This window comes from Streptomyces sp. NPDC059499 (assembly GCF_042749285.1).
Lineage (GTDB): Bacteria > Actinomycetota > Actinomycetes > Streptomycetales > Streptomycetaceae > Streptomyces.
Map to the genome: position 1 here is coordinate 609118 of NZ_JBHYTT010000002.1, position 55583 is coordinate 664700.

The following is a 55583-nucleotide window of genomic DNA, read 5'->3' on the forward strand; positions in this document are numbered from 1 at the left end:
CTGCTGGAGCCCGTCTGGGGACTGCTGGCGGAGGCCGGGATCCCTGTGGTGATGCACTGCGGGTCCGGGCCGGCGCCCGGCGCGCACACCGGTCCCGAGCCGGTCGGACGGCTGCTGTCCCGTCATCCCCGGCTGCGACTGGTGGTGGCGCACATGGGGATGCCCGAGTACGCGGAGTTCCTGGCGCTGGCGGCGGCGTACCCGGGGGTGCGGCTCGATACGACGATGGTGTTCACGGACTTCAGCGAGGACCTCACGCCCTTCCCTGCCGCGGAACGCGGAATGCTCGCGGATCTGGGGGACCGGATCCTGCTGGGCACGGACTTCCCGAACATTCCGTATCCGTACGCCCACCAGCTGCACGCGCTGGAGCGGCTGGGGCTGGGCGATGCGTGGCTGCGGGCCGTCTGCCACGGGAACGCGAGCGCCATGTTCGCCTGAGAAGAGGCATTCTCAGGGAATTCACAGGGAGGGGAAAGGCCTCTCTCACGGCCGTCTCACAGGCTGGGGCCATGACGACGACCTCGCCCCAGGGGCGTACCGAACTGCTCAGGCCGGACCGCAATCCCGTCCGCGTACTGGTCGTGGACGACGAGGCTCCTCTTGCCGAGCTGCTCTCCATGGCCCTGCGGTACGAGGGCTGGGACGTGCGAAGCGCCGGGGACGGCGCGGGCGCCGTCCGTACGGCGCGTGACTTCCGCCCCGACGCCGTGGTTCTCGATGTGATGCTGCCCGACATGGACGGGCTCGCCGTGCTCAGCCGGCTGCGGCGGGAGCACTCCGACGTACCGGTGCTGTTCCTGACCGCGCGCGACTCGGTGGAGGACCGGATCGCGGGGCTCACGGCGGGCGGCGACGACTACGTCACCAAGCCGTTCAGCCTGGAGGAGGTCGTGGCCCGGCTGCGCGGTCTGATCCGCCGCTCGGGCACGGCCACCGCGGCCCGCAGCGAGTCGACGCTCGTCGTCGGGGATCTGCTGCTGGACGAGGACAGCCACGAGGTGAGCCGGGGTGAGGACTCGATCCACCTGACGGCCACCGAGTTCGAACTGCTGCGGTTCCTGATGCGCAATCCGCGCCGGGTGCTGAGCAAGGCGCAGATCCTGGACCGGGTGTGGAACTACGACTTCGGCGGCCAGGCGAATGTCGTCGAGCTGTACATCTCGTACCTCCGCAAGAAGATCGACGCGGGCCGTACCCCGATGATCCACACCCGGCGCGGGGCGGGATACCTGATCAAGCCCGGTGAGTAGCCCCGTGAGCGGGAACCGTCGGCGCGCGCGGCGGCCGTGGACCCTGCGCACCCGGCTCGTCGTGTACGCGGTGACACTCATCGCGGTCGTCGCCGCCGTGATCGGATCGGTCACCACCATCGCCTTCCACAGCTACATGTACGGAAAGCTGGACGCCCAGCTGACCGACATCGCGAAGCGGGCCGACGACCGTCCGCCGGCCGGCGGAGCGCCCGTACCGGGCGGGCTGCAGAACAAGGAACCGCTCGACTTCGTCGGCATGGGCGGCCAGCCCTTCGACACGTTCGGTGCCGTCTCCGTGGACGGGTCCGTCACCGATTCGCAGATCTCCGTGAGGGGGGACAGCGGGCTCGACGTGCAGCAGAACCTGGAGCCGCTGACCGCCGCGCAGGGGGATGCCCTGGAGGCGGCCGGTGTGCCCGCGGACGACGCGGTGCACGACGTCGAGCTTCCCGGTCTCGGCGGCTACCGCGTGAAGGCCGTTCCCAAGGACGACGGTTCGACCGTCCTCGTCGGCATTCCCACCGGCGAGGTGAGCGGCGCCCTCACCACCCTGATCCTCGTCGAGGTCTGTGTCACCGGGGCGGGACTCGTCGCCGCCGGAATCGCGGGTGCCGCGATGGTCGGTGTCGCCCTGCGTCCGCTGCGCCGGGTGGCGGCCACCGCGACCCGGGTCTCCGAACTCCCCCTGCACAGCGGTGAGGTCGCCCTGCTCGAACGGGTGCCGGACGCCGAGGCCGATCCGCGTACGGAGGTCGGCCAGGTCGGTTCGGCCCTCAACCGGATGCTGGGCCACGTCGGTTCGGCCCTGGACGCGCGGCAGAAGAGCGAGATGCGGGTGCGGCAGTTCGTCGCGGACGCCAGCCACGAGCTGCGGACCCCGCTCGCCTCGATCCGCGGGTACGCCGAACTCACCCGGCGGGGACGGGAGTACGCCGGTCCCGACACCCGCCACGCACTGGGACGCATCGAGTCCGAGGCGGAACGGATGACGGGCATGGTGGAGGACCTGCTGCTCCTGGCCCGGCTCGACGCGGGCCGGCCGCTCTCGTACGAGAGCACCGATCTGTCGCCGCTCGTCGTCGACGCGGTGAGCGACGCGGGCGTCGCCGGCCGGACCGCCGGGGACGGGGGACGGACCGCCGGGGCCATGGCGGGGCCCACGCACCACTGGCGGCTGGAACTGCCCGAGGTGCCCGCGACCGTACGCGCCGATCCGACCAGGATCCAGCAGGTGCTGGTCAACCTGCTGGCGAACGCCCGTACGCACACCCCGCCGGGGACCACGGTCACCGTCCGCGTGCGGGAAGCACGCAGGGACCTGCCGTGGGTGACGTTGGAGGTCGAGGACAACGGGCCCGGCATCCCGGCCGGGCTGCAGCCGCACGTCTTCGAGAGGTTCGCGCGCGGCGACGCCTCGCGCTCCCGGAACGCCGGCTCGACGGGACTGGGGCTCGCCATCGTGCAGGCGGTCGTGGCCGCGCACGGCGGCCGGGCCGAGGTGCGGTCGGTGCCGGGGAACACGGTCTTCGCCGTCCATCTGCCCGCGGACGCGGTGTACGAGGGCGGCCCGGCGGGCGGCTCACAGCCGGACCACAGGCTCACCACAAGGGTGTGACAGCGCGGTTGGCGAGTGTCGTGTCATGCGAACCGACACCCCTTGGAGCACCTTGCCGGCCCGGGAGCATCTCCTGGCCGCAGCGGTCGACGCGGCCGGTGCTCCCGTACTCGACGTGGTGGTCCCCGTCCACAACGAGGAGAAGGACCTCGAGACCTGTGTGCTGCGCCTGCACGACCATCTGGCGCGCACGTTCCCGTACCGCTTCCGGATCACCGTCGCGGACAACGCGAGCACCGACCGCACGCCCCAGGTGGCGGCGCGGCTCGCGGCGCTGATCCCGGAGGTGCGGTCGTACCGGCTGGAGGAGAAGGGCCGGGGGCGGGCACTGCGCACCGTGTGGTCCCACTCGGACTCCCCGGTCCTCGCCTACATGGACGTCGACCTCTCGACGGACCTCAACGCCCTCCTGCCGCTCGTCGCCCCGCTGATCTCCGGCCACTCGGACCTGGCCATCGGTTCGCGTCTCGCGCGCAGTTCGCGCGTGGTGCGCGGCTCGAAGCGGGAGTTCATCTCGCGGGCCTACAACCTGATCCTGCGCTCCTCGCTGGCCGCCCGGTTCAGCGACGCGCAGTGCGGCTTCAAGGCGATCCGGCGCGAGGTCGCGCAGCGGCTGCTGCCCATGGTCGAGGACACCGGGTGGTTCTTCGACACCGAGATGCTGGTGCTCGCCGAGCGGGCCGGGCTGCGCATCCACGAGGTGCCGGTCGACTGGGTCGACGACCCGGACTCCACGGTGCAGATCGTGAGGACGGCGACCGAGGACCTCAAGGGGGTCTGGCGGGTGGGCCGGGCGCTGGCCGTCGGCGCGCTGCCGCTGGACCGGCTGGCACGGCCGTTCGGGGACGACCCGCGCGACCGGGCCCTGCCCGGGGTGCCGGGCGGCCTGGCACGGCAGCTGGTCGGCTTCTGTGTCGTGGGCGGGCTGTCCACGCTGTTCTACCTCGTCCTGTACTCCCTCTTCCGGCAGGGTGTCGGGCCGCAGTTCGCCAACGGGGCCGCACTTCTGGTGTCCGCCGTCGCCAATACGGCAGCGAACCGGAGGCTCACCTTCGGGGTGCGCGGCCGGGGCGGCGCGGTACGCCACCAGGCTCAGGGGCTCGTCGTCTTCGCCATCGGGCTCGCGCTCACCAGCGGCTCGCTCGCCGCGCTGGGCACGACGTCCGGAGCGCCCTCGCACGGCACGGAACTCGCCGTGCTGATCGCGGCCAACCTCGCGGCGACGGTGCTGCGGTTTCTGCTCTTCCGCGCCTGGGTCTTCCCGGACCGGCGCACGGACCACCAGGACGCCCCCAAGGCTCCCGCACACGAACTGAGGAACGTCCGATGACCGCCACGCACCCCGACCACCTCCCGGCCCCGCCGGACACCCCCGGGCCGTTCGCGCCACCGTCGGCGTCGGCCGCACGGCAGGGGCACGGCCGCCCGAAGGAGCCGCTCGTGCGGCGCATCCGGCAGGGCCGGCCCGAGGATCCGCGCTGGGCACGGCCCGCCTTCCTCGGCATGCTCCTGGTGATCACGCTCGCGTACCTGTGGAATCTCGGCGCCTCCGGATACGCCAACTCCTTCTACTCCGCCGCCGTGCAGGCCGGCAGCCAGAGCTGGAAGGCGTTCTTCTTCGGTTCGCTGGACTCCGCGAACGCCATCACCGTCGACAAGCCCCCGGCCACGCTCTGGCCGATGGCCCTGTCGGTACGGATCTTCGGCCTCCACTCCTGGGCGATCCTCGTGCCCCAGGTCCTGATGGGCGTGGCCACGGCCGGTGTCCTGTACGCGGCGGTGCGCCGCAGGTTCAGCGCCGCCGCCGGGCTGATCACGATGGCGGTCTTCGCCCTGACCCCGGTTGCCGCGCTGATGTTCCGCTTCAACAACCCGGACGCGCTGCTCGCGCTGCTGATGACCGTCACCGTGTACTGCGTGCTGCGCGCCCTGGAGGGCGGCCGGACGAAGTGGCTGGTCTGGGCGGGCGTCGCGGTCGGTCTCGCGTTCCTGTCGAAGACCCTGCAGGCGTTCCTGATCCTGCCGCCGCTGGCGGTCCTGTACGCGGTGTTCGCACCCGTGTCCGTACGCAGGCGCTTCGGCCAGCTGGGCCTGTCCGCCCTCGCCATGGCCGTCGCGGGCGGCTGGTGGGTGGCGATCGTCGAGCTGTGGCCCGCTTCCTCCCGCCCCTACATCGGCGGCTCGCAGAACAACTCCTTCCTCGAACTCACCTTTGGCTACAACGGACTGGGCCGGATCAACGGCGAGGAGACCGGAAGCGTCGGTGGCGGCGGCGGAGGCCAGGGCGGCGGCTGGGGTGAGACCGGCATCGGCCGGATGTTCAACTCCGAGATCGGCAGCCAGATCGCCTGGCTGCTGCCGGCGGCGCTGCTCCTGCTGGTCGCGGGCATCTGGCTGACCTGGCGTGCGAAGCGGACCGACACGGCCCGTGCGGCATTCCTCGCCTGGGGCGGCTCGCTGCTGATGACGGCGTTCGTCTTCAGCTTCATGGCCGGCATCTTCCACCAGTACTACACCGTTGCCCTGGCGCCCTACGTCGCGGCGCTGGTCGGCATGGGCGCCACCGTCCTGTGGGAGGAGCGGGCCCGGTGGTGGGCCGGCGCCGCGCTCGGCGGGACCGTCGCGGTGACGGCCCTCTGGTCGTACGTCCTGCTGGGGCGCACCCCGGACTACGTCCCGTGGCTGCGCTGGGCCGTCCTGATCGGCGGGCTGGTGGGGGCGGTGGGGCTGCTGCTCGCCGCACGGCTGGGGCGCGTACTCGCCCTCTCCGTGGTGGGGCTGGGTCTGGCCGCGTCGCTGGCCGGGCCGACGGCGTACACCGTCAGCACGCTGAACACCGGGCACCAGGGCTCGATCGTCACCGCCGGACCGGCGGGCGCGAGCATGGGCGGCCCCGGTGGTGGTGGCGGCCGGGGCGGCGGCCCCGGTGGTGGCGACGGCGGTACCGGCGGCGGTACCGGCGGTGGCCCCGGTGGCGGGACGCCTCCCGGTCAGGGCACGCAGCAGGGCGGTCAGGCTCCGGGCAACGCCCAGGGCGGCGGCTTCCCGGGCGGCGGCCGGCCGGGTCAGGGCCAGCAGGGCCAGGGGCAGCAGGGGCAGACCGGCAGCCCGCAGGGCGGGATGCCCGGCGGTGCCACGGGCGAGGGCGGCAGGGGCGGTGGCGGCGGCATGGGCGGTCTGCTGGGCGGTTCGACCGTCGGCGCCGAGGCCAAGAAGCTCCTGGAGAAGGACGCCGACGACTACACCTGGGCCGCAGCCGCCATCGGTTCGCAGAACGCCGCGAGTTACCAGCTCGCCACCGGTGACCCGGTGATGGCGATCGGCGGCTTCAACGGCAGCGACCCGTCCCCGACGCTCGCGCAGTTCAAGAAGTACGTCGAGGACGGGAAGATCCACTACTTCGTCTCGAGCGGTTCGGGCGGCGGTGGCGGCGGCATGGGCGGCAGCGGCGCCTCGTCCCAGATCTCGACGTGGGTCGAGGCGAACTTCCAGGAGGTCACGGCCGGCAGCGCGACCTTCTACGACCTCACTCAGCCGGAGAGCGGCAGCTGACGCGGCAGTTCGAGATCGGCGACAACAGGGCGGTGGTCCGAGGCGAGCGTCTCGGCCACCGCCCCGTCGCGTACCCGCACGGCCCCGGCACCGGACTTCGACACCGCCACGAAGTCGATCCGTTTCACCGGATCCTGCGCCGGGAAGGTCGGCGCCCCGGGATCGGCGTCCGTCAGCTCCTGCCAGAGAGGGGCCAGTTCCGGCGCGTCCGGCTCCGCGTTGAAATCGCCCAGGAGGATCTGCCGGGCGCCCCGGTCCTCGGCCATGATGCGCCGGGTGTCGGCGACCTGGGCGATGCGCACGGACGGGTCGGGCCGGTAGTCCAGGTGCGTCACGTACACGTGCACGGGCAGCCCCTGGACCCGCAGCACGGCCTCGGCGAAGCCCGGCGCGGGCGCGGGTACCGGGTTCGGGTCCTGGGTCGAGAGCCTCGTGATCTCGTGGTTCTCGGCGCTGATGATCCGGTACCGGGACAGCACCGCCACCCCGTACTCGCGCCGGGGTTCGCCGGGTGTCACCGGGTCGAGGCTGTAGATCGGCGCGAACGCCACCCGCATGTGCAGCCGACGCGCGAGCTCGCCCGCGAGGTCCCGCCACTCGCTCCGGGCACCCCAGTGCGCGTCGACTTCCTGGAGGCCGATCACATCGGCGTCCAGCGCGCGCAGCTGGGCGGTCTGACGGTCCAGGTCGAAGACCTGGTCCATGCCCGCACCGGCATGGATGTTGTACGTCGCGACGCGGAGCGGGATCGCGCGTCCCTCCTCGGCGGCTCCCGCGGGCGGCGCGAGCGCGGCCACCGACAGGCCCGCAGCGATCAGAACGCCCACCGTACGACGACGCAAGTACATGTCACTCCACTCGGATCCGCTCGGCACTTGTCAGGTCTGCGTCGACAGGGCTACCCGCCCCGAGGCCGCGCGCAAACGAGTTGTACGCCGTACGGGAAGTGCCTTACGGTGTACAACGCTGCAGTCCCATACACCGTACAAGCGCACCGGAAACCAGGAGCCCGCATGACGGCGACCGCCGCCGAGCAGAACGATCTCGCCTCCCGGGGAGGCCATCCGCAGCGCTGGCTGATCCTCGGCGTCATCTGTCTCGCCCAGCTCACCGTGCTGCTCGACAACACCGTCCTGAACGTCGCGATCCCCTCCCTCACCACGGAGCTGAACGCGTCCACCGCCGATGTGCAGTGGATGATCAACGCCTACTCGCTCGTCCAGTCGGGCCTGCTGCTCACGGCGGGCAGCGCCTCCGACCGCTACGGCCGCAAGAAGATGCTCGTCGCCGGCCTCGTGCTGTTCGGCATCGGCTCCCTGGCGGCGGGGCTCGCCCAGTCCTCCGGGCAGCTGATCGCCGCACGTGCCGGGATGGGCATCGGCGGCGCCCTGCTGATCACCACCACCCTGGCCGTCGTCGTGCAGATCTTCGACGACACCGAACGCGTCAAGGCGATCGGCATCTGGTCCACCGTCAACTCCCTGGGCTTCGCCGTCGGTCCGCTCGTCGGCGGCGTCATGCTCGACCACTTCTGGTGGGGCGCGATCTTCCTGGTCAACATCCCCGTGGCGGTCATCGGCGTGATCGCCGTCGTCCGGCTCGTCCCCGAGTCCAAGAACCCCCGGGGCGACCGCCCGGACCTGCTCGGCGCCCTGCTCTCCACCATCGGCATGGCCGCCGTCGTGTACGCGATCATCTCCGGACCGGAACACGGCTGGGGCTCCGGGCAGGTCCTGCTGACCGCCTTCACGGGCGTCGCCGTGCTCACCGGATTCGTCCTGTGGGAGCTCCACATCCCGTACCCGATGCTGGACATGCACTTCTTCCGGAACCAGAAGTTCATCGGCGCGGTCGCGGGGGCGATCCTGGTCGCCTTCGGGATGGGCGGTTCGCTCTTCCTGCTCACCCAGCACCTCCAGTTCGTGCTCGGGTACGGGCCGCTGGAGGCCGGTCTGCGCACGGCACCGCTCGCACTCACCGTGGTGGCCCTCAACCTCACCGGGCTCGGCGCCCGCCTCGTCCCGAGGATGGGGACGCCCGCCACCATCGCCGCCGGGATGAGCCTGCTGGCCGCCGGGCTCGGGGCCATCGCCCTGCTCGGCCGCCAGGGGTACGGCGGCATGCTGCTCGGTCTGGTCGTCATGGGCGCCGGTATCGCGCTCGCCATGCCCGCCATGGCCAACGCGATCATGAGCGCCATCCCGCCGGAGAAGGCGGGCGTCGGGGCCGGGGTCAACGGCACGCTCGCCGAGTTCGGCAACGGGCTCGGGGTCGCCGTGCTCGGGGCCGTACTGAACTCCCGGTTCGCCGCTCTCGTACCGGCGGCCGTCGGGGCGGCCTCCCTGCCCGCGGCGCTCGCCGCCGCCGACGGCGAGGGGGAACGGCAGCGGATCACCGATGCCTTCGCCTCGGGCCTGGAGGCCAGTCAGCTGGTCGGTGCGGTGGCGGTTCTGGCGGGCGGCCTGCTGGCCGCCGTACTGCTGCGCCGGGCGGAGCGCGCGGAGGAGGCGGAGCCCACCGAGGACCCTCGGCCCGAGCAGCGGGCACCGGAGCGGGCATAGCATCGGACGGAGTGCCGTACGGAGGGTGTCATCCGCTCCGTACGGCAGCCCGTTGAGACGGACACCCAGGGCAGTCCGTACCGTCGTGAGTCGAGGAGAGTGCGTCATGGGGTCCGCGGCGGACGGTGCGAACAACCCTGTACGGATCAGCGTGTGGCTGGACCGGCGAACCCCTTCGCGCGGCCGCAGGACGGATCAGCCGGCCGGCCTCGACCGGGACAGGATCACCGCGGCGAGCGTACGGCTGCTGGACTCCGAGGGCCTCGCCAAGTTCTCCATGCGCCGCCTCGCCGCCGATCTCGACGTCACGGCGATGTCCCTCTACTGGTACGTCGACACCAAGGACGACCTGCTGGAACTGGCCCTGGACACCGTCTTCGGGGAGATCGCGCCGCCCCGGGAGGACACGGGCTGGCGCGAGCGGCTGCGCGAACTGGCCACCAGCTACCGGCAGATGCTGGTGGCGCACCCGTGGGCCTCGGCACTCGCCGGGAACTTCCTGAACATCGGCCCGCACTCGATGCTGTTCTCGTACGCGGTCCAGGACGTCGTCCGGGCCACCGGACTGCCCCTGGAGCACCAGACGGGTGCGACGTCCGCCGTCTTCCAGTTCGTCTACGGGTTCGGCACCATCGAGGGCCATTTCCTGCAGCGTTCGGCGCAGGCCGGGTTGAGCCAGGACGCGTACTTCCAGCAGGCCATGAGCACGATCCGCTCCCGTCCGGAGCACCAGCACATCGTGCAGAGCTCGGAAGCCGCCATGGAGGCGCGCGGCGGGGACACCGTCGAGGAGATGCGTGAGCGGGACTTCACGTTCGCGCTGGACCTTCTGGTCGCGGGCATCGAAGCGATGCGCGAGCGGGCGGTCCGCCAGTAGCTCCGCGGCGTCAGTACCCGCGCCCCGTGTCCACGGCGAGTGCGGGACGGCGCCCCCCGGCCACCGCCTCCCAGCAGGCCGCGAAGTCCGTGACGACGTCCTCGTCGGCCGTGATGCCCGCCGAGTGCGAGGTGATCACCGTGCGCGGCAGCTTCCAGGCGGTGTCGCCGGGGCCCGCGGGCTCGTCGGGCAGCACGTCGAGGACGGCCCGTCGCACCGTCCCGGCACGCAGGGCGGCCTCCAGTGCCGCCATGTCCACGCAGGCGCCCCGGCCGATGTTGACGAAGGAGGCGCCCTTCATCGCGGTGAACCGTGCGCCGTCGAAGAACCGCTCCGTGGCGGACGTCAGCGGGAGCGCGGACACCACCCACCGGGCTTCGGCCAGCGCGGCCCTCTCCTCGTCCCCGCCGGCCGCGACCACGTCGTCGAAGCCCGGCGGCAGGCCACGGGGCGTGCGGCAGACGCCCACCGTGCGCAGTGAACACGCCCTCAGCAGACCGGCGACGGCGGAGCCGATGCGACCGGTGCCGTGGACGACGGCGGTCCGACCGGCGGCGAGTTCGGACGGGATGCGACGCCACCGGGCCGCGGTGTGCTGTGCCGTGTGCTCCGGGACGGACTGGCATTCGGCGAGCACCCAGGCCAGCACGTACTGCGCGATCCGCTCCCCCATCCTGCCCACGGTCCGGGTCAGCAGCGCCCCTTCCGGCCACGGTCCGGCGGCCAGCAGTGCGTCCGTACCCGCGTTGACGCTGTGGAACCACAGCAGCTGTCCGGTGCGCACGTCTCGGGGCAGCGTGTCGCCCACGTACAGGAACGGCCCCTCGGGCGCGGTACCGGACGCGCGTCCCGCCGGGCGCCCGGTGATCCGCTCCAGTTCCCCGACCACGGACGCGTCGAGGGAGGGCGGGACCAGGAGCTCGGCCCGCGCGAGCAGGTCGGGGCGGGGCATCGGCGGGGACATCACGGGGCGCGTCAGCCGCCGGTGGCCAGATGGGCGGGGAAACCGCCGGTGGCGACCGGGCCCCAGCGCTCCGGGGTGATCCGGATGAGGGACTTCCCCTGCTTCACCATCGCCGCCCGGTACTCGTCCCAGTCCGGGTGCTCACCGGAGATGTTCCGGAAGTACTCGACGAGCGGCTCGACCGACTCCGGTGAGTCGATCACCTCGGCCGAGCCGTCGATCTGTACCCACGGGCCGTTCCACTCGTCCGACAGGACGATCACGCTGACCCGCTCGTCCCGCTTGGCGTTGCGGGTCTTGGCCCGTTCGGGGTAGGTCGAGACGACGATCCGGCCCGCGTCGTCGACGCCGCAGGTCAGCGGGGAGCCCTGGGGGCGGCCGTCGGCCCGGGTGGTCAGCAGGATCGCCCGGTGCCGCGGCCGTACGAAGTCCAGCAGTCCGGCGAGCTCCACGGTGGTGTTGGTCGCGATGTTCGGTGCCATACGGCCAACCCTATGCCGGTACGGATTCCCCCTGCACGGCCTGGATGTCCAGCTCCACCCGCAGCGTCGTACCGATCGCGGAGATGCCCGCCTGCACCACTTGGTTGTAGTTCATGGCGAAGTCCTCGCGGCGCAGTTCGGCCGTTGCGTGGAAGGCCGCCCGTACCCCGCCCCACGGGTCGGGGCCGGTGCCGAGGTAGCTGAGGTCCAGGTCGACGTCGCGGGCCACGCCGTGCATGGTGAGCACGCCGTCGACCGTCCAGCGGTCCGGTCCCGCCGGGGTCAGGGCGCGCGAGCGGTAGGTGATCTCCGGGAACCGCTCCACGTCCAGGAAGTCGGGCGAGCGCAGGTGCTTGTCGCGCATGCCGTTGCCCGTGTCGATGCTGGCCGGGGTGATGAAGGCCTCCACCCGGGAGCGCTGGACGTCCTGTGCGATCTCGATCCGGCCGCCGAACTCGGTGAACCGGCCGTGCACGCTGGAGATTCCCAGGTGCTGCGCGACCGCGGCCACCGAGGAGTGCACCGGGTCCAGCGACCAGGTGCCCGGCGGCGGCAGCTCCACACCGCCCTGCCGGGTGAGCACCACGGTGCCGGCCTCGACCCGGCCACTGGCCGTGACAAGGGCGGTGGAGGCGGCGGGTGCGTAGCCGACCGCTGTGACGATCACCGTGTACGCACCGGCCTGCAGACGGTCGTCGGTGCGGACGGAACCGTTCTCGTCGGCGGCGGCCCGGAGCACCTGGGCGCCCGTCATGTCGGTCACCGTGATGACCGCGTGCTGGACCGCCCAGCCGTCCCGCGTCCGTACCTGTGCGCGAAGTCCCATCTGTGCTCTCTCCTTGCTCCATCACTCAGTTGCTCAGTGACTCAATGAGTCGGGCCCCGGGGCGGGGACGGCAGGCCGTCCCCTGCCTGCCGTCCCCACCACGGGGCCCGTTTCCGCCGGCGCGCACAGCCTCTCCGCTCGAAGCGCTGTTCCGCCAGGGGTCTTTGTGGATCTTCCGTGTGTCTACTCGCCGGGGTGGGCGAGCTCGATGTCGTGGCCGTCGGCCCCGGCACCCGTCACGGTCAGTGCGGTGGCCACCGGCGGGTAACCGGTCGCGATGACCGAGTACTCGCCCGCGTCCAGGTCGGTGAAGGCGTACGCCCCGTCCTCCCCGGTCGTCGAGCCCGCGACCACGTTGCCTGCCGCGTCGATGAGGGTGACCCGGGCGTCGGGCAGCGGGGCCCCGCCGGAGCCGGCCCGCACGACACCCTGGACCAGCGCACCGGCCCGCAGTGCCGCGTCGACCCGGGTGACTCCCTGGCCGCCGATCTCCACCGGCAGGGCCAGCGGACGGAAGCCGGCGGCCGTCACGGCCACGGTCACCGTGCCGGGGATCAGCTCGCCGAAGGTGAAGTCGCCCGCGTCGCCCGAGGTGCCGGTGGCCAGCACGTCGCCGCGCACATCGGTCACGACGACCATCGCGCCCCGGACCGGGCTGCCGTCCTCGGTCCGCACGGTCCCGGAGAGACCGCTCGTACCGGCGAGCAGGATGTCGTACGCGAGCGGCTCCTCGCCGACGACCACGGTGGAGGCCTGCGGCTGGAAGCCGTCGGCGGACGCGATCAGGACGTAACTGCCGGAGCCCGGCGCGTCGAGTACGTAGCCGCCGTCGGCCTGCGCGACGGAGCGCCCCAGCTGCCGGCCGCCCAGCGAGATCAGCGTGACGGCTGCCCGGGCGACAGGCGCGCCCTCGGCGCCGCGCACCACTCCGCGTACGGGCGTTCCCTGCGCGGTCACGACCGGGGCCTCGACCGAGGTGACACCGGCCGTGGCCTCGGCGACGAGTGCGGTGGTGCCCGTGGTGGCCTCGGTGGCCTCCGCGGCGGGTGCCCCTTCGCCGGCCGGGACCTTGTCGTTGCCGGCGTTCGTCTTCAGCGCGACCTCCTTGATGAAGATCGTCACGATGAACGCGACGAGTGCGGCCGGGGCGGCGTACAGGAAGACGTCGGCGACACCGTGGCCGTAGGCGACCTCCATGACGGTGCGGAACGGCGCGGGGAGCTTGTCCAGGTCGGGGATGCCCCCGCCGCCGGTGCCGCCGTGGCCGAACGCGGCGCCCTGGGGGCCGAGGTCGGCCAGGCCGTCCTTGACGTAGTGGGTGACGCGGTTGGCCATGACGGCGCCCAGCGCGGAGACGCCGATGGCGCCACCGAGCGAACGGAAGAACGTGACGACGGAGCTGGCCGCGCCGAGGTCGGCGGGAGCGACCTGGTTCTGCGTGGCGAGGACCAGGTTCTGCATCATCATGCCGATGCCGAGGCCCATCACGAACATGAAGACGGCGATGTGCCAGTACTCGGTGTCGTACCGGATGGTGCCCAGCATCCCGAGGCCCGCGGTGACGAGGAAGCCACCGGTGACCAGCCAGGCCTTCCAGCGGCCCGTCTTGGTGATGACCTGGCCCGAGACCGTCGACGAGAGGAAGAGCCCGGCGATCATCGGAATGGTCATGACGCCGGACATGGTCGGCGACTTGTCGCGCGCCAGCTGGAAGTACTGGCTGAAGAAGACGGTGCCGGCGAACATCGCGATGCCGACGAACAGCGAGGCGATGGAGGCCAGGGTGATGGTCCGGTTACGGAAGAGACGCAGCGGGATGATCGGCTCACTGGCACGGGACTCGATGAACACGAAGACCAGCGTGAGCAGGACCGCGCCCGCGAGCATCGTGTAGGTCTGCCACGAGACCCAGTCGTACTTGTCACCCGCGAAGGTCACCCAGAGCAGCAGCAGCGAGACGGCGGCGCTGATGAAGAACGCGCCCGACCAGTCGACCTTGACCTCGCGCTTGACGACCGGGAGCTTCAGGGTCTTCTGCAGCACGATCAGGGCGATGACCGCGAACGGCACACCGACGTAGAAGCACCAGCGCCAGCCCATCCAGCTGGTGTCGGTGATGACACCGCCGAGCAGCGGGCCGCCCACGGTGGCGACGGCGAAGACCGCGCCGAGGTAGCCGCTGTAGCGCCCGCGCTCGCGCGGGGAGATCATCGCGGCCATCACGATCTGGGCCAGGGCCGAGAGACCGCCGACTCCGATGCCCTGCACGACGCGGCAGGCGATGAGCATGCCGCTGCTGGTCGACAGACCGGCCACGACCGAGCCGAGCACGTAGATGATCAGTGCTATCTGGACCAGCAGCTTCTTGCTGAACAGGTCGGAGAGCTTGCCCCACAGGGGGGTGGTCGCGGTCATGGCCAGCAGCGAGGCCGTGACGACCCAGGTGTAGGCGCTCTGACCGCCGCCGAGGTCGGAAATGATCTCCGGCAGGGCGTTGGAAACGACGGTCGACGACAGGATCGCGACGAACATGCCGAGCAGCAGCCCGGTGAGCGCTTCCATGATCTGGCGGTGTGTCATCGGCGTGCCGTCGGGGGCGTCCGATGCCCCGTGCTTGGCGTGGCCGCCCCGCACACCGGTCGGTGTGGTCGTAGCCATGGAGTTCCTTGTCTTTGCTTCTGTTACACAGGTGTACGGGTGTGCGAATCGTCGGAGTGCCCGGTGCGGCAGTCGCCGCTGTGCTTTCCGGGGGTGCAGCCCACGAGGCTGCGGCAGGAGAAGCTGTCGCGCAGCCGGGACAGCAACGTGTTGAGTTGTCCGACGTCCTCGTCGGACCAGTCGGGGAGGTTGTGGGCGAACATTTCGGTGGTCCGCCTGGACAGTTCGCCCAGCAGGTCGTTGCCCGCGGGGGTCAGCCGCACGATGCGGGACCGCTTGTCCGCAGGGTCCGGGAACCGTTCGATCCAGCCGTTGTCCACGGCGTGGGCCACGTGCCGGCTGGTCACCGACATGTTCACGGCGAGAAGCTCGGTGAGCCTGGTGATCCGCATCTCGCCGTACCGGGACAGCAGGGTCAGCACGGCGGCCGAACCGCCGGGGCACTCTGCGGGCAGGATGCGGGCGAGGCCCCTCTTGACGGCTCCGATGGCGCTGAGCTGGCGGGCCAGTTCCTCGTACTGGCTCCGTGCGGCCACCGGTCCTCCAGCTTTCTCCCGGGATCATCTTGTTGCTTAGGGCAACGATAGAAGCTGTTGGTTGCTACAGGCAAACGAAAAGGGGCTTGCAGAAGTAAAGGAAGGCAAAAGCCTCCGTAGGCTCCCGGTCAAGCCCGCAGCGCAGGGCCGGTGAGCTGCGCCGGATGTGTTCCGTGGCACAGGGTGCGAGCGGGGCCGCACTTCACGGGAAGCGGCGGAATCTCCGCGGGAAGCGGCCGGACGGGCCCGTGGAGGCGGTGCGGAGCGCTTCGGTGGAGGGGTGAAGAGGCCGTGGACGGCTTGGACGGGCATCATCCGCTGTGGACCCGGGGGTTGGGCGGCACCTCCGAGTTCGCTAGTGTCCTGGGCCATGGCACACAACCCCCACGCCCCGCAGCCGGGCCCCGAGGGCACTCACGACCCGGCGGGCAGCACGCAGATGTTCCGCGCCTTCGTCGACGAGGGCGAGCCGCAGCGCAGGCAGCAGCCTGCCGCGACGTCTTCCGGGCCGAAGGCCGGGGTGATCGCGGTCGTCGTCGCGGTCGTCGTCGTCCTCGGCGCGGTCGCCTGGCTCGCGCTCGGCTGACCGCGGTCCCCGCGGACGGGGACCCTGCTCAGGTCACGTCCCTGTCACTTCCCACGGCGTGACGCCCCGGTCCCCCGGCCTGCCCGCCGGGGGGCCGGGGCGTCGTGCCGTGTCCTCACGCGGTGCGGCGCCCGCCTCCTGTCGGCGCCCGCCCTGCCGGGCACAGGTCGACCGCGGACGGCACCCGGGCGCACCGCGGCCGCCGAGGCGGTGAACAAGGTGCCCCGGCGGCCGGTGGAGCCGCGTGTCCGGCGTCGTACGCGCCGGACCGGCTGATGCGCCGTCAATCACCGACCCGTACGGGTCAGTCCGCGATGAGCCCCTCCCTGAGCTGGGTGAGCGTCCGGGTCAGCAGCCGTGAGACATGCATCTGCGAGATGCCGACCTCCTCACCGATCTGCGACTGGGTCATGTTGGCGAAGAAGCGCAGCATGATGATCTGCCGCTCGCGCGGGGCGAGTTTGGCCAGCAGCGGCTTCAGGGACTCGCGGTACTCGACGCCTTCCAGCGCCGCGTCCTCGTACCCCAGGCGGTCCGCCAGCGAGCCCTCGCCGCCGTCGTCCTCGGGGGACGGGGAGTCCAGCGAGGAGGCCGTGTAGGCGTTGCCGACGGCCAGCCCGTCGACCACGTCCTCCTCGGAGACCCCGAGCGCCTTGGCGAGCTCGGGCACGGTCGGCGAGCGGTCGAGCTTCTGGGCGAGCTCGTCACTGGTCTTGGTGAGCGCGAGCCGCAGTTCCTGGAGCCGGCGCGGAACCCGCACCGACCACGAGGTGTCGCGGAAGAAGCGCTTGATCTCGCCCACCACGGTCGGCATCGCGAACGTGGGGAACTCCACCCCCCGCTCGCAGTCGAACCGGTCGATCGCCTTGATCAGGCCGATCGTGCCGACCTGGACGATGTCCTCCATGGGTTCGTTACGGCTCCGGAACCGCGCCGCCGCGTACCGCACGAGCGGGAGGTTGAGCTCGATGAGTGTGTCCCGCACATAGGTCCGCTCCGGACTGTCCGTTCCGTCGGGACCCGATGCGGGACCCAGTGCGGCGAGCCGCAGGAACAGGGAGCGGGACAGAGTGCGGGTGTCGATGGCTTCCGATGAGCTGGTGAGCACGGCAGGTGCTGGTGCGCTCTTCGTGAGCGTGAGCACCTTCGAGCTGCCCTGTTCTGCGGACATGCCACCCCCTTGAGGTCGCGGACGGTCGCGGTGGCCACGACCATCGGAGGAACGCAGCCTCCACCTGAATACCGGAGGTAGAGCTGCGGCAAACGCGGTTCCAGCAGAATGTCACATGTCGGCAACACGCTGTAGTGACATGTCGACAAGTCAGCGCCAAAACTGCCCTGGAAACAGGGGGTGTACGGCTTTTGCGCCGCTGGAACCGGTCTCCGCAGGGTCTACCCGTTCCGGTTACGCCTCGATCCTGTTTGCGGATCTCAGACGGGCAAAACTTCTGGCCAGGAGCCTTGACACGTGCATCTGGGAGACACCGAGTTCGGCGCTGATCTGGGACTGGGTCAGGTTGTTGTAGTAGCGCAGCAGTAGGATCCGCTGCTCGCGCTCCGGCAGCTGGACGAGCAGATGCCGTACCAGATCACGGTGTTCGACCCCGGCGAGAGCAGGATCCTCGTAGCCGAGCCGGTCCAGGAGCCCCGGCAGGCCGTCGCCCTCCTGGGCGGCCTCCAGGGAGGTCGCGTGGTAGGAGCGGCCCGCCTCGATGCAGGCGAGCACCTCGTCCTCGGAGATCTTCAGCCGCTCGGCGATCTCGCCCGTCGTGGGGGAGCGGCCGTGAGCGGTCGTCAGATCCTCGGTGGCGCCGGTGACCTGGACCCAGAGCTCGTGCAGCCGCCGCGGGACGTGCACGGTCCGCACGTTGTCGCGGAAGTAGCGCTTGATCTCCCCGACCACGGTCGGCATGGCGAACGTCGGGAACTGGACGCCGCGTTCCGGGTCGAAGCGGTCGATGGCGTTGATGAGACCGATGGTGCCGACCTGGACGACGTCCTCCATCGGCTCGTTGCGGCTGCGGAAACGGGCCGCGGCGTACCGCACGAGGGGCAGGTTCGCCTCGATCAGGGCGGCGCGCACCCTGCGGTGTTCCGAGGTGCCCGGTTCGAGGCCCTTGAGCCGGCCGAACAGCACCTGGGTGAGCGCCCTGGTGTCCGCGCCCCGGGTTCTGGTGGGCGTGGAGGGATCAGGCGTCTCGGTCTGGATGTCGTCCGTCTGGACGTTCTGGGGCGGGACTTGAGGCGCTGTACTGGCCGGCACGGTGTCGCCACCCCTTTGCGGTCAACTACGGTCAACTCATCCGTCAAAAGCGGTCATAGCATCACAAGACATGTCCACTGTGTGCAAGCACCGGAAAAAGTCGTGTTGAGCGCGATTCGGTTTAAACATGCCGAAAAGCCCCTCTCCTGAAAGGTGAGGGGCCCGAAGGGCCGAAAGGCGGAAACGCGTCAGAACGGGTAGTCGGCAATCACCCAAGTGGCGAATTTGCGCCACTGTCCGGCAGCCGCCTGATGTGCCGGGTGCTCGATGTAGCGCTTCAGGGAGTCCTCGTCCGCGACCGCCGAGTTGATCGCGAAGTCGTACGCGATCGGCCGGTCGGTGATGTTCCAGGCGCACTCCCAGAACGCGAGCTCGGGGATCGTTCCGTCGAGCGCGCGGAAGGCCTGTACGCCGGCGACGACCCGCGGATCGTCCCGTTCCACGCCGTCGTTCAGCTTGAACAGGACCAGGTGGCGGATCATGGGGGTTCTCCTACTTCACGAGCTCGGACATGAAATCCCCCACGCCCTGCGCGGCGCTCGAAACGCCTTCGAAGCCGACTTGGACGAGGTCGGCGGCCCGGGCGGGAGACGTGATGATCGTGTACAGCACGAAGACCACAATCAAGTAGAGCGCGATCTTCTTCGCTTGCACCACAGCCCCGCCTCTCCCTTTCGATCACCTGTGCAGTCGGGTGATTCTAGCCGCACGTTTGGCCGTATCCGCTGGCTGTTTCCGATCACTGATGTGGCCTTTAAGGACGAAGGACCCTCCGATCCGGGCCCTTTGCCCCCGGCTGCGGCTTCTGCCAGGAGGCAGGATGGGAAGCGAGCCCGCCGGATGCAACCGAAACGTGCGGGCCGAGGAACAGGACCTCTCCGGGGTCCACACCGCGAGATTCCCCCTGACCGCGGCGAGGGCCCCCTGGTCCCTGTTTCCACCGGGGGAAGCGGCTTGTCCCCCCGATGCCGCTTCCCCCGACCTCGAACCTGATGCAGGACATGACTGTGGCCCCGGCTTCCGAGCCGGGGCCACAGTCATGTCCTGCGCGAGGAACGCCCGAAGGGCCCGGCGCAATGCGCCGGGCCCTTCGTATGAGCGGTAGCGGAGGGATTTGAACCCTCGGTGAGTTTCCCCACACTCGCTTTCGAGGCGAGCTCCTTCGGCCGCTCGGACACGCTACCGAGAGAGAGCTTAGACCATCCCGGGCCATGGTTCGAAATCAGATTCCCGCCGCCCGGCCCGAGCGCGTGCGCGGCAGGGTCAGCGCTCGCGGAAGAAGGCGGTCAGCTGGGCCGCACAGGCGTCCTCCAGCACCCCGTGGATCACCTCGGGGCGGTGGTTGAGCCGACGGTCCCGTACGACGTCCCAGAGCGAACCGGCGGCGCCGGCCTTCTCGTCCCGTGCCCCGTAGACCACGCGGTCGATCCGGGACTGCACGAGGGCGCCCGCGCACATGGTGCAGGGCTCCAGGGTGACCACCAGCGTGCAGCCGGTCAGCCGCCAGGCGCCGAGAGCGGTTGCGGCGCGGCGCAGCGCGAGGACCTCGGCGTGCGCGGTCGGGTCGCCCGTCGCCTCGCGCTCGTTGTGGCCGGTGGCGAGCAGGGCGCCGTCCGGACCCAGGACAACGGCGCCGACCGGCACATCGCCGGCCAGCGCCGCCTGCGCTGCCTGGTCCAGGGCATGGCGCATGGGTGCCTGCCACGGGTCCCGTACGGGATCGGAGGGAGGCGGTGAGGAGGGCAGGGGTGGTGGTGCGTTCACCCGCGGACCCTAACGGACGGTCTCCAGGACCTCGGCCGCGCCGAGCGCGTCCGCGATCTCCACCAGCGCGTCGGTGCGCAGGGTCAGCAACTGCTTCTCGGACAGTCCGAGGTCGGCGAGGACCCCGAGATCTCCGAGCGGCCCCGCCGGTACGGCGTCGGGGTCGTGGTCCAGGTCGGGGTCGGGGTCGGCGACAGCGGCGGCGGTCCGGCCGTCGGCGCTGTCCTTGGCTTCGTCCGGTTCGCCGTCCTCCGTACCGTCGAGGTCCACGAGTTCCTCGAGTGCGGCGATCTCGTCGTCGGCCCCCGGTTCGCGGCCGAGCAGTTCATCGGTGAGCAGGATCTCCCCGTACGAGGAGCGGGCGGCGGCGGACGCGTCCGAGATGTAGATACGGGGGTCCTCCTCACCGTCCACCCGGACGACGCCGAACCAGGCGTCCTCCTGCTCGATGTAGACCAGGACCGTGTCCTCGTCCACCGAGGCCTCTCGGGCCAGATCTGTCAGGTCGGACAGGGTTTCCACATCGTCGAGCTCTGTATCGCTCGCTTCCCACCCGTCTTCGGTGCGCGCGAGCAGTGCGGCGAAGTACACCGTGACTCTCCCACTGGTCATAGGTGAATCGGTCCGACGGGAGGGCAGCACGGTCTTCCGGCTGCTCTGGGCCCCGCCCAATCGGCATCGTGGCAGAAACGAGCGCGAAGCGAGACGTCTTCGACCGTTGCGTCGGCCATGAGTTCCGGGAGTGCCCGCTCGGCGGGGGTCTCCTCGCGGGCGTCCGGGGAGGGGCATGGAGGTCCGCACGGCGGGTGATCACCAGCGGAACGTGCGCATCCGCATCTGTTGGCGCATACGGGCCGCGCGGGCGCGGCGCGGTTGGACCCGGTCGCGGAGCTGCTTCGCCTCATGGAGCTCACGGAGGAACTGGACCCGGCGCCTCCGGCGCGCCGCGTCACTCTCCTGCGCGTCCTGCACGTTCTCCTGCACGTCGGGCAGGTCGCGCGCGTCGCGTCCGGCCTGCCGCTGTTTCCGCTGCTCCCCGTCGGGCAATCGACACACCACCCCAAGCCTGGGTCCGTATGCCCCCACCTTCCCCCCGAACAGGTGCTTGATGCCAGTGCAGACGTGCGGGAAGCCCGTCCGGGGCCCCGCTACTGTTGACGGCATGCGGATCCACGTCGTCGACCACCCGCTGGTCGCGCACAAACTCACCACGCTGCGCGACAAGCGCACCGACTCCCCGACCTTCCGGCGGCTCGCCGACGAGCTGGTCACCCTCCTCGCGTACGAGGCCACCAGGGATGTGCGGACCGAGCAGGTCGACATCGAGACCCCGGTGACCGCCACGACCGGCGTGAAGCTGTCGTACCCGCGGCCCCTGGTCGTGCCGATCCTGCGCGCCGGTCTCGGCATGCTGGACGGCATGGTGCGGCTGCTCCCGACCGCCGAGGTCGGCTTCCTGGGCATGATCCGCAACGAGGAGACGCTCCAGGCGGAGACGTACGCGACGCGGATGCCCGAGGACCTCTCGGGGCGTCAGGTCTACGTCCTGGACCCGATGCTGGCCACCGGCGGCACGCTCGTCGCGGCCATCAGGGAACTGATCAAGCGCGGCGCGGACGACGTCACCGCGGTCGTGCTGCTCGCGGCGCCCGAGGGCGTCGAGGTCATGGAGCGCGAGCTGGCCGGCGCGCCGGTCACGGTGGTCACCGCCTCGGTCGACGAGCGGCTCAACGAGAACGGCTACATCGTGCCGGGGCTCGGCGACGCCGGCGACCGGATGTACGGCACCGTCGACTGACGGGGCCGTCCGGTCACCGGCCGCCCGGTCACCGGCAGGTGGACGGGGCCGGGGCGGGCTTCGTCAGGGCGGTGAGCGCGGAGGCGGCCGCCGCGGGCGTGCTGAACGCCGTGAACTTCGTACCGATGATCAGATCGACGTCCGCCGTCCGGCGGGCGTCGGTCTTCTGTACGGCCCCGGGCAGCTGCGTGCCGAGCACCGGGAAGGAACCGTCGGCCGCCTTCGGGGCGCCGAGCAGCAGAGCGGTGCCCGGCACCTTCTTGTCGTACGCGGCCGTGGCGTTGCCCACCTTGCCGATGGTGAAGCCGCGCTTCTTGAGTTCGTCGGCGGCGGCCTTGGCGAGCCCGCTGCGCGGCGTCGCGTTGTAGATGTTGACCTTGATGGTCGCCGGTTTGGGGAGCGCCTTGGCGGGTGCCGAAGCCGTCGGCGAGGGGCAGGCCTTCGTGCGCTCGGCCGCGTTCGCCCGTCCGTCGCCACCGGTGAAGACGTCGATGAGCTGCAGCGTGCCCCATCCGGCCAGACCGAGGGCCGCAACGGCAGCGACGGCCGACAGGACGAGCCTGCGGCGATGACGGGGGCGGCGCATGCGCGGGTAGGTGTTGCCCGTGATGCGGTACTTTCCGCCCATGCCGGGAGGGGTCAGCATGCTCATGGGCGCAGCGTAGTGCGACCTGGTGATGATGCCTACTAAACGATCAACAGATGGCACCCGTATGTGCATAAAAGCACTCGAAAGGCCGGAAATGGGCCACGGGTGGGAGTGGCGCGGTCAGCCGAGTTCGAGAACGCGTGCGTGCAGCACCTGGCGCTGCTGCAGGGCGGCGCGCACGGCGCGGTGCAGCCCGTCCTCGAGGTAGAGGTCGCCCTGCCACTTCACGACGTGCGCGAACAGGTCGCCGTAGAACGTGGAGTCCTCGGCGAGCAGGGTCTCGAGGTCCAGCTGGCCCTTGGTGGTCACCAGCTGGTCGAGGCGGACCGGGCGCGGCGCGACATCCGCCCACTGTCGGGTGCTTTCCCGGCCGTGGTCAGGATATGGCCGCCCATTTCCGATGCGCTTGAAGATCACACGGAAAGCCTACCGGGCAAGGACCTCCGGGCGCAGCCACGGGACGGGACTGCGATGCTTGGCAAACCGCAATGAATCGGGGGAAACCGGAACAGGGGCTGTCATGACTGGGAGCGAGAGCGCACTGCCGCAACAGGCTCAGGACATCGCCGCCGGGTACGCGGTCTCCGGTGCCGCCCTCGAACTCGGCGCGCTCCTCTGGGACGGTGCGGCCCTTCCCGGTGCGCGGATCCGTATCCCTCTGGGCATGCTCAACCGGCACGGCCTCGTGGCGGGCGCCACGGGCACCGGGAAGACCAAGACCCTCCAGCTGATCGCCGAACAGCTGTCGGCGAACGGGGTGCCGGTCTTCCTCGCCGACATCAAGGGCGACGTCTCCGGCATCTCCGCACCCGGACGGCCCGGCGAGAAGGTGAGCGAGCGCGCCGGGCAGGTCGGACAGGAGTGGTCGGCGGCCGGATTCCCGAGCGAGTTCTACGCGCTCGGCGGCATCGGGTCCGGCATTCCGCTGCGTGCGACGGTCACCAGCTTCGGACCGGTCCTGCTCTCCAAGGTCCTCCAGCTCAACCGCACACAGGAACAGTCCCTGGGGCTGATCTTCCACTACGCGGACTCCAAGGGCCTGGAACTGGTCGATCTCAAGGACCTGCGGGCCGTTGTCGCCTTCCTCGTCTCGGACACCGGAAAGTCCGAGTTGAAGGGCATCGGCGGGCTCTCCACGGCAACCGCAGGGGTGATCCTGCGCTCGGTCACCGCCTTCGAACAGCAGGGCGCGGGCGACTTCTTCGGGGAGCCGGAGTTCGATACGGCCGAGTTCCTCCGGCGGGCCCCCGACGGGCGGGGGCTGGTCTCCGTACTCGAACTGGCGGCCGTACAGGACAAGCCGCAGCTCTTCTCGACGTTCCTCATGTGGCTGCTCGCCGACCTCTTCCACGACCTGCCGGAGGTCGGTGATCCCGACCGGCCCGAGCTCGTCTTCTTCTTCGACGAGGCGCATCTGCTGTTCGCCGACGCGTCCAAGGCGTTCCTTGAAGCGATCACACAGACCGTGCGTCTGATTCGCTCGAAAGGAGTCGGCATCTTCTTCGTCACGCAGACACCGAAGGATGTCCCCGCCGAGGTGCTGGGCCAGCTCGGCAACCGGGTGCAGCACGCGTTGCGCGCGTTCACCCCGGACGACGCGAAGGCGCTGCGGGCGACGGTGAAGACCTTCCCCGACTCCCCGTACGACCTGGAGGAGCTCCTGACCGGGCTGGGTACGGGCGAGGCCGTGATCACCGTGCTGAGCGAGAGGGGCGCGCCCACCCCGGTGGCGGCGACCCGGCTGCGGGCACCGCAGTCACTGATGGGGCCGGTGCCGGCGGACGCGCTGGAACGGGCGGTGAAGGGGTCCTCGCTGTACGGGCGTTACGCCGAGGCCGTGGACCGTGAGTCCGCGTACGAGAAGCTCGCGGCCGGCCGGGAGGAGTCCGGGCGGGCCGACCGGGACGCGGCGGACCGCGCGGCCGTGGAGGAGGCCGTGGCGGCGGGGGCGCCCGAGGCGCGGAAGAGCGCGCCCGGGGAGTCGGCCCCGGCGCCGGGGGAGCGGAAGGAAGAGGACTCGCTGGTCCGGCAGGTGGTGGGGAGCAGCATGTTCAAGGCCCTGGCCCGGAGCGTGGGTACGCAGGTCGGGCGGGAGATCTCGCGGTCGCTCTTCGGCACGTCACGCCGCAGGCGGTGAGCGGGGCTCGCCGCCTGCGGCGTGAGGGAACGGTCCGGGTTACTCGGTGACGCCGTGCCCGTGGCCCTCGCGCAGTCCGCCGCCGCTGCCGGGCTCACCGGTGGTGGGGGCGGACGGGACCGGGCGGGTCAGGGAGCGCAGGTCGTAGGCGTAGGTGCCCACGGCGTTGGCGATCACGTCGATGTTGGTGTCGAAGTGCGCCATGTCGATGTTGTCCAGGTCGTCACAGGCCGCGTGGTAGCACGGGTCGTACGCGATGCCGGCCGTGCCGCCGAACGTCGTCGCCTGGTCGGCCGTCTTGATGCCCTCGGCGCCCGTGTCCGTACCGCCGGACGGGATGCCGACCTCGATGAACGGCCCGTAGTCGGAGCGTCCGGTGAAGTCCGTGCCGGTGTGGGGCTTGGCCTTCCCGTCCAGGAACCGGTTGATGTCACGCTCCAGTTGGGCGGAGCCCTCGGGGCCGGGGCCCTCGCCGACGTTGTCGGAGTTGTCGCCGTCGAAGACGAACTGCACACCGTTCGGCGAGGCGATCATGTCGAAGTTGAGGTAGAGCGCGACCTGTTTGCGCTGCTCCTCGGAGAGCTTCGCGACGTACGCCTCCGAGCCCAGCAGGCCGTTCTCCTCCGCCGACCACCAGGCGAACCGCACCTTGTTGGCGGGCTGCTTGTGGGACTTGGCGAGTTCCAGGGCGACTTCGAGGAGGCCGGCCGAGCCCGATCCGTTGTCGTTGATCCCGGGGCCGTCGGTGACCGAGTCGAGGTGCGCGCCGAGCATGACGGTCTTCGCCGGGTTCCCGCGGCGGGTCTCCGCGACGACGTTGCGGGTGGTGCGCTCCTCCTGGAACTCACGGATCTCGAAGTCGACCGTCACCTCGCCCTTGGCCAGGTCCGCGACGAGCTTCTCGCCCTCTGCCTGGAGGAGTCCGCCGGTGGGGATCTTCCCCGACTCGACGTCCCCGAGGGTGCCGGAGAGCACGCCTTCGGTGTTGTTGTAGATCACCGCGCCGGCCGCGCCCGCGACACCCGCGGCCGCCTGCTTCACGGCGAAGGAGCAGCCGCCGCGCTTGATCAGCGCGATCTTGCCGGTGAAGGTCGCGGAGGCGTAGTCGGCCGCCTCGCAGCCGGTGGTGTCGTCGACGGGAACGGCGACGAGGGCCGCGCGGACCCCGCCCTCCTTCGTGGACTTCGTGTACGTCATCGCCTTGATGGAGATGTCACGGGGCGTGGGTGAGACCACGGAGAGCTTCTCGGCCAGCGTCTCGGTGTAGACGAAGTCGAAGGCCTGGTAGCCGACCTCGTAACCGGCCTTCTGGAGCTGCCGGTAGACGTAGGCGGCGGAGGCGTCGTGGCCCAGCGAGCCGGCCGCGCGGTGGCCGTCCGCCGAGTCGGCTATCGCCTGGAACTGCTCCAGGTGCCGGTGGGCGTCCTTCGCGGACGAGTTCTTGACCAGGGTCCGCGACAGCTTGGCGGCGTCCTTGGCCGGGTCGTGGGGTGCGTGGCCCTGGTGCGGGGACGCGGCGAGGAGGAGCGGTGTGGCCAGGGCGGTGGCGGCCACAACCGCCATGGCTCTGCGACGAGTTGCGTGCACAGGAGTCCTTCCGATGCGAACGGATGTGCGTGAAAGCTAGCGAGCGGACCGGCATCTGTGAACCGCAGGCGCCGGTTGTGATCGCTTGTGTGGCCCGTTCGTGATCACTTGGCCCGTCCCGTCGCCTTCGCCGCCTTGGCCGCCGCCTTCGCTTCCTGCTTGTACGCACGCACCTCGGCGAGCGAGTCGGGTCCGGTGATGTCGGCGACGGAGCGGTGCGAGCCCGCCTCTCCGTACGGACCTGCCGCCTCCCGCCATCCGGTCGGGCGGACGTCGAACTGCTTGCCGAGCAGAGCCAGGAAGATCTGCGCCTTCTGGGTGCCGAACCCGGGCAGCGCGTTGAGGCGTTTCAGCAGCTCGGCGCCCGTACCGGCGCCCTCCCAGACCGCGCTCGCCTCTCCGCCGTACTCCGCCACCAGGAACTGGCACAGTTGCTGCACCCGCTTGGCCATCGAGCCGGGATAGCGGTGCAGGGCGGGTTTGGAGGTGAAGAGCTCGGTGAACGCCTCCGGGTCGTAGGAGGCGATCTCGTGCGCGTCCAGGTCGTCCGAGCCCATGCGTCCGGCCAGGGTGTACGGGCCGGTGAACGCCCACTCCATGGGGACCTGCTGGTCCAGCAGCATGCCGACGAGGGCTGCGAGCGGACTGCGTCCGAGGAGCTCGTCCGCGTCGGACTGCTGCGCGATCCGCACCGTGAAGTCCATGCCGTCGTTGCTCTTGGTCATATTTACGATGATCGCGAGAGCGGCGGGGATCGGCGAGTCCAGTGATGCCGGGCGGGGAGTCCGGAGGCATCCGGGGAGCGGGGATGTCACCTGTCCGGAGCGCCGTTCGTTCTCGGTGCATGAACGCCAACGAGAAGCTGACCATGGCCGTCGCCGGCGGAACCGGGACCCTGGGCCGGGGGGTCGTCGACACGCTGCGCTCGCGCGGTCACCAGGTGCGGGTGCTCAGCCGTCGCTCGCGGGAGTACCGCGTCGACCTGACCACGGGGGAGGGCCTGGACAGGGCGCTCGAAGGCTGTGACGTCGTGGTGGACGCCAGTAACAGCACGTCCTCGAAAGGTGCGGCGCGGACGCTCGTCGAGGGTTCGCGGCGCCTGCTGGCGGCCGAGGAAGCAGCCGGGGTCCGCCACCACGTCTGTGTCTCCATCGTCGGCTGCGAGCGCGTCCCCTTCGGGTACTACAGGGCGAAGGTCGCGCAGGAGCGGGTGGTGGAGGCGGGCCCGGTGGACTGGACCCTGGTACGGGCGACGCAGTTCCACGAACTGGTGGCCGGGCTGTTCGCCCCGATGGCCCGCTTCGGAGTGCTGGTCCTGCCCAGGATGCTCCTGCGGACCGTGGCGTCCGGGGAGGTGGCCGTGGCGGTGGCCGATGCCGCCGAGGGGCCCGCGCTCCGGGGCCGTATCGAGGTGGCCGGACCCGAGACCGCCGATGTCCGGGACCTCGCCCGGCAGTGGCGTTCGGTCACCGGCAGCCGCGCGCGGATGGTGCCGTTGGCGCTGCCGGGCGCGGTGGGCAGGGCTGTCCGGGCGGGTGCGCTGATCCCGGACCGGCCGGACGTGACCGGCACGACGACGTTCGCGGCCTGGCTCGAGGAGCGGAAGCTCCGGGGCTGAGGGCCGGGGGCGCCGGGTCGCGGGGCTTCAGGGCCGCAGGCGGGCGGCGCGCATCTGCAGGTAGCGGATCTCCGGTGCGCTGAGCGTGCGGTCGGCGGCCAGCCGGTAGGCGGCCCGTGCCCCCTCGCGGTCCCCGGCCTTCTCCAGCAGGTGGGCCCGTACGGCGTCCAGCCGGTGGTTACCGGCCAGCCGGTCGCTCAGCGCGTCCACTTCCGCCAGCCCGGCCCGGGGGCCGTGCACCATGGCCACGGCCACCGCGCGGCCGAGCGCGGCCATGGGGTCCGGGGCGCGGGCCACGAGGATGTCGTACAGGGCGAGGATCTGCGGCCAGTCGGTGTCCTCGGCGCGCTCCGCCTCGCAGTGCAGTGCCGCGATCGCCGCCTGCAGCTGGTAGGACCCCGCGGGGCCCTCGGAGAGTGCCTCCTCCACCAGGGCGGCGCCCTCCGCGATCGCTGCACGGTCCCACCGGGTGCGTTCCTGCTCGTCGAGCGGGATCAGCTCCCCGTCCGGGCCGCTGCGGGCCGCGCTGCGGGCCTCGGTGAGCAGCATCAGCGCCAGCAGGCCGGCCACCCGGCCCTCCTTGGGCAGGAGCACCCGTACGGAACGGGTCAGCCGGATCGCCTCGCGGGCGAGGTCCGCGCGGTGCAGGTCACTGCCGGAGGTCGCCGTGTATCCCTCGTTGAAGATCAGGTAGAGCACCTGCAGCACGGCGGCGAGCCGCAGATCGCGGTCGGCGGGCCCCGGCCGGCGGAACGGCTCTCCCCGGACCTTCTGTTTGGCCCGGCTGATCCTCTGGGCCATCGTCGCCTCGGTCACCAGGTGGGCCCGGGCGATCTCGGCCGTGGTGAGGCCGCCGACGGCGCGCAGGGTGAGCGCGACCTGGGCGGCGGGAGTCAGCTCCGGGTGGCAGCACAGGAAGAGCAGGGTGAGGGTGTCGTCCTCGGACGGCGCCCGGCTCTCCCCGGGCGGCGGGGCGGTGAACGCGTCCCGCGGGGTGAGTGCTGCCGCCGTCCTCTCGCGCCGGTGCCGGGCGGAGTCGCTGCGCAACTGGTCGGTCAGCCGCCGGGACGCGATCCTGATGAGCCAGCCGCGGGGGTTGTCCGGCAGTCCCCGCTCCGGCCACTGCTGCGCCGCCGCGAGGAGCGCTTCCTGCACGGCGTCCTCGGCGGCGTCGAAGTGTCCGTACCGGCGCACGAGCGCGCCGAGGACCTGCGGCGCGTGCCGGCGCAGCAGGTCCTCGACGTCCGTCGTCCGACGGTCCACACGTCACCTCCGAGCAGGCGGTTCCTCAGGCACCGCCCGAGTCGATCGGGCGGATCACCACGGGGTACTCGGGCGCGCCCTCGGGCTGCGGACAGAGCGCGATGCGTGCCGCGATCTCGGTCACCCGCTCCAGGCTCTCGCAGTCGAGCACCCAGTACCCGGCGAGGAGCTCCTTGGTCTCCCCGTACGGACCGTCGGAGATCACCGGCTGTCCGTCGGCGCCCGCGCTCACGAAACGGGTCTTCGCGGGTTCGACCAGCCCTTGGCCGTCCACCATCTCACCCGACTCGGCGAGGTCGTTGCTGATTCCTTCCATGAAGGCGAACATCGCCTTCACGTCCTTCTCGTTCCAGGCCGGGCTGTTCGCGGACGCCTTGCCGCGCATCGCCTCGTAGTCGGCCTGGGACCCCTGCACCATCACCAGGTACTTCATGATTCGCTCCCTCGGCGGCTGCGCTGCCCCTCGTGGGCAGCTCTCACAGGGGACGTCGGAGCCGCGGGCGGGTTCTCGACACCACGCGGGGGGTTTTCCGGAATCACCCCAGCAGGTGCGGCCCGGCAGCGGGCGGGCGCGCCGCGCCCTACCGCGCCCGGTTCCGGCCGAGCAGGGCGCGTACCGCCGCGCGGTCGACGTTCGTGAGGGCCCGGACGAGCTTCGGTGTGAGGAAGACGATCACGAGGCCGAGGAGGGAGGCCGCGGCGATCTGCAGGGGGGAGGAGAGGTAGTACTGGTGGCGGACGCCGTCCGAGGTGTAGTCGAAGACCTGGTATCCGGGCCAGCCCACGTAACGGGGGAAGACCCAGGCGTACAGCGGGTAGAGCGCGACCGTCCATCCGGTGATCAGGAAGGTCAGCGTCAGGCAGAAGCTCACCACCCGCCACGGAAACATGACGACCTGGAAGAGCAGTGCCTTCCAGCCCGCCGTGTCCGTCAGCCGGGCCTGGACGCCCGCCCACCGGCCGGACCGCTTCGCTGCGGGGATGTCTGCCGGCCCGGTGACGTCCAGGCCGAGCAGTGCGCCCGCCCGTCGCCGTTCGGTCGCACCGAGGCCGCGTGCCGCGGCGAGCAGGGCGGCGAGGACAGGCAGGCCGAGCACCGTGAGGGAGAGCCCGGCGCCGAGCGAGAACAGGGTCACGGAGAGGACGAATCCACCGATGGCGATCGGCAGCGAGGTCAGCGCGTAACCGATCTCCCGGTACGTGGCCGCGGCGAACGGGCCGCGCCGGAACGCCGTCGTGGGCGCGGCCCCCGTGGCCCGCGCGACGGGCGCGTCGGCGGTGGACGGTGCTGTGGTGCGCGGGAGGGTGCTGGTGGTCATGGCGGCCTCGACATCATCGGGTGGGATGCTCCGTGCTGACGTGCTCCACACTCGTGGATCCGCGCCCCCAACGGCATGGGGTGACCAGGCCGGTTGGGGGTGGGGCTGCCCCCCCGGGCGCCTCGGGGGATCCCGGTGGCCGGTCGTCCGACCTGGCCGGGCCGCGGACCGGACCGGACAGTAGAGTTCGGCAGCGTCATCCCCGAGCACCGAGGTACCGGCCGTGTCCCCCGCACCATCCGAACCACCCGCCCCGCAGTCCTCGCCCGACCTGCGTGCCGTGAGCGTGGTGGGCATCGGTGCCGACGGATGGGCGGGCCTGCCGGACACGGCACGCTCCGCGCTCCTGGACGCCGAGGTACTGATCGGCGGTGAGCGCCAGTTGCGGCTGCTCCCGCCCGGCTGCGAGGGCCGGCGCGTGCCCTGGCCGTCGCCCCTGCGGCCCGCCGTACGCGGCCTGCTCGCCGCCCACGAGGGGAACCGGATCGCCGTACTGGCCAGCGGCGACCCCATGTTCTACGGCATCGGCCGGGCCCTCACCGAGGAGCTCGGCCCGGGGGCGCTGCACGTCCTGCCGCACCCGTCGTCGACCTCCTACGCCTGCGCCCGGCTCGGCTGGCCGCTGGAGGACACCGAGGTCGTCACCCTGGTGGGCCGTCCCGCGGCCCGGCTGGCCGCCGCCCTGTACGACGGGCGCCGGCTGCTCGTCCTCAGCGCGGACGCGGCCACTCCGGCCGCCGTGGCCGCCCTGTTGCGGGAGCACGGCTTCGGTCCCAGCCGGATGCGGGTGCTCGAACAGCTCGGCGGCGAGCGCGAGGACTGTGTGGACGGCACCGCGGACACCTGGGCGCGAGAGCCCGGCGACCCCCTCAACGTCATCGCCGTCGAGTGCCGCTCCACGCCGGACGCCCTGCGCGTCGGCGCCGTGCCGGGCCTGCCCGACGAGGCGTACGAACACGACGGCCAGCTCACGAAGCGCCACGTACGCGCCGCCACGCTCGGCGTACTCGCGCCCGCCCCCGGTGAACTCCTCTGGGACATCGGCGGCGGCTCCGGATCGATCGCCGTCGAATGGCTGCGGACCCATCCGTCCTGCCGCGCGGTGACCGTCGAGCGCGACCCTGTGCGCGCCCGGCGCATCGCCCGCAACGCGGACCGGCTCGGCGTCCCCGCCCTGCGCGTGGTCACCGGCCGGGCGCCGGACGCCCTTGCCGGACTGCCCGTCCCCGACGCCGTGTTCATCGGCGGCGGCCTCACCGTGCCCGGCCTGCTCGACGCCTGCTGGGACGCGCTGCCCCCGGGCGGCCGGCTGGTCGCCAACACGGTCACGCTGGAGTCGGAGGCGCTGCTCGCCGAGCGGTACCGCCTGCACGGCGGCGACCTGGTGCGGCTCGCGGTGGCCCACGCGGTGCCGGTCGGCGGGTTCACCGGGTGGCGCCAGGCGATGCCCGTGACGCAGTGGTCCGTACGCAAAGCCCAGCCCGACTCACACGCCTCAGGAGACAACAGATGACCGTGCACTTCATCGGCGCGGGCCCCGGCGCCGCAGACCTGATCACGGTGCGCGGCGCGCGCATTCTCGCCGCCTCTCCTGTCTGCCTGTACGCGGGCAGTCTGGTGCCGCGCGAGCTGCTTGCCGAATGCCCGCCGGACGCCCGGCTCGTGGACACCGCCGACCTGGACATCGACCAGATCACCGCCGAACTGGTCCGCGCCCACAGCGACGGTCACGACGTCGCCCGGCTGCACTCGGGCGACCCCTCGGTCTTCAGCGCGGTGAACGAGCAGATGCGGCGGCTCGACGAGGCGGGCGTGCCGTACGACGTGGTGCCCGGGGTGCCCGCGTTCGCCGCGGCCGCCGCCGCGCTGAAGCGGGAGCTGACGGTGCCCACGGTCGGCCAGACCGTCATCCTCACCCGGATCGCCCAGCGCGCGACCGCGATGCCCGAGGGCGAGGACCTGGCCACGCTGGGCCGCAGCGGCGCGCTGATCGTGCTGCACCTCGCGGCGCGGTACGTGGACCGGGTGGTCGACGAACTGCTGCCGCACTACGGGGCCGACTGCCCCGCGGCCGTGGTGGCCATGGCCTCGCGCCCGGACGAGATCATCCTGCGCGGATCACTGGACTCCATCGCCGAGCAGGTCAAGGCGGCGGGGGTGATCCGGACCGCGGTGATCATGGTGGGCCGGACGCTGGGTGCGGAGCAGTTCCGTGACAGCCACCTCTACTCCCCTGCCCGGGACCGCCACACCTGCTGACCCGATCCTGTCCGGCGAGTGCTGGGGGCTGACGGCTCCCGTCACCGGATCTCGCTCCGCCCCACCACCGTCCCCGCGCGGTCGATGCAGATCACGTCCACCGCCACGGGTGCCCCCCGCAGCACGGACAGCGCCTGGTCACGCGCGGCCACGGCCACCAGGTCGCCCAGCGGTACACCGGCCGCCGCGCACAACTGCAGCGCGGCCAGGCCGGTGTTGGCGACCTCGATCTCGGCCGCCAGCGCCTCGCTCGCCCCGCCCTGCCGTGCCAGCCCGGCCAGGAAGATCTTGTCGACCTGGGAGCGGCCCGAGTGCAGGTCCAGGTGACCCGCGGCGAGCTTGGACAGCTTGGCGAACCCTCCGCAGACCGTCAGCCGCTCCACCGGATGCCGGCGCACGTACTTGAGTACCGCACCCGCGAAGTCCCCCATGTCCAGGAGGGCGATCTCCGGCAGCCCGTACTCGGTCACCACCGTCTTCTCCGAGGTCGAGCCCGTGCACCCCGCCACATGGGTGTGCCCGGCCGCTCGTGCGACGTCCACCCCGCGACGGATCGAGTCGATCCAGGCCGAGCAGGAGTACGGCACCACGACGCCTGTCGTGCCCAGGATCGAGAGGCCGCCCAGGATGCCCAGGCGAATGTTCCACGTGAAACGTGCGATCTCCTCGCCGTCGTCCACCGAGACCGTGATCTCGACGTCGCCGGTGCCGCCGTGCTCGGCCGCCACCCGCGCCATGTGGTCACGCATCATCTGGCGGGGCACGGGGTTGATCGCGGGCTCCCCTACGTCGAGCGGCAGCCCCGGGAGCGTCACCGTCCCCACGCCGGGCCCCGCCCGGAAGACCACTCCGGTCCCCGGTGGGAGCGGCCGCACAGTGGCCCTGACCAGCGCACCGTGCGTCACGTCCGGGTCGTCGCCCGCGTCCTTGACCACTCCCGCCGTGGCGAAGCCGTCGCCGAGCTCCTCCACCGCGAGCGCGAAGGCCGGGGTCTGCCCCCGGGGCAGGGTGATGGTCACGGGATCGGGGAACTCGCCGGTCAGCAGCGCGGTGTACGCGGCCGTGGCCGCGGCGGTCGCACATGCACCGGTCGTCCAGCCGGGCCGCAGACCGGTGTGCTTGAGTTGGGCGGCGCGCCCGCCCTGCGCCTCACTGCTCATGGATGGACCGATCCGATGCCGCTGCACGTACTCGTCCTCGGCGGAACGACGGAGGCCCGCCTGCTCGCGGAGTCCCTGGCGGCCGCGGACGGACTGCCCGCCGGGGCCCGGGTGACCAGCTCGCTCGCGGGTCGTGTCGGCCGCCCGAAACTGCCGCCCGGCGAGGTGCGCATCGGTGGATTCGGCGGAGCCGACGGCATGGCCGCCTGGCTCCGGGCGCACCGAGTGGATGCGGTCATCGACGCCACCCATCCTTTCGCCGGGAAGATCAGTTTCAACGCGGCCGAGGCCGCCACCGCAGTCCATGTTCCCCTGCTGGCGTTGCGCCGGCCCGGCTGGGTGCCCTCGGAGGGCGACCGGTGGCACGCGGCCGGCTCGCTGGCGGAGGCGGCCGGGCTTCTTCCGGGACTTGGCCGACGGGTCTTCCTCACGACGGGCCGGATGGGTCTCGCCGCATTCGCCGGTCTGGACGAGCTCTGGTTCCTGATGCGTTCGGTGGACGCTCCCGACGCGCCGCACCCGGCGCGGATGGAGACGCTGCTGGACCGTGGGCCGTTCACGCTGGAGGGGGAGCGGGAGCTGATCCGCCGCCATCGCGTCGATGTCCTCGTCACGAAGGACAGCGGCGGCGAGGCGACCGCCCCCAAGCTCACCGCGGCCCGCGAGGCGGGCATACCGGTGGTCGTCGTCCGGCGGCCCCCGGTACCGGAGGGCGTGCCGGTGGCCGGGACCCCCCGGGAAGCCGTCGGCTGGCTGCGCGACCTCGCGTGCCGGACCGCGCGAGCCCGGCCTGATCCAAACGAAAGACCCTAGCCGGCTCAGACGCCCGTACGACCGTCGATCCGTTCGCGTACGAGATCGGCGTGCCCGCAGTGGCGGGCGTACTCGCCGACCATGTGCGTGTAGATCCAGCGCAGGGTGACCTGCCCGCCCATGAAGGGGCTGGTGTCATCGAGTGCGCGGGCGGCGCAGTTCTCCCGTGCCCGGCCGATCTCGGCCTGCCAGACGGGCAGGGCCTGCTCGTACGTCGCTCCGTGGGCGAGGTCGAAACCGCCGTCGGTGGCTTCGGGATCGGCCCCGGGGGTGAAGAGCGGCGGCACGTCCTCCTGGGCCAGGACCCGGCGGAACCAGTTCCGCTCGACCTCCGCGAGGTGCTGGACGAGTCCGAGCAGGGTGATCGGCGAAGGTGCCGCGGTCGCCTCGCGGAGTTGGTCCTCCGTCAGGCCGTCGCACTTCTGGGCGAGCGTGGCGCGGTAGAAGTCGAGCCAGCTCTCCAGAGAGGCCCGCTCACCGGCGTCCAAAGGGGGCATGGGGCGTTCGGGAGCGCTCATGTCCGCCATCGTGGCACGGGGGTCCGACAGCGGACGGGCAGCGGCCCGCCACCGCCCGTCCCCGCCGCGACCGCGTTCAGCCCTCCGGGTAGCGGCGCGGCGTCCAGACGATCTGCCGGCCGTCCCCCCGCCGCACCCACCGGGTCTGCGAGGACCCCACGATCAGGATCGTCCGCATGTCGACCTCGGCCGGATCGAGATCGGCGAGGCGCACCGTGCGCACACTCTCCGCCGGGCCGCCGACATCGCGCCCGAGCACCACGGGTGTGTCCGGGGAGCGGTGCTCCAGCAGCAGGTCGCGGGCCTTGCCGACCTGCCAGGTCCGGCTGCGTGAACCGGGGTTGTACAGCGCCATCACCAGATCGGCCGTGGCCGCGGCGCGCAGCCGCTCGGCGATGACCTCCCAGGGCTTGAGCCGGTCCGAGAGCGAGATGGTGGCGTAGTCGTGGCCCAGCGGAGCACCCGCGCGGGCGGCGGCGGCGTTGGCCGCGGTCACACCGGGCAGCACCCGTACCGCTATGTCCGTGTACGCGTCCTGGGACGCCACCTCGAGTACGGCCGTGGCCATGGCGAAGACCCCCGGGTCACCGCCCGACACGACGGCCACCCGCCGCCCGCGCCGCGCCAGGTCCAGCGCGAACTCCGCCCGTTCCGACTCGACCTTGTTGTCGGAGCCGTGGCGCTGCTGCCCCGGCCGTACCGGCACCCGGTCCAGGTACGTCGTGTAGCCGACGACGTCGTCGGCGGCGGCCAGCGCCCCGCGGGTCTCGGGCGTCAGCCACAGCGGGCCGGCCGGCCCGGTGCCCACCACGACGACCTCGCCGGAGCCGGCGGCCCGTTCGGGGCGGGGTGCGTCGATCCGGCTCGGCAGCACCGCGACCGCGAAGTACGGCACCGAGTCCGCGTCGGTGTCCGCCAGATCGCCGGTGCGCTCCCCGGCCATGGTGGCGCGCTCGACGTAACGGGCCTCGGCGAGCCGCCCGGACGCCTCGAACGCACGGCGCACGGCAGGGAACGTGCGGCCCAGTTTCATCACCACCGCCGAGTCGGTGGCCGCCAGACGTGCCGTCAGCTCCTCCTCCGGCAGCGTGCCCGGCAGGATCGTCAGCACCTCCTCGCCCTCGACGAGCGGGGTGCCGAGACGGGCGGCGGCGGCGCTGACCGAGGTGACGCCCGGGATGACCTCGGTGGCGTAACGGTCCGCGAGCCGCTTGTGCATGTGCTGGTACGAGCCGTAGAACAGCGGGTCGCCCTCGGCGAGCACGGCGACGGTGCGCCCCGCGTCGAGATGGACCGCGAGGCGGGCCGCCGCCTCGGTGTAGAACTCGTCCAGCGCGCCCCGGTAGCCGCCCGGGTGGTCGGTGGTCTCCGTCGTGACGGGGTAGACCAGCGCCTCTTCGATGTGGTCGGCGCGGATGTGCTGCGCCGCGATGGAACGGGCGATGGACCGGCCGTGCCGGGCGGAGTGGTACGCCACGACATCGGCCTCGGCGATGACCTGCACGGCGCGCAGGGTCATCAGGGACGGGTCGCCGGGCCCGAGCCCGACCCCGTACAGCCGTCCGGTCTTCTTGTGCTCGCTCACGCTCACTCTTCCTCGCTGGCGATCGCGTTGATGGCCGCCGCGGCCATGGCGCTGCCGCCGCGACGGCCGCGCACGATCAGGTGCTCGAGGCGGGACGGATGGGCGGCCAGCGCGTCCTTGGACTCGGCGGCGCCGATGAAGCCGACCGGGACACCGATGACGGCGGCGGGGCGCGGGGCGCCCTCCTCGATCATCTCCAGGAGCCGGAAGAGGGCGGTGGGCGCGTTGCCGACGGCGACGACAGCCCCTTCCATGCGGTCGCGCCACAGTTCCAGTGCGGCGGCGCTGCGGGTGGTGCCGAGCTTCGCGGCCAGTTCCGGGACGGCCGGGTCGGACAGGGTGCACACCACGTCGTTGTCCGCCGGCAGCCGCTTTCGGGTGACACCGCTGGCGACCATGGCCACGTCGCACAGGATGGGCGCACCGGACCGCAGCGCCGCGCGGGCGCCGGCCACGGCATCCGGCGAGAAGGCGAGATCGCGTACGAGGTCGACCATGCCGCAGGCATGGATCATGCGGACGGCGACCTGGCTCACGTCGGCGGGCAGCCCTGCCAGATCCGCCTCCGCGCGGATGGTGGCGAAGGACTGGCGGTAGATCGCCGGTCCGTCCTTCTCGTACTGATGCACAGTGCTGTCGCTTTCTTCATCGGGTTTGTGGCCTGCGGCCGGACACAGGTGAACAGGTGATGCGCGGTCAGGTGCGAGAGCCTCGCGCCGCTGCCACGGCGGCGGCCAGCGCGGCAGGGTTGTCCCGGACCGTTGCCGTGGCGTCCGACCGGTCCCCCGTCACATGGGAGATCCGGTGTCCGTCCGGGGTGGCGACCACGTCGATCCACTCCCCGTGCGGATGGCCGCAGCGGCGTTCGCACCCGGACCAGTACACAGGCAGCCGTCCCGCGGGTCCGACGGCGGCCCCCGCTTCGGCCCGCACGTCGGCCAGCGACTTCGCGCAGCCGGGCCGTCCGATGCACGCCCCGACCCCGGCCCACGGCGAGCCGGGCCCGGTGATCAGACCGGCCTCCGCGAGGGCGGCGAGCAGCTCGTCCGCGTGATCCGGTGCGACGCCGGTGACGACGACGCCGCGCCACGGGGTGAGCCGCAGTTCGCCGGCGCTCGACAGGAGCCGCCACCGGTCCGGGTCCAGGCGCCCCAGCGGTACGCCGACGGACAGCGCGACATCGCGGCGGCCGCCGCGTACGGCGCCGAGGGCAGGCGGGAGGGATGCGTGGGGGCGGGGATGGCGGTCCTCCGACACGGCGGTACCGGTTCGCCTCAACCGCCGTACGACGTCGTCGGCCAGTGCGGCGGCGCCGCACGGCAGGTCCTTGACCCGCCAGGCACCGGTGTCCGGGGCGGCGTCCAGAAAGGCTTCGGCGGCCAGGAGCGCGGCGCGGGGCCCTTGGGAGGCCGGGATACGCAGGACGGTGTCGGTGTCCCCGACACGCAGCATCGCGTCGCCGTCGTCACGGGCCAGCAGGGTGAGGTCGGCGCCGAGGGCATCCACATCACCGCGGCCGTCATCGAGTGCGAACAGGAAGCGGCCGGAGAGCGCGGTCGCACGGTCGCTTCCGCACAGCAGACGGTCAAGTCCGGCCAGCCACACTCCGACTTCGGCGGCCCCGAGGCCGTCGAGCCCCGCGAGGGGGGAAGCGACGACGTTGCGTATCCGCTCGTGGCGTTCGGAGGGCAGCAGCCCGGCGCTGACCAGCAGTCCGGCCAACTCCGCACCGCAGTCCGGGGCGAGCCCGCGCAGCTGCACATTGCCGCGCGAGGTGAGATGCAACTCACCGTCGCCCAGCCGCACCGCGGCCTCCCCGAGAGCGTTCGCCCGAGCAACGGTCAGCACTCCACCGGGCAGCCGGACCCGCGCCAGCGCACCGTCGTCCGCCCGGTGCAGACGCAGCGTTCCGGGGCAGGCATCACCGCCCGGAGACCGGGGCGGGAGGGCGGATGGGGGCATGGCGGCGAGCATACCGACCGTGACCGCGGCACAGCCCTACGGTGACTGTGACCTGTAGGACACCCACCGGCCGGACCCGGAACCGCGACCGGTCCGGGGCCGTGCCGGGTTCGTTGCCCGGTCCCGGCCGCCGCAGGGCGAGAACCGGCCCGTCGTGCCACCGGGACAAGTCCCGTCCAGGGGCATCCCGTCACGCCCGGCCACCCGGCGCCTACTATGCCTAGCGGCGGTCCGTTCGGCCCGCCATCGCCAGACGGCGACATGGGAGGAAGCCCGGTGAGATTCCGGCGCGGTCCCGCCACTGTGAGCCCGGTCCACGACCGGGCGAGTCAGGAACTCCTGCCGTCCGACACCGCCCGGGGCGTGGACACCCCGAGGAAGGGCTGACGCCGCATGATCCTGCTCCTGTCGACGTCCGACACCGACCTGCTCAGCGCCCGCGCATCCGCGGGCCCGGTCAACTACCGCTACGCCAACCCCTCCCGGCTCTCCCTCGACGAACTCCCGGAGCTGCTGGACGGCACGGACCTCGTCGTCGTGCGCCTCCTCGGCGGCGTACGGGCCTGGCAGGACGGCCTCGACCAGGTGCTGGCGACCGGTCGTCCCGTCGTCGTGCTGACCGGCGAACAGGCCCCCGACGCCCAGCTGATGGCCGCGTCCACCGTCCCCATCGGCATCGCCGCCGAGGCGCACGCCTATCTCGCGCACGGCGGCCCCGCCAACCTGGAGCAGCTGGCCCGGTTCCTGTCCGACACCGTGCTGCTCACCGGCCACGGCTTCGAGCCGCCCGCCCCCGCCCCCGCCTGGGGCCCGCTGGAGCGGACGGCCCGTGAGGGCATCACCGGGCCCACCGTGGCGGTGTTGTACTACCGCGCCCACCACATGAGCGGGAACACGGCGTTCATCGAAGCGCTCTGCACCGCCGTCGAGGACGCGGGATCCCGCGCCCTCCCGCTGTACGTCGCCTCGCTCCGTACGCCCGAGCCCGAACTCATCGACGAACTCCGTGCCGCCGACGCCATCGTGACCACCGTCCTCGCCGCGGGCGGCACCAAGCCGGCCACCGCGTCCGCGGGCGGCGACGACGAGTCCTGGGACGCGGGCGCCCTCACCGGCCTCGACGTCCCGGTGCTCCAGGCGCTCTGCCTCACCAGCCCCCGCGCCGCCTGGGAGGAGAACGACGAGGGCGTCTCCCCGCTCGACGCCGCCACCCAGATCGCGGTGCCGGAGTTCGACGGCCGCCTGATCACGGTGCCGTTCTCCTTCAAGGAGATCGACGAGGACGGCCTGCCCGCGTACGTCGCCGACGCCGAGCGTGCGGCACGGGTCGCCGGAATCGCCGTACGGCACGCCCGGCTCCGCCACATCCCGGCCGCCGAGAAGCGGATCGCCCTCGTCCTGTCCGCGTACCCGACCAAGCACTCCCGCATCGGCAACGCCGTCGGCCTCGACACCCCCGCGAGCGCCGTCGCCCTGCTGCGCAGGCTCCGGGCCGAGGGCTACGACTTCGGGCCCGAGGAGGAGATCCCGGGTCTGGTCTCCGGCGACGGCGACGAGCTGATCTACGCGCTGATCGAGGCCGGCGGCCACGACCAGGAGTGGCTCACCGAGGAGCAGCTGGCCCGCAACCCGGTCCGGATCCCCGCCGCCGACTACCGCCGCTGGTTCGCCACGCTGCCCGCCGAACTCCGCGAGGCCGTCGAGCGGCACTGGGGCCCGGCCCCCGGCGAGATGTTCCTCGACCGGTCCCGCAACCCCGAGGGCGACATCGTGCTCGCCGCCCTGCGCCGCGGCAATCTGCTGATCCTCATCCAGCCTCCGCGCGGCTTCGGCGAGAACCCGATCGCGATCTACCACGACCCCGATCTGCCGCCCTCGCACCACTACCTGGCCGCCTACCGCTGGATCGCCGCGTCCGCGGACGACAACGGTTTCGGCGCCGACGCGATGATCCACCTCGGCAAGCACGGCAACCTGGAGTGGCTGCCCGGCAAGAACGCCGGCCTGTCCGCCGCCTGCGGCCCCGACGCCGCACTGGGAGATCTGCCGCTCGTCTACCCGTTCCTGGTGAACGACCCGGGCGAGGGCACCCAGGCCAAGCGCCGCGTGCACGCCACCCTGGTCGACCACCTCGTACCGCCGATGGCACGCGCCGACAGCTACGGCGACATCGCCCGCCTCGAACAGCTCCTGGACGAGCACGCGCAGATCGCCGCGATGGACCCGGCGAAGCTCCCGGCCGTCCGCGCCCAGATCTGGACACTGATCCAGGCCGCGAAGCTCGATCACGACCTGGGTCTGCAGGACCGGCCCGAGGACGAGGGCTTCGACGAGTTCATCATGCATCTCGACGGCTGGCTCTGTGAGATCAAGGACGTCCAGATCCGCGACGGGCTGCACGTCCTGGGCGGTGCCCCGGCCGGCAAGGACCGCGTCAACCTCGTCCTCGCCGTCCTGCGCGCCCGCCAGATCTGGGGCGGTACGACGTCGCTGCCCGGTCTGCGCGAGGCGCTCGGCCTCGACGAGTCCGCGGCCACGCGCACCGCCGCCGACGAGATCGAGGAGCAGGCCCGCGCTCTCGTCCAGGCGATGGAGGACGCGGACTGGGATCCGGCCGCCGTGGCCGACGTGGCCGCCGGACAGCCGTCCGCCGTCGCCGACATCCTCGACTTCGCCGCCAAGGAGGTCGTGCCGCGTCTCGCCGCCACGACCGACGAGCTCGACCACACCGTCCACGCGCTGAACGGCGGGTTCGTCCCCGCGGGCCCGTCCGGTTCCCCGCTCCGCGGTCTGGTGAACGTCCTGCCGACCGGCCGGAACTTCTACTCCGTCGACCCGAAGGCCGTCCCGTCCCGCCTCGCCTGGGAGACCGGCCAGGCCCTCGCGGACTCGCTCCTGGAGCGCTACCGCGCCGACAACGGCGAATGGCCCACCTCCGTCGGCCTGTCCCTGTGGGGCACGAGCGCGATGCGCACCGCGGGCGACGACATCGCCGAGGCCTTCGCCCTGCTCGGCGTCCGCCCGGTCTGGGACGACGCCTCGCGCCGCGTCACGGGCCTGGAGCCGATCCCGTACGAGGAGCTGGGCCGCCCCCGTATCGACGTCACGCTGCGCATCTCCGGCTTCTTCCGCGACGCCTTCCCGCACACCATCGGCCTGCTGGACGACGCGGTACGCCTGGCGGCCTCCCTCGACGAGCCCGCCGAGCGGAACTTCGTACGCGCCCACACCCAGGCCGACCTGGCCGAACACGGCGACGAGCGGCGTGCCACCACCCGCATCTTCGGCTCCCGGCCGGGGACGTACGGTGCCGGGCTGCTGCAGCTCATCGACTCCCGCGACTGGCGCACCGACGCCGACCTCGCCGAGGTCTACACGGTGTGGGGCGGCTACGCCTACGGCCGTGAGCTCGACGGGCGCCCGGCCCGGGACGAGATGGAGACCGCGTACAAGCGGATCGCGGTCGCCGCGAAGAACACCGACACGCGCGAGCACGACATCGCGGACTCGGACGACTACTTCCAGTACCACGGCGGCATGGTCGCGACCGTACGCGCGCTGAAGGGCACCGCCCCCGAGGCGTACATCGGCGACTCGACGCGCCCCGAGACGGTCCGCACGCGCACCCTGGTCGAGGAGACGTCCCGGGTCTTCCGCGCCCGGGTGGTCAACCCGAAGTGGATCGAGGCGATGCGCCGCCACGGCTACAAGGGCGCCTTCGAGCTCGCCGCCACGGTCGACTACCTGTTCGGTTACGACGCGACGACGGGCGTGGTCGCGGACTGGATGTACGACAAACTCACCGAGACGTACGTCCTGGATCCGACGAACCGCGCATTCCTCCAGCAGGCCAACCCCTGGGCCCTCCACGGCATCGCGGAACGCCTCCTGGAGGCCGAGTCCCGGGGCATGTGGGCGAAGCCCGACCCGGCCGTGCTCGAGGCGCTGCGCCAGGTCTTCCTGGAGACGGAAGGCAACCTGGAGGGTGAGGACTGAGGCGCGCGTCCCGGCGCTCCGCACCGGGCGGATCCGGGACATATTGCCGCTCCGCAGTACCGGGTCCAAGCTGGTGGGATGGGTGATCAGGTAGGCCCCACGCCAGTCGCGTCTGTCCAGCAGGCCCTCCGCCTGCTGGAAGCGGCAGGAGCGCACGAGGGTGGCGTTCCCGCGGAACAGCTGGCGAGGGAGGCGGGGCTTCCGCCGGCCACCGTGCACGAGCTGCTGCCCGCGCTCACCCGTGACGGCTTCCTGAGGAAGCTGGACGACGACGGGTACGTCATGGGCGACGAGCTGTTCGAACCCAAAACGGGGAGCAACGCCGAGGGGCTGCTCACGCGCGTCCGCCCCGCACTCGCCACGCTGCGGGACGAGGTGTCGGCCGCCGCCTACCTGACCTTCTACGAGGAGGGCGAGATCCGCGTCGCGGAGATCGTCGACGGGCCGCAGACGCCGAGGGTCGACCTCTGGGTGGGATTCGAGGACGCCGGCCACGCCACGGCACTGGGCAAGTGCGTCCTGCGCGAGCTGGACGAGGAGGCGCGCGGCGACTATCTCTCCAGACACGACCTCGCCGATCTCACGCCCCGCACGATCACGCGGCGGGAGGAACTCGTGCGACAGCTCGAATCCTCCCTGCCCGCCCCTGTCGTCATGGACCGCGAGGAGTACTCCCTCGGCACGCTCTGCATCGCGGTGCCCGTCTACAGCGGGGACAAGCTCGGCTCCCTCGGCATCTCCTTCCGGTCGGACCGGATGTACCGGACCAGCCAGGTACGGGAGAGGCTGCTCGCCTCGGCGGAGCGGGTGACCAGGGGGCTGTCCCTCACCCTCTGAACCGCGCTGCCGGGTGCGGGCGGAGGACGCACAGAACTGAGACCGGGCGCGTGGTCATCTACCGGTCTCCGGCCCGTACCACCGCATGGCCTGGCCGGTGATCGCGGCGATGCGCGCGAAGTCATCGAAGCCGCCCTCGCCCGCTGCGGCGCAAGCATCTGAAGAGCACCACGACAGAGGTCGCTCGGGGCGCTGCCGACGACTTGCCTATCAGGAAAGCCAAGAGTTACTTTCCTCATGGGAAAGTTATCGGGGACGGGAGGGCGATAGTCGTGAGCATGCCGATGGATGCCGAACAGGCATGGAAGGATCTCCAGCGCATCCGAGTGCCGCAGGAGCGGGTGTACGACGAGTTCGAGCGCTCCGCGTCCGGCGGGCGCGGCATGACCTATGGCACGGCCGCCCTCATGTGGGTGTTCCTTGCCGGCGTCGGCATGGACCTGCCCCAGTGGGGCGTCGGACTGTTCATTGCCGCCTATGTCGGTCTGTTGAGCGCGCTGATCGTGATGAACAGCCGCAGGAGCCGGATGCAACTGCACCACACGCGCTGCCCCGGGCGTATGTGGGCCGCGTTCGGTGTGGCGGCGGTGCTGGTCGGCGGGACGGTCGTGCTGTCGGACCACCTGACCGAGCCACTGGAGCCGATCTACGCCGGCCTCGTCCAGGCCACGGCCGCAGTGGCCGTGTACCTGCTCTCCCTCGGTCCCGCCAACCGCTGGGCGGCCGACACGGTGCGGAGCGGCGGCGAACGGGCGGCCGTCGAGGAGGCGGGCCGATGAGTACCCCCGCCGGCTTCGACGAGCTGATCCACCCCGCCACCCGCCTGTCGGTGGTCGCGCTGCTCGCCGCCACCGAGTGGGCGGACTTCGCGTTCGTCCGCGACAGCCTCTCGCTCAGCGACTCCGCGCTCTCCAAGCAGCTGCACACCCTGGAGGGGGCCGGATACCTGGAGATCCAGAAGGAGGGCGGCGGCCGCAACCGCCGTACGAAGGTACGGCTGACGGACCGCGGTCGTACCGCCTTCGAGGGACATGTGGCGGCACTCCGGGCCATCGTCGACGGCGTCGGACCCGCGACCGGGGCAGCACAACAGCAGCCCCACGCGGAGGCGGGCCGATGACGACGTCCGGGCGCACCGACGTCCGGCCCGTGATCCATGTACGCGATCTGACCATGGCGTACGGCGATGTCGACGTCCTGCGCGGCATTGATCTGGACATCCGCCGCGGCGAGGTCTTCGCGCTGCTCGGGCCCAACGGTGCGGGGAAGACCACCACCGTCGAGATCCTGGAAGGCTTCCGGCAGCGCTCCGGCGGGGAGGTGAGCGTCCTCGGTGCGGACCCCGAGCGGGGCGGCGACGCGTGGCGAGCCCGGATCGGCCTGGTCCTGCAGTCCTGGCGAGACCACCGCCGCTGGCGGGTCGCCGAGCTGCTGACCCACTTCGCGACCTACTACCCCGACCCGCGCGACCCGGCCGAACTGCTGGCCCTGGTCGGCCTCACCGACCAGGCCGGCCGGCAGGTGGACCGGCTGTCCGGCGGCCAGCGCCGGCGCCTCGACGTCGCGCTCGGCATCGTCGGCCGCCCCGAACTCCTTTTCCTTGACGAGCCGACCACCGGCTTCGACCCTCAGGCGCGGCACGAGTTCCACGTCCTGGTCGAACAGCTGGCCCGCGACGATGGCGTCACCGTCCTGCTCACCACCCACGATCTTGCCGAGGCCGAGCGGCTCGCCGACCGGATCGCCATGCTGGTCGGCGGCCGGATCCGGGCCTGTGGCACACCCGCGGAACTGGCCCGGCTTGCCGCGGCCCAGGCCGAGGTCCGCTGGACGGCCGACGACGGGGCGCCCCGCCGCGAACGCACAGAGGACCCCTCACGGCTGGTCTGGGAACTCCACCGGCACGCGGACGGACCGATCGCCGACCTGGAGGTCCGCCGTCCGACGCTGGAGGACACCTACCTGCACATGGTGCACCGGGAGGCCGACGGCACGGACGGGGCCGACGGCACGGACAGGGACGCGGACGAGGAGGCACCGGCCGCATGAGGGAGGCACACATGACGAACAGGACGAACAGCTGGCGTGCAGGGCTCCAGCGCGGCGGAATCGAACTGCGGCACCTCCTGCGCAACGGCAAGGAGATGTCCGGCCATCTGACCAACGTGGTCGTCGCGTTGCTCGTCGCCGCCTACGTCAGCGACGACGTGCCCGGGACCAGCACCCCGATGAGCCACCTGGTGCTGGCAGGCTTCGCCGCCTACCTGCTGTTCCAGGTCGGGCTGATCAACCTGCCACAGATCCTCGTGACCGAGCGGGAGGAGGGCACCCTGCTGCGGCTGCGCACCACGCCCGGCGGGATACCGGCCTACCTCATCGCAAAGTGTCTGCTTGTGGTCGTCCTGGCGGTCGGCACCCTGGCGCTGCTCCTGGTCGCCGGGGCCCTGCTGGCGGACGGGCCGCTGCCGCACGGGCCGGGCGACTGGCTGACACTGCTGTGGGTCACCACACTCGGGCTGCTCGCCGTCGTACCGCTCGGCGCGGCCATAGGCGCCGTACTGCCCAACCCCCGCGAGGCCTTGGCCTTGATCATGCTGCCGACGATGGGGCTGCTGCTCACCTCGGGGACGGTGTTCCCGATCACCGCACTCCCCGTGCCGGTCCAGCATGTGGCCGCGGTCTTTCCGCTCAAGTGGATGGCTCAGGGCCTGCGTTCGGCGCTGCTCCCGGACTCGGCACGGACCGCCGAGGCGGCCGGCTCCTGGGAACTGCCCATGGTCGCCATGGTCCTCACGGCCTGGGCAGTCCTCGGGTTCCTCCTCGCGGTTCCGCTCCTGCGCCGCGCGGCCCGCCGCGAGTCCGGCTCGCGGCTGACCGCCCGCCACCGCAAGGCGGCGCAGAGCGGCGTGCCGGCCGCGTAGGCGGCCTCGCGACCACCGGGTTATGCCGCCACGTCACACGGAACGTGGCCACCCTCGCGGTCCCACCGAGGATCAAGGGAGAGTCGAGGAGCCTGACGAGAGCAGCGCGGAGGGCTCCGACGAGTCTCGATGAGACCGACGAACCTGGAAGAACGCCGAAGGGCCCCGCAGCAAGCTGCGGGGCCCTTCGACGTATTGCCCGGTGAGAGCAATGGCGGAGGATACGAGATTCGAACTCGTGAGGGGTTGCCCCCAACACGCTTTCCAAATGTTCGCGTGGGGGTCCGGAAAGGGCCGGGGCGTCCTCACCTGGGACAGAGCGTTCGGGATGGCCCTGTCCGGCCGGGGCCGGACGGGGGCGAATGAGACCCGAACTGAGACCGGGGATACTGCCTGTCCCTGACGCGAGCTCGGCCAGCTGTTGCCGTTAGCCCGCTCTGCCTGGGGCGCTGAGCTGGAGCATCCTGCTGATCCGCAGCTCCGGCGAGCGGCCCTGTCCTGCCGTCAGGCCGACAATTTCGGTCGCCTTGAACGCCCCTTGCAGGTCGAGAAGATGGTGTTTACTGCCTGTCAGATAGCCGATCGCATGGGGTGAGAGAGGTCGGGAGGCAGCAGTGGAGCAGGTAGAGGGCGTAGAGGGTGCTTTCCGGAAACCGTCCCAGGTAAGCAACGAGCTCTCCGGGCAGGTGGATGGGCCAGCCATCCAGGCGGGGGCTATTCATGGCGATGTAAACATCACGATGACGGGTCGACCGTCCGTAGCTGAGGCTACCGAAGAGGCCCTCGCTGAGGAGTTGCGCAGGTCGTCGCAGATCTGGAGGGCCCGGTTCTCCAGTGTCGACCTCGTCAACCTGCCACGGATGGCGATGCTCGCGCAGACCAACGCTGTAGCGGCCGCAGCAAGGAGAGCCGGACTCGACAGCACGAAGCCATTCGGCGGACAGGGTATGGCGCCCGGGGAATTCGTCCGGATCGTGCGCCCGTTGTTCGAGACATGGGACGCGGAGGCGGTGACTCTCAGCGAGCGCACGGCAGGAAAGGTGCATCGCGGCCTTCTGGTCTCGTTCGAAGGTGCTATGCGCTGCAGCAACCCGCCCGAGGCTCCGCTGCAGGAGCCGACCGGAGTGCTGACCAAGGATCCTCACCTCGTCTTTTTTGTGGGGGCGAGGAGAGTGATCGTTACCTTCGACCCGCGTTGGCTAACGACATGGACGGCGAATACAACGCTCCATGAGGCTGCTGAAGAGTCGTTGATTTTCTCGGGTATCGGCACTGTGGCATCAGTATCAAGCGGAGGACAGATTCGAATCTCCGCACTTGTATACGGGCGGCCGGAAACCCTGGTGCAGGCTCAGTTTGAGTACGCAAAGCAGTCTCTTCTTCCGGATCCGCCCGGTTTGACGTGGATGGATTTCCGCAACGAACTTTCAGAGTCGGAGCTTGCGCAGCTCCATTTGGATCCATCCCGGGAAGGAGTAATTGTGAGCCGCAAGACTATCGCTCTACTATTCGATGAGGATGAGGTGCTGCCCGGGCAGATCGACTGTGATGTGTTGACGCAGGTTTCACGGGTAGTTCCCGAGTATCGACGTGACCTGGGTGTGGCCGTCGCTAGTCTGCTATTCAACGATAATGGAGTTTCAGTTTCTGATCTCGCTGCTTATTTCCTGGCTCGGGAGCCCGCACTCTGGAAGACTCTCACGGTGCCTGGGCTTATCACTCTGATCAAGTCCTACAACCTCGCTGTCTCTACCATTTCTGGGCTCAGCGAGGAGCAGGCGGTGGACTTGGGCGCAGTGATGCGTGAAATGGTTCCCAGTTATCTCGGTAGTGTTGAGGTGGACAGAAGCCTGCCCTTGCATGATCGACTACTGCCGCCGTATGACGATTACCATGTTGCCGGTGCGGAATTGCGGCTGGTTTATAGTGCGGCAAGGCGGCTTCAGGATGAGGCTAACGGTGAGGACCTCGAAGCACCGTTGAATGAATGGCGTGACAGAGGGCTGTTTCGCACCGTGAGGTGGGAAGAGGATATGAAACAGTCAGCAGCTGAGGAAGAACAGGCGTCGATGCTCATCCAGGCTTGGCTGAATACGCAGTCTGAATGAGCCCGCAGAGCGATCCATCAGAGGCACTCTGCTGTAGTGGGGGCACGCATCGGAGCTCAGTTTAAGGACCGAGTGAAGTTGGCACGGGCATGGTCCTCGAAGTAGTTTTGCGCCGATCGAATCGCCCCGGTCGCCGGGCCTGGCTACCGGGGCGATGCAAGTTTTGATGAGCCCCCGCCGATCAGCCCCTGTTGGGTGAGTCTGCGGTGCGTGTTGTGTTGAAGGTGAGGCTTGAGAAGTCCCGCCCTTGAAGCACCGGGCCACTCTGAGCGCCGCCGCTGATGGTGTTGTGCACATCGCTTGATGAGCTGGCCTGTGCCCGCTGCCACCACTCATCGAGCAGTACGCGGAACTCTCCATCCAGGGCTGCTCGTACGCCGAGAGCGGTGGCCAGTGCCTGCGCGCGCACTGGGTCTGCAGGCTCCCCCTCAAGCGCGACGACTTCCAGCTCGCCGGAGCTGGCCTGGAGTGTCCCGGCGCCTCGTTCTTCCTGTGCCGCAGCACTCCTGAACGGACGCCGAACCAGGGCAGTTAGTCCTTGCCACGCCTGACGTCCGGCTTCGCCGCCGAGCCCGCCGGCCAGCGCGGCAAGGGCGGCTGCGGTGATCGGGTCCATGCTGTGGACTCCCTCGTTCGGTGACTGATACCACTCTAAGTCGGCCTCGCAGCCTCTCGAAGCGGTTCCGGCACATCCAGGTCCGATGAACCTGAAGCTGTGCCTTCGGCGCTGCCGCCTCTTCACCAGCCCTGCTGCAGCTTGATGCCCCAATTCAGCGCCATCCGGATCGGTCAGCAGTTGCGGCTGGCTGCTGGGTCACTCGTGCCGGAGACGGATTGCCAGCACGGTCCCGTCGGCTCGGATGGACACCGCGCTCCACTGTTTCGATGTGCTGTGGCTCGGCCACTGGCCTCGAAGTTCGTGTACTTCGCGTCGGTATTCGTTGACGCGTCCGTGGTGGAGGTGCATGTACAGACTCTTCTCGAGCCCGGAGAACGCCTCCACGCGGGTACCGTTGAGGCGGTAGATGTGGTCGGTGCCGACGAAGTCGACGTCGTGGATGCGGTGCTCCGCATCGCGCAGCCTGTCTGTGTCGGCGTGGACGTCGTTCTGGAAGTGGCGTCGCCCCTGCTCCTTGGTCAGGTACTGGGCGGTGGGTTTGCCACCTCCGGTGAAGGCCATCAGGGTGGCCGCTTCCGTCCGTGCCAGCACGATGCTGAACCAGGCGAACGACTTTGGCAGTACCTGGAACCCGGGGATGGTCGTCCCTTCTCGTTCCGCGTGCCCCACGACGTCGGCCAAGCGGTTCCCCTGGTCCAGGGCGAGGTCCAGGTCGGCTTCCGGTGTCTCTCCGTGCGGGCTGAGGGCAGTCGTGCCTGGTGCCTCCAGGATGTGCAGGGCGAGGCTCTCCTTCTTGGGGATCTCAGTCCCGATGAGCAGGTACGGGACGGTGCCATAGGGCCCGATGTGCACGGAATCCACGTGAGCACTGGCCGTGCTGAGCTGCTTGTGCACCTGCTGAACGGTGCTGTGGGTGCCCTTCGAGGAGACGAGGAGGACCTTGGACGGCTGCCCCGGCTGCCAGGCTTCGACGAAGAAGTGGGGCCGACGCTGCAGCGGTTCCGGGAGGGGGCCCGCCCCGGAGGCGCTGCGAAGGGTCCAGCCGGCCTTCAGAGCAACGTCCGACGGAATCACGGAGACCGAGTGGTCGGGGTACCGGGACCTGACCAGCTTCTCGGCCAACAGAGAGGCGAAGCCGGTGCCGATCTCCCCGGACTGCGTGGCCTTGTAGAAGCGCAGGAGATCGCGCCCCTCGGACGACAGCTGCAGGTAACCGCCTTGGTTGCCCTCCAGGGCCTGGATGTAGCGCAGACTCCCCCAGTGCTCGGCCAGTCCCCGCCCCGCGCCCTGTCGGGCCGAAGCAGCACCGAGACCGATGGCGTGAATGACCTGCCAGGGTGTGAGAGTCAGAGATCGTGGCGTGATCCGGACAGCCCTGCAGTCGGTGCGCCGACGAAGCGGTCCCTGCCCCTTGCCTGTTCGCTTCTCGTCCTCATCATCTGCCGCCTCGGAGACACGGGCGGCCAGCTCGGTGGACGAACGGACCTGGACGTACGAGGTGTTGCTCAACTCGTCGATGATCTCGCTGACGGCTTTGGATTCGTCCTTCTTCACCGGCTGGCCCTTCCGTCGATGTCGCGTGGCGTGAGCCACAGGACGGTAGGACGGGGCAGGGGAGCGCAATCAAGTGCGCACGAGGGGGCGCAGGCTGGTATCTGGCCAGCCATCTGGGATGAGGGCTCAGTAGCTCGTCGACCGTGGCCTCTGGCCCTGGATCTCGGCCGTAGGAGATGGCTCCAGGAGCCGCTTCGACTACCGTATAGCTATGAGTCGTTGTACAGCCCCACGCCAGGGTCATCGGACCGCCAGCGGACGTGCGGCGTGCCCCGCGTGCGGCGGCGGAGGCTACGGGTACTCGTCGCCCCGGTCCTACTACCCGCCGCCGACTTACACGCCGCGGAGCGGTGGCGGGGGCGGCACGACCAGTGGGGGCAGCTCCAGTAGCGGTAGAACGCGGGCGCCTTGGTCACCGAGCACCTCCTCCGTGATTTACACGCCTGCCGAGGTGAAGGGGCTGACTCCTGTTCGCGACGCCGCCGTGTTGCGCGCGCGCCAACAGCCCGACCTTCGCGATGTCTTCCTCTGCCACGCATGGGATGACCGACGCGGTGCCGCCCGGAAGTTGTGCGACCTGCTGGAAGCAGAGGGCGTGTCCGTCTGGTTCAGCGAGAAGGACATCGCGCTCGGCCTACCGTTCATGCGGGAAATCGACAGGGGTCTGGCGAGGTCGCGTACGGGTCTCGTCCTGGTTACCCCAGCGCTACTGAGGCGCATCGATCGCGGTGGTGTCTCTGACAAGGAGCTCTCGGAGCTTCTTGCACGTGACCTGCTGCTCCCTGTCATGCACGAAACGACCTACGGCGAACTCCGGGACATTAGCCCCTTGCTTGCTTCTCGAAACGGCTTGGACACGGCGGATGATTCGATGGCAGTTATTGCCACCAAGATCGCCGAGCTGGTCGCCGTTGAGGACGACCTGTCCGGGCTGCCCACACCGGAGAACTAGTCGTCCGGCGGCGTGCCCGGACGTCGCTTCGCGTCGCCGGCGTTAAACCCGCAGTGTGGCTGGCCGACCTCGCATGGGAGACCGAAGCCTGTGTGGCTGACGCGCTGACCTCTGATCCACTTGCACGGCTCACGGTTCCTCGGCCCCTATGAGTGAGCTCTCCCCGCTCGCGCTCCTATTGAGCGAACCCAGGTCGCGGCCGTGACCAGGCCCTGTGCCGCTCCACCTGTCCCGCCTAGCGTTCCCCGTCGCCAGCCGCGTACGGACCGGCAGACTCAGTTTGTCGACCTGCGCCCTTATCACAGTGAGCCGTCGCACCGCCTCTGTGTGAAACATCCGGCGCTGCCACCGCTGGTAGCGGTAAGCACACTCCATGGTCGTCCAGGCCAGCCAGAACCCCACAACCCCAGCGACGACGGGCGCCGCGTGCAGCCGCGCCCCACCCCCGCCTTGGACGCCGAGGGGCAAAGTCCAGGCGAGCGTGAGGGCGACGGTGAGCGCCAACCATAGGTTGTACCCGCTGAAGATCCAGGGCTGTGCCTCACACAGCCATCGGAACCGCCCACGTTCCGCCGCACGCGCCTGAGTAGCCACCGCCCCTGCCAGCTCTTCGAGCGCGAACCGTGCTCGGTCCCGCTGCTCTCGCCGGATCGGCGCTTCCCATTCTTGCGTACGCACGTCAAGCCGAGCGATCTCCCGCCGGACCACCGCAATCGGGGCTGCCGCGGGCATCGCTCCCGGCCACTGCACCCACCGTTCGCGGTCCTCCTTGAGGGAGCGTACGAAACCGGCTGCCATCGGGCCGACGACAGCACACATGCCGAGTATCAGTACGACGGCGAAGCCGGGACTCTGCCCCCACACTTGAGTCACAAGCACTGCCGCGAACAGCAGCAGAAAGGCCGGCACCGGATAGGTTGCCCGGAGGTAGTTCTCCTGCGAGGCGTCCTGCAGTTCACGTTCCCACGCCTGAACGAGGCGGCGCATGAGGCCGCATGCCAGCAGTACAGCGATTAGAACGAAGCCCATCAGCCCAAGGGAGGCCAGGGCGAGCAGCAGGGCGACCGGGTCGTCGTCCGGATTTGAGGACGGCCCGGTCGCCGTTGCTGCCCACGGCACTAGAACGCAGAGCGCGGTGGCGATGAGGCCGGTGGCCCAGCCGAGTAGTCGGCCGGGCCGTCGTGGCGCCCGCACTTCAGACAGGACTGCTGGCACCCACTCCGATGCCACCAGGGTCTCCAGCGAGGCGATTAGCTCCTCAACGGATGCGTCCCAGTCATCCGAGGGGAGGCGATGTGCCTGCCGCAGAGAGAGATCGCGGATCGACGTGGGAAGCAACTCGGGCGATGGTGGCTCTGCGGCGTCAAGGAGCAGTGGGATCACGGTCTTCCCAGCGGCCAGCGCCAGTTCGATCTCGTGCCGCACCCAGTCGCCCGGGCGGTCGAGGGATCGAGCGCCCGTCGGGTCGCGCGCCTCCAACCAGCCCTCCGGAATGGTGACGAGCAGGACCTCGCAGTCATGCACTCGGGCTCTGAGGTCGTTTGGGTAGCGGCTACCCGGCAGCATCGACGACGTGTCGAGGAAGACTTGCGCGTCACCGAAGTGTCGGCCGAGCCGATGACGCAGCCGGTGCACCGCATCCGTGGCACGCGGACTTCTGCGGTAGTTGATGAAGACGCCCCCCATGGCGGTGTAGCTCCTCTCGTCCGTTCCCTCTGTCAGGGTGGTGGCTGGGTCTTGCTCAAAGCACTCAGAATCGCGAAGGCCAGGGCACCCAATGCACGCGGTGGGCTGTGGCCAGGGCAGATGATCTTCGAGGGAGATCACGCTGTGACGCTCTGCCCGCTGCGGTCGGCGCCCCTTGGTCACGCGCTTGCGGGCGCCCCGGATCCATGTGCTGAACTTCTGGGCCATGGCGCTGACGGACGTAGACCGGCTGCTCGCGGTTGCGATCCGCGTCAGGGCTGCCGTGTGTGACCACCTCGCCTACAAGGTCATGACTTCTTGCGTTCTCGTACAAGTTGTCGGAGGTCGCAGTTAGAGTCGCAGTCGTCCGCATCGGCACTCTCGATTGGCGCTTCCATGGCCAAGACAGTCTTCTACAGCTTCCACTACGAACAAGATGTCCACCGCGTCCAGTTGGTTCGCAATATTAACGCTCTTGAAGCGCAGCCACTGTTGAACTCGCAGGACTGGGAGCAGGTGCGTAGGCGTGGAGACGAGGGAATCAAGAAGTGGATTCACGAACAGATGGCGTACAAGAAGGCCGTCATCGTGTTGATCGGCAAGTACACGGCAAGTCGACCCTGGGTCATGCATGAGGTTAAAAAGGCATGGGCCGACAAGAAGCCGCTGCTGGGGATCCGAGTCCATGGACTCTCGGCTCTGGGGGGTGTTGATAGTGCGGGTTCCGACCCCTTTGTCAAGGCTATTGGTGCGGGGGTAGTGCCAGTATTTGATCCCACGACGCAGGATTGGTCGGGAAAGACTGACAGTAAGGCGACTTATAATAAACTGCGTGACAATTTGGAGTCTTGGTCGGGTCAAGGGGTGATTAGGCGGTCATGGTAAATCAATCCGCATGCCCGTTTTGCGTGATTGTCGCAGGAGGCGACTCCAGTGCGAGGGTGGTGTATCGCACCCAAGAGGTCACCGCATTTTTTCCATTGGAACAAGCCACTCGCGGTCACACTTTGGTAGTGCCGAACCGTCACGTTTCAGACCTGACCGATCTCAATGCTGTTGAGGCCCATGATTTGGGTGAAGCGCTTCTGAGGGCAGCGCGTGCGATCCGTTCGGCCCTAGCTCCGGATGGTTTGAACGTGATTCAGTCGACCGGGGCAGTTGCCACTCAAACCGTAACTCATGTGCATTTCCACCTCGTGCCCCGATGGTCGGGGGATCGCATGGTGCTTAGATGGCCTACGGGTGCGGCCGAAGGTAGTCAAGCTCAAAGTCAGACTCTCGCTGCGATCCAGTCTGCGCTTTTTAGTGGAGTAAGCGCGGTTGGGGCGGAGGACCGTCGGCAGCACTTGTCGTTCATTCAAGCGATAATTACGCGCATGTCGCAGGCGTCGTCATCCTCGAAGGCGTGGCTGCTTCCAATTGTAACCGCGACTTACGGATACGCGATCACGAAGAGTTCGATCTTCGTGGCACTTCTTGGCCTCTTGGCGGTGCTTGTCTTCGGTATTCTTGATGCTAATTATCTAAAGCAGGAGCGCGCCTTTCGTAAGCTCTATGACGAGGTAGCGGCCGGTCGTTCAATTCCTGCCTTCTCCTTGAATCCTACCCTGGCGTCGCCTGCGGGTTCTCGTGTCAACTACTGGCCGGATTGGCCCGATATTAAATCGTGGGCGGTTGCTCCCGTTTATGGGCCCTTGCTGCTTGCGGGGATGGGTATAGGGGCTTGGCTGCTCTACCGTTGAGGCCCCAAAATGATCGCTTCGGCGAACCTGGAAAAGGCATCGGCGCCAGCGTGTTGGCTTTGTGCCCATCGCCGTGCAGGATCGCTGCTCTGGCTGCCCAAGCCAGCAGAGTCTCGGCGAGCCAGCGGACGTGACTGCCGACCTGTGCCTCGGCCGGTCCGAGGCGCATGGGTGTGCCGCTCAGCAGCAGCGCAGGGTGGGTTCTGCCTTGATCCGCTGGGCACGTAATGAGCATGAACCGATCGATGGCGAAGTGGGCATGTTCGGTGGCCGAGGCGGAGCTGCGTGAGTCCCTTCCCCGTCGTTGGATGCACTCGCAAGGGGTCGCGCGGCGCGCGGCCGAGCTGACTGAACTCCTGGGTGGTGACGCGGACCTGCTGGCTTCTGCCGCCGTGCTTCACGACGTGGGCTACGCACCGCGGCTGGCAGCGACAGGCTTTCATCCGCTGGATGGTGCCCGGTTTCTTCGTGACGACCATGCTGCGGATGAGCGGCTGGTGCGGTTGGTGGCAAACCACTCGTTGGCGTTGCTGGAGGCGGAGGAGCGCGGGCTACGGGGC

The 55583-nt window shown here is 70.3% G+C and carries 53 protein-coding genes, 1 tRNA gene and 1 riboswitch (2 of these 55 only partly in view); of the genes, 25 read left to right on the forward strand and 29 right to left on the reverse strand.

Annotation, left to right across the window (positions count from 1 at the left end; translation table 11 throughout):
• The 5 genes from ACFW9O_RS08160 to ACFW9O_RS08180 all read left to right on the forward strand — a co-directional run.
• Positions 1-441: the 3' portion of an amidohydrolase family protein gene (locus ACFW9O_RS08160; RefSeq protein ID WP_384606379.1), read on the forward strand. The gene continues 438 nt to the left of window position 1, outside the view; 441 of the gene's 879 nt are visible here — the last part of the coding sequence; its start codon lies off the left edge, out of view; the stop codon is at positions 439-441.
• A gap of 71 nt (positions 442-512) precedes the next feature.
• Complete coding sequence (locus ACFW9O_RS08165; protein ID WP_351173154.1) at positions 513-1253, forward strand: response regulator transcription factor; 741 nt, start codon at positions 513-515, stop codon at positions 1251-1253.
• Positions 1254-1257: 4 nt separating this feature from the next.
• Positions 1258-2871 (forward strand): sensor histidine kinase, encoded by a 1614-nt coding sequence (locus tag ACFW9O_RS08170; protein WP_384606382.1) that lies wholly within the window; start codon positions 1258-1260, stop codon positions 2869-2871.
• A gap of 25 nt (positions 2872-2896) precedes the next feature.
• A complete protein-coding gene (locus tag ACFW9O_RS08175; protein WP_384606385.1) occupies positions 2897-4201 on the forward strand; it encodes a glycosyltransferase in 1305 nt (434 codons plus the stop codon).
• Positions 4198-6423: an ArnT family glycosyltransferase gene (locus ACFW9O_RS08180; protein ID WP_384606387.1), complete on the forward strand. Its 2226-nt coding sequence runs from the start codon at positions 4198-4200 to the stop codon at positions 6421-6423. Before ACFW9O_RS08175 ends, ACFW9O_RS08180 begins: the two co-directional genes overlap by 4 nt.
• On the opposite strand, the gene ACFW9O_RS08185 is transcribed toward ACFW9O_RS08180, so the two are convergent.
• A complete protein-coding gene (locus ACFW9O_RS08185; protein ID WP_384606389.1) occupies positions 6402-7271 on the reverse strand; it encodes an endonuclease/exonuclease/phosphatase family protein in 870 nt (289 codons plus the stop codon). The two genes, ACFW9O_RS08180 and ACFW9O_RS08185, sit on opposite strands and share 22 nt — an antisense overlap.
• A gap of 165 nt (positions 7272-7436) precedes the next feature.
• Between ACFW9O_RS08185 and ACFW9O_RS08190 the strand changes: the two genes are divergently transcribed.
• A complete protein-coding gene (locus tag ACFW9O_RS08190; RefSeq protein WP_384606392.1) occupies positions 7437-8984 on the forward strand; it encodes an MFS transporter in 1548 nt (515 codons plus the stop codon).
• A gap of 106 nt (positions 8985-9090) precedes the next feature.
• Positions 9091-9861 carry a TetR/AcrR family transcriptional regulator gene (locus ACFW9O_RS08195; RefSeq protein ID WP_384606394.1) on the forward strand — a complete coding sequence of 257 codons (771 nt, stop codon included), beginning with the start codon at positions 9091-9093 and terminating at the stop codon, positions 9859-9861.
• Between the two features lie 10 nt (positions 9862-9871).
• Here the strand turns inward: ACFW9O_RS08195 and ACFW9O_RS08200 are convergent, their stop codons facing one another.
• The 5 genes from ACFW9O_RS08200 to ACFW9O_RS08220 form a co-directional block, all read right to left on the reverse strand.
• On the reverse strand, positions 9872-10813 hold the full coding sequence (locus ACFW9O_RS08200) for an NAD(P)-dependent oxidoreductase (RefSeq protein WP_384606396.1): 942 nt from the start codon (positions 10811-10813) through the stop codon (positions 9872-9874).
• A 23-nt stretch (positions 10814-10836) separates the two neighbouring features.
• Positions 10837-11307: a PPOX class F420-dependent oxidoreductase gene (locus ACFW9O_RS08205; RefSeq protein ID WP_351173178.1), complete on the reverse strand. Its 471-nt coding sequence runs from the start codon at positions 11305-11307 to the stop codon at positions 10837-10839.
• A 10-nt stretch (positions 11308-11317) separates the two neighbouring features.
• A complete protein-coding gene (locus ACFW9O_RS08210) occupies positions 11318-12133 on the reverse strand; it encodes a YceI family protein (RefSeq protein WP_384606398.1) in 816 nt (271 codons plus the stop codon).
• Between the two features lie 183 nt (positions 12134-12316).
• The gene (locus ACFW9O_RS08215) at positions 12317-14791 is read right to left on the reverse strand and encodes an MFS transporter (RefSeq protein WP_384606400.1); all 2475 of its coding nucleotides are present in this window, start codon (positions 14789-14791) and stop codon (positions 12317-12319) included.
• Positions 14792-14814: 23 nt separating this feature from the next.
• Complete coding sequence (locus ACFW9O_RS08220) at positions 14815-15327, reverse strand: MarR family winged helix-turn-helix transcriptional regulator (protein ID WP_351173187.1); 513 nt, start codon at positions 15325-15327, stop codon at positions 14815-14817.
• 370 nt (positions 15328-15697) lie between these two features.
• On the opposite strand from ACFW9O_RS08220, the gene ACFW9O_RS08225 reads away from it, so the two are divergent.
• A complete protein-coding gene (locus tag ACFW9O_RS08225) occupies positions 15698-15913 on the forward strand; it encodes a hypothetical protein (RefSeq protein ID WP_384606402.1) in 216 nt (71 codons plus the stop codon).
• A 304-nt stretch (positions 15914-16217) separates the two neighbouring features.
• Here ACFW9O_RS08225 and ACFW9O_RS08230 read toward each other — a convergent pair whose 3' ends face one another.
• The 8 genes from ACFW9O_RS08230 to ACFW9O_RS08265 form a co-directional block, all read right to left on the reverse strand.
• On the reverse strand, positions 16218-17084 hold the full coding sequence (locus ACFW9O_RS08230) for an RNA polymerase sigma factor SigF (protein ID WP_329208907.1): 867 nt from the start codon (positions 17082-17084) through the stop codon (positions 16218-16220).
• A 234-nt stretch (positions 17085-17318) separates the two neighbouring features.
• On the reverse strand, positions 17319-18176 hold the full coding sequence (locus ACFW9O_RS08235) for an RNA polymerase sigma factor SigF (protein ID WP_329208905.1): 858 nt from the start codon (positions 18174-18176) through the stop codon (positions 17319-17321).
• A 188-nt stretch (positions 18177-18364) separates the two neighbouring features.
• Positions 18365-18658, reverse strand: a complete 294-nt coding sequence (locus ACFW9O_RS08240) for a Dabb family protein (protein ID WP_384606411.1) — start codon at positions 18656-18658, stop codon at positions 18365-18367.
• Between the two features lie 10 nt (positions 18659-18668).
• A complete protein-coding gene (locus ACFW9O_RS08245; RefSeq protein ID WP_164494166.1) occupies positions 18669-18833 on the reverse strand; it encodes a hypothetical protein in 165 nt (54 codons plus the stop codon).
• Positions 18834-19275: 442 nt separating this feature from the next.
• A tRNA-Ser gene (locus ACFW9O_RS08250) sits at positions 19276-19360 on the reverse strand.
• 79 nt (positions 19361-19439) lie between these two features.
• Positions 19440-19868, reverse strand: coding sequence for a tRNA adenosine(34) deaminase TadA (gene tadA / locus ACFW9O_RS08255; RefSeq protein WP_351170091.1), 429 nt, complete (start codon positions 19866-19868; stop codon positions 19440-19442).
• An 81-nt stretch (positions 19869-19949) separates the two neighbouring features.
• Positions 19950-20531 (reverse strand): hypothetical protein, encoded by a 582-nt coding sequence (locus tag ACFW9O_RS08260; protein WP_351170088.1) that lies wholly within the window; start codon positions 20529-20531, stop codon positions 19950-19952.
• A gap of 219 nt (positions 20532-20750) precedes the next feature.
• The gene (locus ACFW9O_RS08265) at positions 20751-20999 is read right to left on the reverse strand and encodes a hypothetical protein (protein ID WP_351170076.1); all 249 of its coding nucleotides are present in this window, start codon (positions 20997-20999) and stop codon (positions 20751-20753) included.
• A 103-nt stretch (positions 21000-21102) separates the two neighbouring features.
• Between ACFW9O_RS08265 and upp the strand changes: the two genes are divergently transcribed.
• Complete coding sequence (gene upp / locus ACFW9O_RS08270) at positions 21103-21738, forward strand: uracil phosphoribosyltransferase (protein ID WP_329208898.1); 636 nt, start codon at positions 21103-21105, stop codon at positions 21736-21738.
• Between the two features lie 28 nt (positions 21739-21766).
• On the opposite strand, the gene ACFW9O_RS08275 is transcribed toward upp, so the two are convergent.
• The gene (locus ACFW9O_RS08275; RefSeq protein ID WP_351170085.1) at positions 21767-22366 is read right to left on the reverse strand and encodes a LytR C-terminal domain-containing protein; all 600 of its coding nucleotides are present in this window, start codon (positions 22364-22366) and stop codon (positions 21767-21769) included.
• A 141-nt stretch (positions 22367-22507) separates the two neighbouring features.
• Positions 22508-22804, reverse strand: coding sequence for a type II toxin-antitoxin system VapB family antitoxin (locus ACFW9O_RS08280; RefSeq protein WP_003955420.1), 297 nt, complete (start codon positions 22802-22804; stop codon positions 22508-22510).
• A 103-nt stretch (positions 22805-22907) separates the two neighbouring features.
• On the opposite strand from ACFW9O_RS08280, the gene ACFW9O_RS08285 reads away from it, so the two are divergent.
• A complete protein-coding gene (locus ACFW9O_RS08285; RefSeq protein WP_384606414.1) occupies positions 22908-24524 on the forward strand; it encodes a helicase HerA-like domain-containing protein in 1617 nt (538 codons plus the stop codon).
• Positions 24525-24563: 39 nt separating this feature from the next.
• On the opposite strand, the gene ACFW9O_RS08290 is transcribed toward ACFW9O_RS08285, so the two are convergent.
• Positions 24564-26087, reverse strand: a complete 1524-nt coding sequence (locus ACFW9O_RS08290; protein WP_351170082.1) for a M28 family metallopeptidase — start codon at positions 26085-26087, stop codon at positions 24564-24566.
• Between the two features lie 128 nt (positions 26088-26215).
• The gene (locus tag ACFW9O_RS08295; RefSeq protein WP_384606417.1) at positions 26216-26836 is read right to left on the reverse strand and encodes an HhH-GPD-type base excision DNA repair protein; all 621 of its coding nucleotides are present in this window, start codon (positions 26834-26836) and stop codon (positions 26216-26218) included.
• Positions 26837-26955: 119 nt separating this feature from the next.
• Here ACFW9O_RS08295 and ACFW9O_RS08300 point away from each other — a divergent pair, with 119 nt between their 5' ends.
• Positions 26956-27729 (forward strand): SDR family oxidoreductase, encoded by a 774-nt coding sequence (locus ACFW9O_RS08300; protein ID WP_384606420.1) that lies wholly within the window; start codon positions 26956-26958, stop codon positions 27727-27729.
• Between the two features lie 27 nt (positions 27730-27756).
• On the opposite strand, the gene ACFW9O_RS08305 is transcribed toward ACFW9O_RS08300, so the two are convergent.
• The 3 genes from ACFW9O_RS08305 to ACFW9O_RS08315 all read right to left on the reverse strand — a co-directional run bounded on the left by ACFW9O_RS08305 (position 27757) and on the right by ACFW9O_RS08315 (position 30311).
• Positions 27757-28992, reverse strand: a complete 1236-nt coding sequence (locus tag ACFW9O_RS08305; RefSeq protein ID WP_384606423.1) for an RNA polymerase sigma factor — start codon at positions 28990-28992, stop codon at positions 27757-27759.
• Between the two features lie 25 nt (positions 28993-29017).
• Positions 29018-29425, reverse strand: coding sequence for a YciI family protein (locus ACFW9O_RS08310; protein ID WP_384606425.1), 408 nt, complete (start codon positions 29423-29425; stop codon positions 29018-29020).
• A 148-nt stretch (positions 29426-29573) separates the two neighbouring features.
• On the reverse strand, positions 29574-30311 hold the full coding sequence (locus ACFW9O_RS08315; protein ID WP_384606427.1) for a sensor domain-containing protein: 738 nt from the start codon (positions 30309-30311) through the stop codon (positions 29574-29576).
• A gap of 223 nt (positions 30312-30534) precedes the next feature.
• Here ACFW9O_RS08315 and cbiE point away from each other — a divergent pair, with 223 nt between their 5' ends.
• Positions 30535-31824: a precorrin-6y C5,15-methyltransferase (decarboxylating) subunit CbiE gene (gene cbiE / locus ACFW9O_RS08320; protein ID WP_384606430.1), complete on the forward strand. Its 1290-nt coding sequence runs from the start codon at positions 30535-30537 to the stop codon at positions 31822-31824.
• Complete coding sequence (cobM, locus tag ACFW9O_RS08325; protein WP_384606433.1) at positions 31821-32570, forward strand: precorrin-4 C(11)-methyltransferase; 750 nt, start codon at positions 31821-31823, stop codon at positions 32568-32570. Before cbiE ends, cobM begins: the two co-directional genes overlap by 4 nt.
• Positions 32571-32611: 41 nt before the next feature.
• Here cobM and ACFW9O_RS08330 read toward each other — a convergent pair whose 3' ends face one another.
• Entirely contained in the window at positions 32612-33730 is a 1119-nt protein-coding gene (locus tag ACFW9O_RS08330) for a cobalt-precorrin-5B (C(1))-methyltransferase (RefSeq protein ID WP_351170054.1), read from the reverse strand.
• A gap of 15 nt (positions 33731-33745) precedes the next feature.
• Here ACFW9O_RS08330 and ACFW9O_RS08335 point away from each other — a divergent pair, with 15 nt between their 5' ends.
• Positions 33746-34543 (forward strand): cobalt-precorrin-6A reductase, encoded by a 798-nt coding sequence (locus ACFW9O_RS08335; protein ID WP_384606435.1) that lies wholly within the window; start codon positions 33746-33748, stop codon positions 34541-34543.
• Positions 34544-34548: 5 nt separating this feature from the next.
• Here ACFW9O_RS08335 and ACFW9O_RS08340 read toward each other — a convergent pair whose 3' ends face one another.
• The 4 genes from ACFW9O_RS08340 to ACFW9O_RS08355 all read right to left on the reverse strand — a co-directional run bounded on the left by ACFW9O_RS08340 (position 34549) and on the right by ACFW9O_RS08355 (position 38620).
• Positions 34549-35061: a DinB family protein gene (locus ACFW9O_RS08340; protein WP_384606437.1), complete on the reverse strand. Its 513-nt coding sequence runs from the start codon at positions 35059-35061 to the stop codon at positions 34549-34551.
• Between the two features lie 76 nt (positions 35062-35137).
• Positions 35138-36652 carry a precorrin-3B C(17)-methyltransferase gene (gene cobJ, locus ACFW9O_RS08345; protein WP_384606440.1) on the reverse strand — a complete coding sequence of 505 codons (1515 nt, stop codon included), beginning with the start codon at positions 36650-36652 and terminating at the stop codon, positions 35138-35140.
• A complete protein-coding gene (locus ACFW9O_RS08350; protein WP_351170042.1) occupies positions 36649-37275 on the reverse strand; it encodes a precorrin-8X methylmutase in 627 nt (208 codons plus the stop codon). The genes cobJ and ACFW9O_RS08350 overlap by 4 nt, the downstream gene beginning before the upstream one ends.
• 67 nt (positions 37276-37342) lie before the next feature.
• Positions 37343-38620 (reverse strand): cobalamin biosynthesis protein CobG, encoded by a 1278-nt coding sequence (locus tag ACFW9O_RS08355; protein ID WP_384606443.1) that lies wholly within the window; start codon positions 38618-38620, stop codon positions 37343-37345.
• A 198-nt stretch (positions 38621-38818) separates the two neighbouring features.
• A riboswitch (cobalamin riboswitch) is annotated at positions 38819-38970 on the forward strand.
• A gap of 31 nt (positions 38971-39001) precedes the next feature.
• Here ACFW9O_RS08355 and cobN point away from each other — a divergent pair.
• The 7 genes from cobN to ACFW9O_RS08390 all read left to right on the forward strand — a co-directional run bounded on the left by cobN (position 39002) and on the right by ACFW9O_RS08390 (position 48470).
• Entirely contained in the window at positions 39002-42604 is a 3603-nt protein-coding gene (cobN, locus tag ACFW9O_RS08360; protein ID WP_384606446.1) for a cobaltochelatase subunit CobN, read from the forward strand.
• A 78-nt stretch (positions 42605-42682) separates the two neighbouring features.
• Positions 42683-43441 (forward strand): IclR family transcriptional regulator, encoded by a 759-nt coding sequence (locus ACFW9O_RS08365; protein ID WP_384606449.1) that lies wholly within the window; start codon positions 42683-42685, stop codon positions 43439-43441.
• Positions 43442-43719: 278 nt separating this feature from the next.
• Positions 43720-44220, forward strand: a complete 501-nt coding sequence (locus ACFW9O_RS08370; RefSeq protein ID WP_384606452.1) for a hypothetical protein — start codon at positions 43720-43722, stop codon at positions 44218-44220.
• Entirely contained in the window at positions 44217-44561 is a 345-nt protein-coding gene (locus ACFW9O_RS08375; protein WP_384606454.1) for a transcriptional regulator, read from the forward strand. Before ACFW9O_RS08370 ends, ACFW9O_RS08375 begins: the two co-directional genes overlap by 4 nt.
• On the forward strand, positions 44558-45490 hold the full coding sequence (locus tag ACFW9O_RS08380) for an ABC transporter ATP-binding protein (RefSeq protein ID WP_384606456.1): 933 nt from the start codon (positions 44558-44560) through the stop codon (positions 45488-45490). The genes ACFW9O_RS08375 and ACFW9O_RS08380 overlap by 4 nt, the downstream gene beginning before the upstream one ends.
• Before the next feature lie 11 nt (positions 45491-45501).
• On the forward strand, positions 45502-46362 hold the full coding sequence (locus ACFW9O_RS08385; protein ID WP_384606458.1) for an ABC transporter permease: 861 nt from the start codon (positions 45502-45504) through the stop codon (positions 46360-46362).
• 614 nt (positions 46363-46976) lie between these two features.
• Positions 46977-48470 carry a hypothetical protein gene (locus ACFW9O_RS08390; protein ID WP_384606461.1) on the forward strand — a complete coding sequence of 498 codons (1494 nt, stop codon included), beginning with the start codon at positions 46977-46979 and terminating at the stop codon, positions 48468-48470.
• Between the two features lie 181 nt (positions 48471-48651).
• Here the strand turns inward: ACFW9O_RS08390 and ACFW9O_RS08395 are convergent, their stop codons facing one another.
• The gene (locus ACFW9O_RS08395; protein ID WP_356326588.1) at positions 48652-49086 is read right to left on the reverse strand and encodes a hypothetical protein; all 435 of its coding nucleotides are present in this window, start codon (positions 49084-49086) and stop codon (positions 48652-48654) included.
• Positions 49087-49284: 198 nt separating this feature from the next.
• Positions 49285-50643 (reverse strand): hypothetical protein, encoded by a 1359-nt coding sequence (locus ACFW9O_RS08400; protein ID WP_384606465.1) that lies wholly within the window; start codon positions 50641-50643, stop codon positions 49285-49287.
• A gap of 430 nt (positions 50644-51073) precedes the next feature.
• On the opposite strand from ACFW9O_RS08400, the gene ACFW9O_RS08405 reads away from it, so the two are divergent.
• On the forward strand, positions 51074-51595 hold the full coding sequence (locus tag ACFW9O_RS08405; RefSeq protein WP_384606467.1) for a toll/interleukin-1 receptor domain-containing protein: 522 nt from the start codon (positions 51074-51076) through the stop codon (positions 51593-51595).
• 129 nt (positions 51596-51724) lie between these two features.
• On the opposite strand, the gene ACFW9O_RS08410 is transcribed toward ACFW9O_RS08405, so the two are convergent.
• A complete protein-coding gene (locus tag ACFW9O_RS08410; RefSeq protein WP_384606469.1) occupies positions 51725-53281 on the reverse strand; it encodes a toll/interleukin-1 receptor domain-containing protein in 1557 nt (518 codons plus the stop codon).
• A gap of 396 nt (positions 53282-53677) precedes the next feature.
• Between ACFW9O_RS08410 and ACFW9O_RS08415 the strand changes: the two genes are divergently transcribed.
• The 3 genes from ACFW9O_RS08415 to ACFW9O_RS08425 form a co-directional block, all read left to right on the forward strand.
• A complete protein-coding gene (locus ACFW9O_RS08415; protein WP_384606471.1) occupies positions 53678-54166 on the forward strand; it encodes a TIR domain-containing protein in 489 nt (162 codons plus the stop codon).
• 56 nt (positions 54167-54222) lie between these two features.
• Positions 54223-55023: an HIT family protein gene (locus tag ACFW9O_RS08420; RefSeq protein ID WP_384606474.1), complete on the forward strand. Its 801-nt coding sequence runs from the start codon at positions 54223-54225 to the stop codon at positions 55021-55023.
• A gap of 245 nt (positions 55024-55268) precedes the next feature.
• Positions 55269-55583 carry the 5' portion of an HD domain-containing protein gene (locus ACFW9O_RS08425; RefSeq protein ID WP_384606476.1) on the forward strand. 237 nt of this gene lie beyond the right edge of the window, so only the first 315 of its 552 coding nucleotides appear in the window; its start codon is at positions 55269-55271; the stop codon falls past the right edge of the window.

Excerpts from the sequence above, each read along its gene's own strand:
- ACFW9O_RS08165 (WP_351173154.1), top strand. The coding sequence starts at position 513 with ATGACGACGACCTCGCCCCAGGGGCGTACCGAACTGCTCAGGCCGGAC.
- ACFW9O_RS08175 (WP_384606385.1), top strand. The coding sequence starts at position 2,897 with ATGCGAACCGACACCCCTTGGAGCACCTTGCCGGCCCGGGAGCATCTC.
- ACFW9O_RS08180 (WP_384606387.1), top strand. The coding sequence starts at position 4,198 with ATGACCGCCACGCACCCCGACCACCTCCCGGCCCCGCCGGACACCCCC.
- ACFW9O_RS08185 (WP_384606389.1), bottom strand. The coding sequence starts at position 7,271 with ATGTACTTGCGTCGTCGTACGGTGGGCGTTCTGATCGCTGCGGGCCTG.
- ACFW9O_RS08190 (WP_384606392.1), top strand. The coding sequence starts at position 7,437 with ATGACGGCGACCGCCGCCGAGCAGAACGATCTCGCCTCCCGGGGAGGC.
- ACFW9O_RS08195 (WP_384606394.1), top strand. The coding sequence starts at position 9,091 with ATGGGGTCCGCGGCGGACGGTGCGAACAACCCTGTACGGATCAGCGTG.
- ACFW9O_RS08200 (WP_384606396.1), bottom strand. The coding sequence starts at position 10,813 with ATGCCCCGCCCCGACCTGCTCGCGCGGGCCGAGCTCCTGGTCCCGCCC.
- ACFW9O_RS08205 (WP_351173178.1), bottom strand. The coding sequence starts at position 11,307 with ATGGCACCGAACATCGCGACCAACACCACCGTGGAGCTCGCCGGACTG.
- ACFW9O_RS08210 (WP_384606398.1), bottom strand. The coding sequence starts at position 12,133 with ATGGGACTTCGCGCACAGGTACGGACGCGGGACGGCTGGGCGGTCCAG.
- ACFW9O_RS08215 (WP_384606400.1), bottom strand. The coding sequence starts at position 14,791 with ATGGCTACGACCACACCGACCGGTGTGCGGGGCGGCCACGCCAAGCAC.
- ACFW9O_RS08225 (WP_384606402.1), top strand. The coding sequence starts at position 15,698 with ATGGCACACAACCCCCACGCCCCGCAGCCGGGCCCCGAGGGCACTCAC.
- ACFW9O_RS08230 (WP_329208907.1), bottom strand. The coding sequence starts at position 17,084 with ATGTCCGCAGAACAGGGCAGCTCGAAGGTGCTCACGCTCACGAAGAGC.
- ACFW9O_RS08240 (WP_384606411.1), bottom strand. The coding sequence starts at position 18,658 with ATGATCCGCCACCTGGTCCTGTTCAAGCTGAACGACGGCGTGGAACGG.
- tadA (WP_351170091.1), bottom strand. The coding sequence starts at position 19,868 with ATGCGCCATGCCCTGGACCAGGCAGCGCAGGCGGCGCTGGCCGGCGAT.
- upp (WP_329208898.1), top strand. The coding sequence starts at position 21,103 with ATGCGGATCCACGTCGTCGACCACCCGCTGGTCGCGCACAAACTCACC.
- ACFW9O_RS08275 (WP_351170085.1), bottom strand. The coding sequence starts at position 22,366 with ATGGGCGGAAAGTACCGCATCACGGGCAACACCTACCCGCGCATGCGC.
- ACFW9O_RS08285 (WP_384606414.1), top strand. The coding sequence starts at position 22,908 with ATGACTGGGAGCGAGAGCGCACTGCCGCAACAGGCTCAGGACATCGCC.
- ACFW9O_RS08290 (WP_351170082.1), bottom strand. The coding sequence starts at position 26,087 with ATGGCGGTTGTGGCCGCCACCGCCCTGGCCACACCGCTCCTCCTCGCC.
- ACFW9O_RS08295 (WP_384606417.1), bottom strand. The coding sequence starts at position 26,836 with ATGACCAAGAGCAACGACGGCATGGACTTCACGGTGCGGATCGCGCAG.
- ACFW9O_RS08300 (WP_384606420.1), top strand. The coding sequence starts at position 26,956 with ATGAACGCCAACGAGAAGCTGACCATGGCCGTCGCCGGCGGAACCGGG.
- ACFW9O_RS08310 (WP_384606425.1), bottom strand. The coding sequence starts at position 29,425 with ATGAAGTACCTGGTGATGGTGCAGGGGTCCCAGGCCGACTACGAGGCG.
- ACFW9O_RS08315 (WP_384606427.1), bottom strand. The coding sequence starts at position 30,311 with ATGACCACCAGCACCCTCCCGCGCACCACAGCACCGTCCACCGCCGAC.
- cobM (WP_384606433.1), top strand. The coding sequence starts at position 31,821 with ATGACCGTGCACTTCATCGGCGCGGGCCCCGGCGCCGCAGACCTGATC.
- ACFW9O_RS08330 (WP_351170054.1), bottom strand. The coding sequence starts at position 33,730 with ATGAGCAGTGAGGCGCAGGGCGGGCGCGCCGCCCAACTCAAGCACACC.
- ACFW9O_RS08335 (WP_384606435.1), top strand. The coding sequence starts at position 33,746 with ATGCCGCTGCACGTACTCGTCCTCGGCGGAACGACGGAGGCCCGCCTG.
- ACFW9O_RS08340 (WP_384606437.1), bottom strand. The coding sequence starts at position 35,061 with ATGAGCGCTCCCGAACGCCCCATGCCCCCTTTGGACGCCGGTGAGCGG.
- ACFW9O_RS08355 (WP_384606443.1), bottom strand. The coding sequence starts at position 38,620 with ATGCTCGCCGCCATGCCCCCATCCGCCCTCCCGCCCCGGTCTCCGGGC.
- cobN (WP_384606446.1), top strand. The coding sequence starts at position 39,002 with ATGATCCTGCTCCTGTCGACGTCCGACACCGACCTGCTCAGCGCCCGC.
- ACFW9O_RS08365 (WP_384606449.1), top strand. The coding sequence starts at position 42,683 with ATGGGTGATCAGGTAGGCCCCACGCCAGTCGCGTCTGTCCAGCAGGCC.
- ACFW9O_RS08370 (WP_384606452.1), top strand. The coding sequence starts at position 43,720 with ATGCCGATGGATGCCGAACAGGCATGGAAGGATCTCCAGCGCATCCGA.
- ACFW9O_RS08375 (WP_384606454.1), top strand. The coding sequence starts at position 44,217 with ATGAGTACCCCCGCCGGCTTCGACGAGCTGATCCACCCCGCCACCCGC.
- ACFW9O_RS08380 (WP_384606456.1), top strand. The coding sequence starts at position 44,558 with ATGACGACGTCCGGGCGCACCGACGTCCGGCCCGTGATCCATGTACGC.
- ACFW9O_RS08385 (WP_384606458.1), top strand. The coding sequence starts at position 45,502 with ATGACGAACAGGACGAACAGCTGGCGTGCAGGGCTCCAGCGCGGCGGA.
- ACFW9O_RS08395 (WP_356326588.1), bottom strand. The coding sequence starts at position 49,086 with ATGGACCCGATCACCGCAGCCGCCCTTGCCGCGCTGGCCGGCGGGCTC.
- ACFW9O_RS08410 (WP_384606469.1), bottom strand. The coding sequence starts at position 53,281 with ATGGGGGGCGTCTTCATCAACTACCGCAGAAGTCCGCGTGCCACGGAT.
- ACFW9O_RS08415 (WP_384606471.1), top strand. The coding sequence starts at position 53,678 with ATGGCCAAGACAGTCTTCTACAGCTTCCACTACGAACAAGATGTCCAC.